Annotated in this window: 53 protein-coding genes and 2 rRNA genes (2 of these 55 running past the window's edge); 31 read left to right on the top strand and 24 right to left on the bottom strand. The window is 52.8% G+C overall.

Going from position 1 to position 57671, the window contains the following annotated elements; all coding sequences use genetic code 11:
* From IT893_RS06965 to IT893_RS06990, 6 genes are all read left to right on the top strand, one after another.
* Positions 1-221 (top strand): 23S ribosomal RNA (locus IT893_RS06965) (it extends 2525 nt beyond the left edge of the window).
* A 136-nt stretch (positions 222-357) separates the two neighbouring features.
* Positions 358-472, top strand: a 5S ribosomal RNA gene (gene rrf, locus IT893_RS06970).
* 260 nt (positions 473-732) lie between these two features.
* A complete protein-coding gene (locus IT893_RS06975; RefSeq protein WP_008891960.1) occupies positions 733-1032 on the top strand; it encodes a DUF2282 domain-containing protein in 300 nt (99 codons plus the stop codon).
* Between the two features lie 138 nt (positions 1033-1170).
* Complete coding sequence (locus IT893_RS06980) at positions 1171-2034, top strand: DUF692 family multinuclear iron-containing protein (RefSeq protein WP_197147296.1); 864 nt, start codon at positions 1171-1173, stop codon at positions 2032-2034.
* Complete coding sequence (locus IT893_RS06985; RefSeq protein WP_197147297.1) at positions 2031-2825, top strand: DNA-binding domain-containing protein; 795 nt, start codon at positions 2031-2033, stop codon at positions 2823-2825. The genes IT893_RS06980 and IT893_RS06985 overlap by 4 nt, the downstream gene beginning before the upstream one ends.
* Positions 2812-3345, top strand: coding sequence for a DoxX family protein (locus tag IT893_RS06990; RefSeq protein ID WP_197147298.1), 534 nt, complete (start codon positions 2812-2814; stop codon positions 3343-3345). Before IT893_RS06985 ends, IT893_RS06990 begins: the two co-directional genes overlap by 14 nt.
* 6 nt (positions 3346-3351) lie before the next feature.
* On the opposite strand, the gene IT893_RS06995 is transcribed toward IT893_RS06990, so the two are convergent.
* Complete coding sequence (locus IT893_RS06995; RefSeq protein WP_197147299.1) at positions 3352-3993, bottom strand: LysE family translocator; 642 nt, start codon at positions 3991-3993, stop codon at positions 3352-3354.
* Positions 3994-4072: 79 nt separating this feature from the next.
* On the opposite strand from IT893_RS06995, the gene IT893_RS07000 reads away from it, so the two are divergent.
* Positions 4073-5020: an AraC family transcriptional regulator gene (locus IT893_RS07000; RefSeq protein ID WP_197147300.1), complete on the top strand. Its 948-nt coding sequence runs from the start codon at positions 4073-4075 to the stop codon at positions 5018-5020.
* 16 nt (positions 5021-5036) lie between these two features.
* On the opposite strand, the gene IT893_RS07005 is transcribed toward IT893_RS07000, so the two are convergent.
* A complete protein-coding gene (locus tag IT893_RS07005; protein ID WP_197147301.1) occupies positions 5037-5762 on the bottom strand; it encodes a GntR family transcriptional regulator in 726 nt (241 codons plus the stop codon).
* Positions 5763-6095: 333 nt separating this feature from the next.
* Between IT893_RS07005 and IT893_RS07010 the strand changes: the two genes are divergently transcribed.
* From IT893_RS07010 to IT893_RS07025, 4 genes are all read left to right on the top strand, one after another.
* Positions 6096-7214: a TRAP transporter substrate-binding protein gene (locus IT893_RS07010; protein ID WP_197147302.1), complete on the top strand. Its 1119-nt coding sequence runs from the start codon at positions 6096-6098 to the stop codon at positions 7212-7214.
* Between the two features lies 1 nt (position 7215).
* The gene (locus IT893_RS07015) at positions 7216-7788 is read left to right on the top strand and encodes a TRAP transporter small permease subunit (RefSeq protein WP_197147303.1); all 573 of its coding nucleotides are present in this window, start codon (positions 7216-7218) and stop codon (positions 7786-7788) included.
* 6 nt (positions 7789-7794) lie between these two features.
* Complete coding sequence (locus IT893_RS07020; RefSeq protein ID WP_197147304.1) at positions 7795-9120, top strand: TRAP transporter large permease subunit; 1326 nt, start codon at positions 7795-7797, stop codon at positions 9118-9120.
* Between the two features lie 135 nt (positions 9121-9255).
* Positions 9256-10845, top strand: coding sequence for a gamma-glutamyltransferase family protein (locus tag IT893_RS07025; protein ID WP_197147305.1), 1590 nt, complete (start codon positions 9256-9258; stop codon positions 10843-10845).
* 51 nt (positions 10846-10896) lie between these two features.
* Here the strand turns inward: IT893_RS07025 and IT893_RS07030 are convergent, their stop codons facing one another.
* Complete coding sequence (locus IT893_RS07030; RefSeq protein ID WP_371810691.1) at positions 10897-11919, bottom strand: aldose epimerase family protein; 1023 nt, start codon at positions 11917-11919, stop codon at positions 10897-10899.
* Positions 11920-12108: 189 nt separating this feature from the next.
* Here IT893_RS07030 and IT893_RS07035 point away from each other — a divergent pair, with 189 nt between their 5' ends.
* The 4 genes from IT893_RS07035 to yjfF all read left to right on the top strand — a co-directional run bounded on the left by IT893_RS07035 (position 12109) and on the right by yjfF (position 16726).
* Positions 12109-13059: an ABC transporter substrate-binding protein gene (locus IT893_RS07035; RefSeq protein WP_286791151.1), complete on the top strand. Its 951-nt coding sequence runs from the start codon at positions 12109-12111 to the stop codon at positions 13057-13059.
* A 145-nt stretch (positions 13060-13204) separates the two neighbouring features.
* On the top strand, positions 13205-14701 hold the full coding sequence (locus tag IT893_RS07040; protein WP_120225879.1) for a sugar ABC transporter ATP-binding protein: 1497 nt from the start codon (positions 13205-13207) through the stop codon (positions 14699-14701).
* Between the two features lie 41 nt (positions 14702-14742).
* Positions 14743-15759 (top strand): ABC transporter permease, encoded by a 1017-nt coding sequence (locus IT893_RS07045; protein WP_167351244.1) that lies wholly within the window; start codon positions 14743-14745, stop codon positions 15757-15759.
* Positions 15749-16726 (top strand): galactofuranose ABC transporter, permease protein YjfF, encoded by a 978-nt coding sequence (gene yjfF, locus IT893_RS07050; protein WP_215907636.1) that lies wholly within the window; start codon positions 15749-15751, stop codon positions 16724-16726. The genes IT893_RS07045 and yjfF overlap by 11 nt, the downstream gene beginning before the upstream one ends.
* Positions 16727-17005: 279 nt before the next feature.
* On the opposite strand, the gene IT893_RS07055 is transcribed toward yjfF, so the two are convergent.
* On the bottom strand, positions 17006-17755 hold the full coding sequence (locus IT893_RS07055) for a FadR/GntR family transcriptional regulator (RefSeq protein WP_120225880.1): 750 nt from the start codon (positions 17753-17755) through the stop codon (positions 17006-17008).
* Between the two features lie 534 nt (positions 17756-18289).
* Between IT893_RS07055 and IT893_RS07060 the strand changes: the two genes are divergently transcribed.
* The 4 genes from IT893_RS07060 (at position 18290) to IT893_RS07075 (ending at position 24765) form a co-directional block, all read left to right on the top strand.
* Positions 18290-19063, top strand: a complete 774-nt coding sequence (locus IT893_RS07060; RefSeq protein WP_008891943.1) for an SDR family NAD(P)-dependent oxidoreductase — start codon at positions 18290-18292, stop codon at positions 19061-19063.
* 75 nt (positions 19064-19138) lie between these two features.
* A complete protein-coding gene (gene araD1 / locus IT893_RS07065) occupies positions 19139-20128 on the top strand; it encodes an AraD1 family protein (protein WP_197147307.1) in 990 nt (329 codons plus the stop codon).
* A gap of 375 nt (positions 20129-20503) precedes the next feature.
* The gene (locus IT893_RS07070) at positions 20504-22831 is read left to right on the top strand and encodes an AAA family ATPase (RefSeq protein WP_197147308.1); all 2328 of its coding nucleotides are present in this window, start codon (positions 20504-20506) and stop codon (positions 22829-22831) included.
* Complete coding sequence (locus IT893_RS07075) at positions 22828-24765, top strand: UvrD-helicase domain-containing protein (RefSeq protein ID WP_197147309.1); 1938 nt, start codon at positions 22828-22830, stop codon at positions 24763-24765. The genes IT893_RS07070 and IT893_RS07075 overlap by 4 nt, the downstream gene beginning before the upstream one ends.
* A gap of 277 nt (positions 24766-25042) precedes the next feature.
* Here the strand turns inward: IT893_RS07075 and IT893_RS07080 are convergent, their stop codons facing one another.
* A complete protein-coding gene (locus IT893_RS07080) occupies positions 25043-26260 on the bottom strand; it encodes an MFS transporter (RefSeq protein WP_197147310.1) in 1218 nt (405 codons plus the stop codon).
* A gap of 107 nt (positions 26261-26367) precedes the next feature.
* Here IT893_RS07080 and IT893_RS07085 point away from each other — a divergent pair, with 107 nt between their 5' ends.
* Positions 26368-27384, top strand: coding sequence for an AraC family transcriptional regulator (locus tag IT893_RS07085; protein WP_083952795.1), 1017 nt, complete (start codon positions 26368-26370; stop codon positions 27382-27384).
* Here the strand turns inward: IT893_RS07085 and IT893_RS07090 are convergent.
* The 7 genes from IT893_RS07090 to IT893_RS07120 form a co-directional block, all read right to left on the bottom strand.
* Positions 27369-27842 (bottom strand): IclR family transcriptional regulator, encoded by a 474-nt coding sequence (locus IT893_RS07090; RefSeq protein ID WP_252724104.1) that lies wholly within the window; start codon positions 27840-27842, stop codon positions 27369-27371. The genes IT893_RS07085 and IT893_RS07090 overlap by 16 nt on opposite strands.
* Entirely contained in the window at positions 27839-28828 is a 990-nt protein-coding gene (locus IT893_RS07095) for a phytanoyl-CoA dioxygenase family protein (RefSeq protein ID WP_064782079.1), read from the bottom strand. Before IT893_RS07095 ends, IT893_RS07090 begins: the two co-directional genes overlap by 4 nt.
* Before the next feature lie 51 nt (positions 28829-28879).
* The gene (locus tag IT893_RS07100; RefSeq protein ID WP_064782078.1) at positions 28880-29629 is read right to left on the bottom strand and encodes a trans-aconitate 2-methyltransferase; all 750 of its coding nucleotides are present in this window, start codon (positions 29627-29629) and stop codon (positions 28880-28882) included.
* Positions 29619-31073 carry a hypothetical protein gene (locus IT893_RS07105; protein ID WP_157097783.1) on the bottom strand — a complete coding sequence of 485 codons (1455 nt, stop codon included), beginning with the start codon at positions 31071-31073 and terminating at the stop codon, positions 29619-29621. The genes IT893_RS07100 and IT893_RS07105 overlap by 11 nt, the downstream gene beginning before the upstream one ends.
* Positions 31074-31114: 41 nt before the next feature.
* Positions 31115-32515, bottom strand: coding sequence for a hypothetical protein (locus IT893_RS07110; protein ID WP_197147311.1), 1401 nt, complete (start codon positions 32513-32515; stop codon positions 31115-31117).
* Positions 32516-32519: 4 nt separating this feature from the next.
* Complete coding sequence (locus IT893_RS07115; protein ID WP_064782075.1) at positions 32520-33533, bottom strand: radical SAM/SPASM domain-containing protein; 1014 nt, start codon at positions 33531-33533, stop codon at positions 32520-32522.
* Positions 33534-33820: 287 nt separating this feature from the next.
* Complete coding sequence (locus IT893_RS07120; RefSeq protein ID WP_064782074.1) at positions 33821-34582, bottom strand: IclR family transcriptional regulator; 762 nt, start codon at positions 34580-34582, stop codon at positions 33821-33823.
* A 142-nt stretch (positions 34583-34724) separates the two neighbouring features.
* Between IT893_RS07120 and IT893_RS07125 the strand changes: the two genes are divergently transcribed.
* From IT893_RS07125 to IT893_RS07140, 4 genes are all read left to right on the top strand, one after another.
* A complete protein-coding gene (locus IT893_RS07125) occupies positions 34725-36452 on the top strand; it encodes a thiamine pyrophosphate-requiring protein (RefSeq protein WP_197147312.1) in 1728 nt (575 codons plus the stop codon).
* A gap of 265 nt (positions 36453-36717) precedes the next feature.
* Positions 36718-38433 (top strand): alpha-amylase family glycosyl hydrolase, encoded by a 1716-nt coding sequence (locus IT893_RS07130; protein ID WP_252724105.1) that lies wholly within the window; start codon positions 36718-36720, stop codon positions 38431-38433.
* Between the two features lie 206 nt (positions 38434-38639).
* Positions 38640-39125, top strand: a complete 486-nt coding sequence (locus IT893_RS07135; protein ID WP_197147314.1) for a hypothetical protein — start codon at positions 38640-38642, stop codon at positions 39123-39125.
* Positions 39017-39715, top strand: a complete 699-nt coding sequence (locus IT893_RS07140) for a PAS domain-containing protein (RefSeq protein WP_197147315.1) — start codon at positions 39017-39019, stop codon at positions 39713-39715. Before IT893_RS07135 ends, IT893_RS07140 begins: the two co-directional genes overlap by 109 nt.
* A 17-nt stretch (positions 39716-39732) precedes the next feature.
* Here IT893_RS07140 and IT893_RS07145 read toward each other — a convergent pair whose 3' ends face one another.
* Complete coding sequence (locus tag IT893_RS07145; RefSeq protein WP_197147316.1) at positions 39733-40965, bottom strand: glycosyl transferase; 1233 nt, start codon at positions 40963-40965, stop codon at positions 39733-39735.
* Positions 40958-41812 carry a mannosyl-3-phosphoglycerate phosphatase gene (locus tag IT893_RS07150; RefSeq protein ID WP_197147317.1) on the bottom strand — a complete coding sequence of 285 codons (855 nt, stop codon included), beginning with the start codon at positions 41810-41812 and terminating at the stop codon, positions 40958-40960. Before IT893_RS07150 ends, IT893_RS07145 begins: the two co-directional genes overlap by 8 nt.
* Positions 41813-42194: 382 nt before the next feature.
* On the opposite strand from IT893_RS07150, the gene pobA reads away from it, so the two are divergent.
* The 3 genes from pobA (at position 42195) to IT893_RS07165 (ending at position 44652) form a co-directional block, all read left to right on the top strand.
* Complete coding sequence (gene pobA / locus IT893_RS07155) at positions 42195-43361, top strand: 4-hydroxybenzoate 3-monooxygenase (RefSeq protein ID WP_197147318.1); 1167 nt, start codon at positions 42195-42197, stop codon at positions 43359-43361.
* Positions 43362-43870: 509 nt separating this feature from the next.
* Positions 43871-44164, top strand: a complete 294-nt coding sequence (locus tag IT893_RS07160) for a YqjD family protein (protein ID WP_063086883.1) — start codon at positions 43871-43873, stop codon at positions 44162-44164.
* Positions 44161-44652 carry a hypothetical protein gene (locus tag IT893_RS07165; protein ID WP_197147319.1) on the top strand — a complete coding sequence of 164 codons (492 nt, stop codon included), beginning with the start codon at positions 44161-44163 and terminating at the stop codon, positions 44650-44652. Before IT893_RS07160 ends, IT893_RS07165 begins: the two co-directional genes overlap by 4 nt.
* A gap of 43 nt (positions 44653-44695) precedes the next feature.
* Here the strand turns inward: IT893_RS07165 and hpt are convergent, their stop codons facing one another.
* Positions 44696-45232: a hypoxanthine phosphoribosyltransferase gene (gene hpt, locus IT893_RS07170; protein WP_008891923.1), complete on the bottom strand. Its 537-nt coding sequence runs from the start codon at positions 45230-45232 to the stop codon at positions 44696-44698.
* A gap of 196 nt (positions 45233-45428) precedes the next feature.
* Positions 45429-46184: a glutathione S-transferase gene (locus tag IT893_RS07175; protein WP_197147320.1), complete on the bottom strand. Its 756-nt coding sequence runs from the start codon at positions 46182-46184 to the stop codon at positions 45429-45431.
* Between the two features lie 278 nt (positions 46185-46462).
* On the opposite strand from IT893_RS07175, the gene IT893_RS07180 reads away from it, so the two are divergent.
* On the top strand, positions 46463-46681 hold the full coding sequence (locus IT893_RS07180; protein WP_008891916.1) for a DUF3126 family protein: 219 nt from the start codon (positions 46463-46465) through the stop codon (positions 46679-46681).
* A 61-nt stretch (positions 46682-46742) separates the two neighbouring features.
* Here the strand turns inward: IT893_RS07180 and IT893_RS07185 are convergent, their stop codons facing one another.
* Positions 46743-46973 carry a thioredoxin family protein gene (locus IT893_RS07185; protein WP_008891915.1) on the bottom strand — a complete coding sequence of 77 codons (231 nt, stop codon included), beginning with the start codon at positions 46971-46973 and terminating at the stop codon, positions 46743-46745.
* 16 nt (positions 46974-46989) lie between these two features.
* A complete protein-coding gene (locus IT893_RS07190; protein WP_197147321.1) occupies positions 46990-48318 on the bottom strand; it encodes a permease in 1329 nt (442 codons plus the stop codon).
* Positions 48319-48721: 403 nt separating this feature from the next.
* On the opposite strand from IT893_RS07190, the gene fdhA reads away from it, so the two are divergent.
* The gene (fdhA, locus tag IT893_RS07195; protein WP_008891913.1) at positions 48722-49918 is read left to right on the top strand and encodes a formaldehyde dehydrogenase, glutathione-independent; all 1197 of its coding nucleotides are present in this window, start codon (positions 48722-48724) and stop codon (positions 49916-49918) included.
* Positions 49919-50075: 157 nt separating this feature from the next.
* Positions 50076-50735, top strand: a complete 660-nt coding sequence (locus IT893_RS07200) for a hypothetical protein (protein WP_197147322.1) — start codon at positions 50076-50078, stop codon at positions 50733-50735.
* A 77-nt stretch (positions 50736-50812) separates the two neighbouring features.
* Here IT893_RS07200 and IT893_RS07205 read toward each other — a convergent pair whose 3' ends face one another.
* From IT893_RS07205 to IT893_RS07215, 3 genes are read right to left on the bottom strand one after another with little or no spacing between them, the layout of a single operon-like run.
* A complete protein-coding gene (locus IT893_RS07205) occupies positions 50813-51622 on the bottom strand; it encodes a siderophore-interacting protein (RefSeq protein ID WP_197147323.1) in 810 nt (269 codons plus the stop codon).
* Positions 51623-51626: 4 nt separating this feature from the next.
* Positions 51627-52130 carry a MarR family winged helix-turn-helix transcriptional regulator gene (locus IT893_RS07210; protein WP_197147324.1) on the bottom strand — a complete coding sequence of 168 codons (504 nt, stop codon included), beginning with the start codon at positions 52128-52130 and terminating at the stop codon, positions 51627-51629.
* A 16-nt stretch (positions 52131-52146) separates the two neighbouring features.
* Complete coding sequence (locus tag IT893_RS07215) at positions 52147-53568, bottom strand: MFS transporter (protein ID WP_197147325.1); 1422 nt, start codon at positions 53566-53568, stop codon at positions 52147-52149.
* 247 nt (positions 53569-53815) lie between these two features.
* On the opposite strand from IT893_RS07215, the gene IT893_RS07220 reads away from it, so the two are divergent.
* On the top strand, positions 53816-54007 hold the full coding sequence (locus tag IT893_RS07220) for a hypothetical protein (RefSeq protein ID WP_197147326.1): 192 nt from the start codon (positions 53816-53818) through the stop codon (positions 54005-54007).
* A 30-nt stretch (positions 54008-54037) separates the two neighbouring features.
* On the opposite strand, the gene IT893_RS07225 is transcribed toward IT893_RS07220, so the two are convergent.
* The 3 genes from IT893_RS07225 to IT893_RS07235 form a co-directional block, all read right to left on the bottom strand.
* Positions 54038-54709: a class I SAM-dependent methyltransferase gene (locus tag IT893_RS07225; RefSeq protein ID WP_197147327.1), complete on the bottom strand. Its 672-nt coding sequence runs from the start codon at positions 54707-54709 to the stop codon at positions 54038-54040.
* Positions 54710-54803: 94 nt separating this feature from the next.
* Positions 54804-57113, bottom strand: coding sequence for a P-loop NTPase fold protein (locus IT893_RS07230; RefSeq protein ID WP_197147328.1), 2310 nt, complete (start codon positions 57111-57113; stop codon positions 54804-54806).
* 9 nt (positions 57114-57122) lie between these two features.
* Positions 57123-57671: the final stretch of a TIGR03862 family flavoprotein gene (locus IT893_RS07235; RefSeq protein ID WP_197147329.1), read on the bottom strand. The gene runs 678 nt beyond the window's last position; only the last 549 of its 1227 coding nucleotides appear in the window; the start codon falls outside the window, past its right edge; its stop codon occupies positions 57123-57125.

Below are 57671 nucleotides of genomic sequence, written 5' to 3' on the forward strand. Positions count from 1 at the left end.
GGGATGGACGCACCTCTGGTGTACCGGTTGTTCCGCCAGGAGCATCGCCGGGTAGCTAAGTGCGGAAGGGATAACCGCTGAAAGCATCTAAGCGGGAAGCCCCCTTCAAGACTAGGTATCCCTATCAGATCCCTGGAAGACCACCAGGTTGATAGGCTGGGTGTGGAAGCGTGGCAACACGTGAAGCTAACCAGTACTAATTGATCGATCGGCTTGATTGATCCCTCTTGCTACTGATCTGCATATGACTTGCGCAGCGGTAAAATCAGCAAGACCAATACGTCACAACAATAAATAGTTCGCAACTCAACATCACGATCTCATAAGATCTCCGATCTCTTCGCTGTGTTTGGACGGCCCGGTGGCCATAGCGGCCGGGAACCACCTGATCCCATCCCGAACTCAGAAGTGAAACCAGCCTGCGCCGATGGTACTTTGTCTTAAGGCACGGGAGAGTAGGTCACCGCCGGGCCTTCCAAATACAGCATCATATTCCCTATAAGCACACGACTTTGAAAACCCTCGACCTTAACCGGTCGAGGGTTTTGTCGTTTCAGGCTTTCAGAATTTGGTGTGCTGCCACCTCACAGCACTGTGAGGATATGTGTGGAATGTCTCACGCCTCTTTGACTTGGCGTGTGCGAATGGTGCAGTGACGAATTTGTCCATCGCCCTTACGGTTAAATCATCACCTGGACTTGAGTGTCCGCATTTAACCGAAGGGAAACGACGATGAAAAAAGCAATGGTTCTGGGTGCAGCATTGAGTGCTGCTGTTTCAATGGCTGCGATCAACCAGGCAGCAGCCGATGGTGCTAAGGAAAAATGTTTTGGTGTGTCGCTGGCGGGGCAGAATGACTGTGCCGCTGGTCCGGGCACGACCTGTGCCGGTACCTCGACTGTCGATTATCAGGGCAATGCCTGGAAACTGGTTCCGGCCGGCACCTGTGAAGATATGAGCTTCACCACGGCGGATGGTCGTGAAGTCATGGGCAGCCTGGAAGCGCTGGATCGCGATATCCCGCAGGGCTAAGTCCGGCAGTCCACAAGCCTAACCCCAAGCCTAATCGCGTCCCAATGGGCGGTCAGCACAGATCTGCATATGTCTCCCCCTGTCCCGATGTGCTGACCGTCCACCCGCGTAAACGGCGAAAAGATAAGGTTGCCCGATATGACACCGCTGACACAGCTTCCTGACCGTGCAGGTGTCGGCTTCAAGGCCGAGCACGCCCAAGATATTTTTGGCACAGCCCCCGCTGTCAGTTGGTTTGAAATTCATCCGGAAAACTACATGGTTGCCGGTGGCCCGCGACTTGCCATACTTGAAGAGCTTTGTGCACACTATCCGGTCTCGATGCATGGGGTCGGATTGTCGCTTGGCGGCGGGGAGCCGTTAAACAAGAACCATCTGGCCGACCTCAAACGTCTGGTCGACCGGTTCAATCCCGCCATGGTGTCGGAGCATATTGCATGGTCCGCCCATGAGGGGCTTTATATGGCCGATCTGCTGCCAACCCCGATGACGAAGACGTCGCTTTCGCAGTTGGTGGATGCCATCAATACAGTGCAGGACTTTATTGGTCGGCGGATCCTAATCGAAAATCCGACGTCCTATGTGCCCTTGCCGCAAAACTCGATCCCCGAACTTGAATTTATCACCGAAGCCGCCGCGCGCAGCGGCTGTGGGTTGTTGATTGATGTAAACAACGTTTACATATCGGCCCATAATCTGGGCTTTGATGCCAATGCGTTTATTGATGCGGTGCCCGGTGATCTGGTCGGTGAAATTCATCTGGCCGGGCATGAGGAAGACGCTAACCCCGATGATGATGTTCTGATCGACACCCATTCCCGGCCCGTGGCCGATCCGGTTTGGGATCTGTTTGATCGCCTGATTGCCCGGATCGGGCGCAAGCCGACCCTGATTGAATGGGATAATGATGTGCCTGGCTGGGATGTGCTGGCACGTGAAGCAGCCCTTGCCGATAGGCATCTTGAGGATGCCGCGGGCGCGCAGTTTAAGGCCGCGTCATGACGGAGCTTAAGGCATTTTATGACGGCTTTAGCGATGCCTTGATGGCCCGGGAACCCGATGCAGTGCCAAGCAGTGTCGCGGACGGTTATGCGCACCGTTTCGCGATTTACCGCAACAATGTCCATCGCGGCCTGTATGACGCGTTGGGGGCTGCTTACCCGACCGTGCGCAAACTGGTCGGGGATGTTTTTTTTGATCAATTGGCACAGGGGTTCGTTCAATCCGAAACCACACGTGCCGGATCGCTTGCCCTTTATGGGGCTGGCTTTGCTGACTTTCTGGCGAACCACCCGGTACGTGATCGTTTGCCGTACCTGTCTGATATCGCAAGGCTTGAACGTGCCCGGCTTGAGGTCAGCACATCCGAAGACGCCAAACCGCTCCTGGCCGAAGAGCTCGGCGGGCTTGAAGATCAGCTGGAGGCCATGACACTGCGCGCACACCCGGCCTGTCAGATCGTGGCGTCGAAGTATCCGGTCTTTGCCATCTGGAATGCGCAAAACCCGGTGGATGGCAACGAGGTCGGCAAAACCAGCATCGTGCAACGCGCTGAAACCGTTCTGGTCACACGTCCTTATATGCAGGTTGAAATGCGCGTGATTACCCATGGGCAGGCGGCGTTTCTTGCGGCGCTAACGCGCGATGGTTTGAGCCTTGGCGCGGCGTGCGCCAAGGCCCTTGAGGCCGATGCGAATTTTGATGTGATGGCGAGCTTTGCCGCGTTTTTAACAATCGGGGCATTTGATGCCCGCGTTAATATCCCGAGAGGAAACGGGCATGATGATGCATAATGTAATCGGCGGTTACGCCCGTCTTGAGACGAAAATGGATGCCCTTGGCCGGCGCGATGTTATTGGCATTGCCAGCCGGGGGCTTTTTGTTCTTTTGCTGCTGCCTTATTACATCAACAGCGCGATGACCAAGATTGATGGCTTTGGCCTCAGTGCGGGCGCATTCGCGCAGATCCTGCCGCCAATTGCCGAGCAGTATCTTTACGATACCTCTGCCATTCCGTTCTTCCCGTGGTACCTGATTGTCTGGGCCGGCACCCTTGGCGAGTTTGTTTTGCCGATCCTGATTGTTGCCGGCCTGTTCACCCGCCTTGCAGCCCTTGGCATGATTGGCTTCGTTGTGGTTCAGACGGTGGTGGATGTTGTGTTTCACGGTGCCGCACTGGGCGGGCTTGCCAATGGATTGCCGACCGAGCTGATTGATCACCGCCTGCTTTGGATTTCGCTTCTGGTAGCACTGGTCTTTGCCGGTGGTGGCAAGCTGTCGGTGGATCGGTTCCTGTCGCACCGACGCGCCTGATGGGTGTTAGATCGGTAGCAACATTGGCGCCATTGATGCGACCAAAAGCACGGCCATGATGATGTTAAAGATGCGGGTTCGGTTGCCCTGACCAATAAAGGATCGCATGGCCGCGCCAAACAGCGCCCAGCTTGAAATGGATGGGATGTTGATCAATGCGAAGACGGCGATCATTACCAAAAGCCCCTTTATGCCTGCTGACGGCACGGTGTAGGTGACTGTTGCGATCAGGGCGACAGTCCAGGCCTTCGGGTTCAGAAGTTGCAACATTGCGGCCTGAACAAATCCGATGGGCTGTGCTGTCGCCTGTTCTTTGGTTTCAAGCGATCTGATCTGCGATATCTTGTAGGCAAGCCAGAGAATATAGCCAAAGCAGATAACACGCAGGACATCCTGTGCCATTGGAAAACGTTCCAAAATCTCGCCCAATCCCAGGCCCACCACAAACACCATCGACAGAAAGCCACTGCTGATGCCAAGGATCAGCGGGATGGTGCGGGCAATGCCAAAATTGGCGCCAGAGGCAAGCAGCAGGAAATTGCCCGGACCGGGCGAAACGGACATGACAAAGGCAAAGCCGATCAGGGCTGTCAGGTTTTCAGGGCTCATGATTTGATCATCCATCTGGGTATGTGGTCTGGTGATCATTGATCATTTCCGGGGACGCGTCTTTGCGATAAGCTGCCAATAAATTATCAGATCGTTCCAAATCGCGATGATGGATAAAATGCAGCAAGATGTGCTTAGTGACGTTTGCGCCGGATTACGGTTGCGCAGTGATCTGTATTTCACGGCGGAGCTTGCCGGGGATTTCAGTGTGCATATCCCGGCGGACGGCGCACGTATCCGGTTTCATCTGGTTTTGGAAGGCGGGTGCAAGCTTTTGCTGTCTGAAAATGCACCACCAATCGATCTTTGCGCAGGTGATCTTGTGCTGGTGCCAAATGGCCGTGGGCACATTCTGTGTGATGCGCCGGGAACAAAGGCGGTTGCGCTGTCTGATGCGATGGCGGTCGGGTTTGACCCGGTTGCCGGGATGCTGCGCAATCAGCCTGAAGGCTCCGGGGATGTGAGATTGCTGTGCGGGTTTTGCGCCTTTGATGACGATGAGCGTCATCCGGGTTTTGGTTTGATTGAGGATCACGTGATCCTGCGCGCAGATGATCCGACAACACAGGCGCAATCCTCAATCGTTGCGATGATTGAGACCCTTGCGCAAGAAACACAGCCCGGTTGGCGCAGTGCCTTGGCGCGTCTGATGGAGGTCCTTGTGATCGCGCTTATGGCAGCACAAGTAAAGCGCGCCGATCTGCCGCAAGGTTTCCTTGCCGGATTGGCGGATAAGAAAATCGCACGCGCACTTTCAGCCATGCACGCCCAGCCGGAATGTGGCTGGACTGCGGAACTTTTGGCCAAGCAAGCCGGGATGTCGCGGACGCGTTTTGTTGTGCGGTTTGGTGCGTGTGTCGGGATCGCGCCAATGCAATATCTGCAAAATTGGCGGATGGGCCGGGCCAAGGCGCTTTTGCGCGATACCAACTTGTCGATGGATGAGGTTGCCTTGCGCTGCGGCTATCAATCGATGCCGGCATTTTCGCGGCGGTTCAAGGCGCAATATGGTGAAGGGCCTGGGGCGTTCCGGCGGGAATTGCGGCAGCCGGTGGCGGGGCAATAGGCCCTGTTTCGAAAACCTATTTTGCAGCGATCCGGTCGTTCTGGGCGCTCGCATCGCGCAGGCTTGCCAGGTATTCCTGGCTGATTTCATGCACCGCCATGATATGCCCGTAAAGCAAGTCTTCGGCCGCCTTGACGTCACCGCGCAGGATGGCATCGACAATGCCCTGATGTTCTTCGTGTGAGGAGGCAAGGCGCGACAGGCTTTGGAACTGCACGCGGCGGAACGGGGCGACGCGTCGACGCACCGAAAGCGTAACATCGACCAGCACATCGTTATGCGTGCCGCGATACAGCGTATTGTGGAACGACCGGTTCAGCGTTTCGTAACCGTCACTGTCGCCCAGGCGCACTGTTTCGGCCAATTCATGGTGCAGGCGTTCAAGGTTGTGGCGCTCACCACTTGTCATGCGCTTGGCCGCAAGCCGCCCGCAGGTGCCTTCCAGTTCCGCCATGCTTTCAAACATCGCCGTCAGGCGTTCCGGGGTTGCGAGCGAAACATAAACGCCGCGATTGGGAATCTTTTCGGCAAGTTCGGTCGCAGTCAGAAGCTGCAAGGCCTCGCGCACCGGTGTGCGTGAAACGCCAAACCGCTTGGCCAGAAGCGGCTCTTCCAAACGCTGCCCGGGGGGGAGTTTTCCTTTGACGATGTCATCTTCCAGCGCCTGACAAAGCTGTTGGGCGATGCCGACCTGCTCGGTCTGTTCGGACGGGGTGCTGAGCGCTTGGCGAAGCTCGATCATCTGAAGTCGATACCCTTCTTGCGAGGTTTGGGTGGGTTCTTATTGATCAAATGTATACACCAATTTTCAAGGCAAGGCCAAGTTTCTCAAGGGTTGTAAAATGCGCACATTTTTTCGCACCAGTTCCTGCATATTTATTGTGCAGTAAAAATGTGCAATGCAATATTTTGACTAATTAAACGGCATTTTGAATATCAAGGAATAAGAGGAATTTTGTTAAGTCATTGAAAAATATGCAATGGCATGTGTGTTGCAAGATGTATACACAGTGCGGAATGCATTCCGTTGAGATCACGTTTCAGAGAAATAGCTATCTCTATCAGGGAGACATCAATGACAAACATTAAACGGCGCGATTTTCTGACCAAATCGGCAATCGGTGCGGCAGCAACCGGTGCAGGCGTTATCGCCGCACCAAGCATCGTTCGTGCGCAGGAAACCTTTAACTGGAAAATGACCAACGCCTATGGTCCGGGGTCACCCTTTTATGTGACCGGTCCGGGCAGCCCGGAAGATTTCTGCAAGCGCGTGACGGAAATGTCGAATGGTCGTCTGAACATTCAGCATTTCGCCGCTGGCGAACTGATCCCGGCGCTTGAAGGTTTTGACGCGGTTCAAGCCGGTACGGTCGAAATGAATGCGGCCAATGCCTATTTCTGGGCGGGCAAAATCTTTGCCGCCCAGTATTTCACGACCGTGCCATTTGGCCTGAACTTCCAGGGTGTGAATGCCTGGTTGTATCATGGCGGCGGGCTTGAGCTTTGGCATGAAGTTTATCAGCCATATGGTCTGGTGGCCTTCCCGATGGGCAATACCGGCGTCCAGATGACCGGTTGGTTCCGCGAGCCGATTGAAAGCCTCGATGATTTCAACGGTCTTAAAATGCGCATCCCGGGTCTTGCCGGGAAGGTCTATCAGCAGATCGGCGTTGAAGTGAAACTGCTTCCGGGCGGGGAAATCTTCCCGGCACTGGAACGTGGCGTGATTGATGCGGCCGAGTTCGTTGGCCCGTATCAGGACCGTCGTCTGGGTCTGCAGAAAGCCGCCAAATACTATTACACCACCGGCTGGCATGAGCCGTCCAACGTCACCGAACTTCTGATCAACCAGAAAGCCTGGGAAAGCCTTCCGGCGGATCTTCAGGCGATTGTCAAGAACGCCGCACAGGCGTGCAACCTTGATAGCCATTCCTGGTGTGAAGCCAACAACGCAGCAGCCCTGCGTGATCTGGTCGAAAACTTTGGCGTTACCGCGCAAACCCTGCCCGATGATGTTGTAACCAAGCTTAAGGACATCACCAAGGAAACGCTTGAAGCCGAAGCAGCCAAAGACCCGATCACCAAAAAGGTCCATGACAGCTTCATGGCGTTCCGCGACACGCACCGTGAATGGGCCGCGATCAGTGAAAAGCCCTATCACGGGATCATTTCATCCAAAGGCGGGATGAGCTGATATGAAGTCGACCCGTACTGAGCCGTTACCGGACCGCGTTCTTGGTCTGGTTGTCGATATTGCCGGATGGGGCGCTGCGATCAGCGGTCTTGCCCTTGTTCTGGTGGTCGGTGGCAATGTGTTGCTGCGCTATCTGTTTAATTCCGGAAGTGTGGCGATGCAGGAACTTGAATGGCATCTGGTGTCGCCAATTGCCCTGATGGGGATGGCCTATGGCATGCGCCATGGCGGCCATGTGCGGGTCGATTTCCTTTATGAACGTCTGGGCCCGCGGGCCCAGGCGATCATCGACCTGTTCTCGGCCGTTTTGATGGCGGTACTTGGCGGAGCACTGATCTGGTTTTCGATCCCCTATGTCGAGCAATCCATCATGATGGGCGAAGGCTCCCCCGATCCGGGTGGCCTGCCATATCGCTTCTTGCTTAAGGCCTTTATTCCGATCGGGTTTGGTCTTTTGCTGATTCAGGCGATTGCCCAGGGCCTTATGAATTATCGTCAAATCGTTGCGGGTAATCGCGGCGAACCTGCCTTTGATGCATCTGATGCGGTCACGCAAACCGGTGCAGGAGACTAATCAGACATGACCGGAAATGAATGGCTGGCCATCGGTATGGTCGGGGGCTTCTTTGGCTTCCTCGTGCTTGGTGTGCCAGTGGCGATCTCGCTTGCGATTTCGGGATTTGCCTTTGGGATTATGGGGTTTGGCACCGGTTTGTTTAACCTGTTGCCGGCACGCGTTTACGGGGTTGTGACCAACTATACGTTGCTTGCCTTGCCGCTTTTCATCTTCATGGGGGTGATGCTTGAAAAATCCAAGCTGGCCGAAGAACTGATTGATGTGATCGGTCACGCCATGGGGCGGCTTAAGGGCGGCATGGGATTGGCCATCGTCATCGTTGGTGTGCTTATGGGCGCGTCTTCGGGCGTGGTCGGCGCGACCGTGGTGACGGTTGGTCTTTTATCGCTGCAGCCCCTGATCAATCGTGGTTATGACAAGGGGGTTGCGAGCGGCGTAATTTGCGCATCAGGCACCCTTGGGCAGATCATCCCGCCCAGTCTGGTTCTGATCCTGCTGGCTGATATTCTCGGTGAATCTGTTGGTACACTGTTTGCCGCCGCCATGGTGCCGGGTTTGATCCTGGCCGGGATGCTTGGGCTTTATCTTGTGTTTTTGGGGATTTTCAAACCCGACATGGTGCCCGCCATCCCCAAGGATGAACGCGACGCCATGAGCACGCAGCAACTGCTGATCAAGATCGCCAAGGTGGTCGTGCCGCCATTGGCGCTGGTCTTTGCCGTGCTGGGCTCCATCGTTGGCGGGATTGCCGCCCCGACAGAGGCCGCATCCATGGGTGCTCTTGGTGCGTTGTTGCTCGCCCTGTTTTCCGGGCGTCTGAATTTTGGTGTGATGCGCGATGTCTTGCATGACACGCTGATCACCAGTGCGATGGTGTTCTTCATTCTGATCTGTGCACAGCCTTTTGGCCTGGCCTTCCGTGGTTTGGGCGGCGAGGGGCTTGTTCATGCGATGTTTGAATGGGTGCCGGGTGGCGACATGGGCAACCTTCTGTTCATGATGGCCGTGATCTTTGTGCTTGGCTTCTTCCTTGAATGGATCGAGATTTCCTATATCGCGCTTCCGATGTTCTTGCCGGTCTTCCTCAATAGCGGGATCGATATGGCATGGCTTGCCATTCTGGTGGCGATGAACCTTCAAACCAGCTTCCTGACACCGCCGTTTGGCTGGGCACTGTTCTTCCTTAAGGGGGTGGCGCCGCCATCGGTTTCAACGGTCGATATTTATCGCGGGGTGATACCGTTTATCGGTATTCAGGCGCTTGCCCTGATCCTTCTGTTTATCTTCCCGGAACTGACAAGCTGGTTGCCAAATCTGATCGGCTGGTAGGCCGGTTGGGCAAACAGGTATTCTACAATGTGAAAAGGCGCTGAACGGAAACGCAAAACAGCGCTATGAACAAACCGGGCATGTCGCAGATGACGCGGCATGCCCGCAAGCATAAGGCAGGGAGATCAGCTGATCATGTTACGTTCAAGAACCGCACTCGGTGGCATGGTCACCGCACCCCATCATTTGGCTGCTGAGGCCGGGCGTGACATTCTGCGCGAAGGTGGCAACGCGGTCGAGGCGATGATTGCCGCCGCTGCGACGATTGCGGTTGTCTATCCGCATATGAACGCGATCGGGGGTGACGGTTTCTGGCTGATTGCCGAGCCGGGTAAAGATCCGGTTGCCATCCGGGCATGTGGCGGGGCCGCAGGCCTTGCAACGCCGGACTTTTACCGCGAACAGGGCAAGGCCGCGATCCCGGCCCGTGGTCCGCTTGCGGCCCTGACTGTCGCCGGTGCGATTGGCGGATGGATCAAGGCAGCCGAGGTCGCGGCATCAATCGGTGGCAATATCCCGCACAGTCGCCTGATGCGTGATGCGGTCCATCATGGCAAAACCGGGGTTCCGGTTACCAAGTCACAGGTCGCCCTGACTACGACCAAAATTGCGGAACTTAAAGACTCACCGGGCTACGTTGATACCTATGCCGCCAACGGCATTCCGGCGATTGGCGATGTGCTGAAACAGCCAGCCCTTGCCGCAACGCTTGAGCAGCTTGGTCGTGTTGGCTTTGATGATTTTTATCGCGGCGATATCGCCCGAACCAATGCGCGCGGGCTTGAGGCGGTCGGAAGTCCGCTTCGCCTGACCGATTTTGAAGCCTATCACGCCAAAATCATGACGCCGCTTTCGGTCAAGCTTTCGACCGGAACCGTTTTCAATATGGTCCCGCCGACCCAGGGTGTGGCATCGCTGATGATCCTTGGCCTGTTTGATCGGCTGGGACTGTCCGGCGCGGCTCTGGACGGGTTTGACCATGTCCATGGATTGATCGAGGCAACCAAACGGGCCTTCCTGAAACGTGACGCCCATGTTGGCGACCCGGCCCGCATGAGCATCGATCCGATGTCGCTGCTGTCTGATGAAATGCTCGATCATGAGGCCGCCAAGATCGATATGAAAACAGCACTCCCTTGGCCGCATGTAGCCAAGCCGGGCGACACGATCTGGATGGGGGCGGTTGATGCCAATGGCGTTGCTGTCAGCTATATCCAAAGCATCTTCTGGGAATTCGGATCGGGTGTTGTGGTGCCGGAAACCGGCGTTCTGTGGCAAAACCGCGGGGCCAGCTTCACGCTCCATGATGGCCCCAATCAGCTTGGGCCGGGCCGCCTGCCGTTCCATACGCTCAACCCGGCCTTGGCAAAGCTTAATGACGGATCGGTGCTGACCTATGGCACCATGGGCGGCGAGGGACAGCCGCAAACCCAATCGGCGGTCTTTACCCGCAATGTGATGTATGGACAGGACCTGCAGGAAGCGGTCAGCGCGCCGCGCTGGTTGCTGGGTAAAACATGGGGCGAAGACACGACAACCCTGAAACTTGAAAACCGCTTTGACTCGGCCCTGATCGAACAGCTGAAAACAGCCGGTCATACGGTCGAAGTCGTCGGGCCCTATGAAGACATGATGGGCCACGCGGGCGGCATTCGATTGAAGCCCAATGGCGTGATGGAAGGGGCCACCGATCCGCGTGCGGATGGTTCTGTTGCAGCACTTTAGGCCAAATCAAAGCCGCCAAATCAAAGCCCCGCAAATGCGGGGCTTTGTTGTTTAGGAAAATTCCCACTCAATCACATGCCGATAAGTTTCGCCGGGTTTGAGCCACGGGCTTGGGAAGTCCGGCTGGTTGGGGCTGTTGGGGTAGGTTTGCGGTTCAAGGGCGATGCCACCCGATGTGTGAAGCGGCACGTCGTTTTCGGTTTTCATCGCATCATTGAAATGCTGTGCGAGGTAGAATTGCAAACCGGCCTCGGTCGAAAACAGTTTGATCGACCGTTTGCTGGCGGGATCTGAAAGGGTGGCGATCTGGCGGAGTTCGCCGCGGGGTCCGGTCAGGCAGAAATTGTGATCAAAACCCTGCGAAGCATGGGCCAGCATATCGGAAATCCGCGCCGGGCTTCGGAAGTCATAGCCGGTGCCCATCACGTCGCGGATTTCGCCCGTCGGGATCAGTTTGTCATCAACCGGAAGCCATTGATTGGCGTTGATTTGCAAGACGTGATCGCCGGCCGTTTTATCAAACGTGCCCGTCAGGTTCCAATAGGCGTGGCTGGTCATATTGACCGGGCAGGGCTGATCGCAGGTGGCGGTGATTTCAAGACGCAGACGATTGTCCGCAACCAGTGAATAGGTCGCAGATGCGCTCAAAGTGCCCGGATATCCCTGGTCGCCCGAGGGCGAGGTCAGCTTAAACGTAATGCTGCGGTCTGTTTGATCGGATATGGTCCATAGCCGCCTGTCAAAGCCATCCGGTCCGCCATGCAGGTGGTGTTCGCCTTCGTTGGCGGCAAGCTCAACGATATCCCCGTTTTCATCCCTGTAGCGCGACTTTTCAATGCGATTGGCATAACGCCCGCACACCGCCCCGATATAGCTATCCTGATCAAGATAGGCGGCATCATCGATCAGGTTGACCGCGATATTGGTTTCGTGTCCGTCCTTCAGATCACGCAAATATACCCCGCAAAGGCGCGCGCCAAGCGCAGAAACCAATACGCGAATCTGAGAGCTCTCTAATGCAGCTCGGGGGGCATTTTCGCCCTTTTGAAGTGTGGTAGTGTAGGGTTTTGCCATGTCTGGTATCGCGATGGTTTGTGATATTCGATTCTTGCCAAGATATTGATTTTTATTGGTTTAGCCAAGTTTTAATGTCGCTTGGCGCGATCACTCTAAAGGATGATGCACTATATGGTTGAGGGCTTAGAAATCATATTGTAATACTATATGGCTTTTAAGCAATAAGCCACTCTTAGGGAGGAAATCGTGGTAAGTTTTAAGAAGATGGCAGTTTCTACTGCCGCAATGGGTGTTGCACTTGGTCTGTCGTTTGCTGCACATGCAGAAATGATGATCGGTTTCTCGCAGATCGGTTCGGAAAGTGGCTGGCGTACGTCTGAAACGGCGTCGATCAAGGCCGAAGCCGAACGTCGTGGAATTGATCTGAAATTCTCCGATGCACAGCAGAAACAGGAAAACCAGATCAAGGCAGTCCGTTCTTTCATCGCGCAAGGCGTGGATGGCATTCTTCTGGCTCCGGTCGTTGAAACCGGCTGGGATCAGGTTCTGAAAGAAGCAAAAGACGCCGGCATTCCGGTCGTCCTCGTTGACCGTGGTGTTGATGCAAGTGAAGACCTGTATCTGACCAAAGTGGCGTCGGACTTCGTGGTCGAAGGTGCACTGGCCGCTGCGTGGCTGGCTGCTGAAACCAACGGCGTTTGCGACGTTGTCGAACTGCAGGGAACTGTTGGTTCGTCTGCCGCCAACGACCGTAAGGAAGGTTTTGAGTCGGTTGTTTCCAACTTCCCGGCCATCAACATCATCCGTTCGCAGTCCGGTGACTTCACCCGTTCCGGCGGCAAGGAAGTCATGGAAAGCTTCCTGAAGGCTGAAAACGGTGGTGCCAACATCTGTGCGGTTTATGCCCACAATGATGACATGGCACTGGGTGCCGTTCAGGCCATCAAGGAAGCCGGTCTGAACCCGGGTGAAGATATGCTGATCGTATCCATCGATGCGGTGCCAGATATCTTCAAGGCGATGGCCGAGGGTGACACCAATGCCACCATCGAACTGAACCCGCATCTGGGTGGCCCGTCCTTTGACGCGATCAAGGCGGCAAAGGCTGGTGAAGAAGTTCCGAAATGGATCAAGGCAAATGGCCCACTCTATCTGCCAGATACCGCTGCGGAAGAATACAAAATGCGTAGCAAATAACCTCTGACGTCCCCCATGGGTTCTGCCCATGGGGACAAGAGGCACGCTTCTCATTGCATCGGACGTGCTCCGGCGATTGCCGGGGTGCGTCCGGCTGTATCCGCAGCAAAAGACTTCAAAGACAGACTAGGGAGAGGGGCAGGATATGTCAGACACAGTGCTTTCAGTGCGCGGTGCGGGGAAGTTCTTTCCCGGCGTCAAGGCGCTGGAGGATGTGGATTTTGACCTTGAACGCGGCGAAATTCACGCCCTTCTGGGCGAAAACGGGGCCGGTAAATCGACCCTGATCAAAGTGATTACCGGGGTGCATCCGCGCGATGCCGGTACGGTGTCACTCGAAGGACAGGAAATCCATCCGCAGCATCCCGGCGATGCGCAGGAACTCGGCATTTCCACGGTTTATCAGGAAGTCAACTTGGTGCCGACGCTGTCGGTCGCCGAAAACCTGATGTTGGAACGCCAGACCCGTAAATTCGGGTTGATTTCATGGAAAAAGACCGAGGCCGATGCCAAGACCGCCCTTGAGATTTTGGGGCTTGATATTGATGTCAATCGGCCGCTGGGCTCCTATTCGGTGGCGATCCAGCAACTGGTGGCAATTGCGCGCGCCGTCGCCCTTGATGCCAAGGTTCTTATTCTTGACGAACCGACCGCGTCACTTGACGGCGAAGAAATCAAAACATTGTTCCGGATCATGGGCGAGCTGCGCGACAAGGGGTTGGGGATTGTTTTTGTCACCCACTTCCTTGATCAGGTTTACGCGGTAACCGATCGTATCACGGTGCTGCGCAATGGCCGCCTGGTGGGTACGTTTGTCACCAAGGAACTGGCGCAGATTGATCTGATCAATCACATGCTGGGACGTGAATTGGCCGAAGTCAGCGCGCATCGCCATCAGGACGAAGGCAGCTATGATGGGCCGGCGCGCCAGATCCAGATCAAGAATTTGGGCAAAAAGCGTGTGCTTGAACCGGTTTCGCTTGATCTGAAAGCGGGCGAGATCGTTGGTCTGGCCGGTCTTTTGGGATCGGGCCGTACAGAGCTTGCCGAGCTGGTGTTTGGCACGCAAAAAGCCGATAGCGGTCTTGTGTTTCTGGATGGGGAGCCGGTTATGCTGCGTTCCCCGCGCCATGCGATCCGGGCCGGTTTCGGGCTGTGCCCCGAGGACCGCAAACAGGACGGCATTGTTGCCGAACTGAGTGTGCGTGAAAACATCGTGCTTGCCCTTCAGGGGCGGCGTGGTTGGCTGCGCCCGATCCCGCGCGCCGAACAACAGAAATTTGCCGATGACATGATCAAGGCACTGGGCATTGCCACCCCCGACAGTGAAAAGCCCGTCGGGCAACTGAGCGGTGGCAATCAGCAAAAAGTCATTCTGGCGCGCTGGCTGGTGTCCAAGCCGATCCTGTTGATCCTTGATGAACCGACACGCGGGATTGATGTTGGCGCACATGCCGACATCATCAAACTGATCAAGGAGCTCTGTGACGAGGGGCTGGCATTGCTGGTCGCGTCATCCGAGCTTGAAGAAATCGTCGCCTTTGCCGACCGCGTGGCTGTAATGCGTGATCGCGAAAAGGTTTCTGAACTGGTGGGTGCGGACATCACCCAGAACAGCATCATCGAGGCGATTGCACGATGACCAGTTTAAAAGACAAAAAGAAAATACGGGAAAGCAGCACCATGTCTGCATCTTCTTTGTTAAGTCGACCCTGGTTTGGTCCGGTCGCAGCACTGATCCTGATCGTGCTGGGGATCGGGATCATTTCACCGGATTTCTTCAATATCCGCATTGTTGACGGCCATCTGTACGGATCGCTGGTCGATGTTGTCCATCGCGGGGCCTCGACCGCCCTTGTTGCGGTGGGGATGGCGATTGTGATTGGCACGCGCGGCATTGATCTTTCGGTGGGCTCGATCATTGCCATTTCGGGGGCGGTGATGGCGGTTCTGATCCGCGATACCGATCTGCATCCGGCGGTGATTATCCTGGCCGCTCTTGGTGCCGGGATTTTGTGCGGTTTGTGGAACGGCATTCTTGTTGCGTTCCTTGATATTCAGCCCATCATTGCCACCCTGATCCTGATGGTGGCCGGCCGCGGCATTGCCCAGATGATCACCGGTGGGCAGATCGTGACCTTCCATGGCGAATTTTTCGAGGCGATCGGCAGCGGTTATTTGCTGGGTATTCCGTGGCGGGTGATTATTGCGGCTGCCGTGATTGCCGCGATCTATTTCATCATGCGCAAGACCGCCTTGGGTCTGTTTGTTGAATCGGTTGGTGGCAATGCGCGCGCCAGCCGGGTCGCGGGCATCGATGCACGCGGTATCAAGCTGATGGCCTACGCCGCATCGGGTCTGTGTTCGGCCTTTGCCGGGATCATCATTGCCGCGGACATCCGTGGGGCGGACGCCAACAATGCCGGTCTGTGGCTTGAACTCGATGCCATTCTGGCGGTTGTCATTGGTGGTGCGTCGCTGATGGGCGGTCGGTTCTTTATTGCCATGACCGTGATTGGCGTTCTGATCATTCAGGCGTTGACCACCGGCATCTTGTTGTCGGGTCTTCCGTCGCAATACACCCTGATCGTCAAGGCCGCAGTGGTGATGGTTGTTCTGCTGGTGCAGGCGCCCAAATCCCGCGAACTTGTGGGGCAGGCGATGGAACGCATGAAGCGGGGGAAATCCGATGAAAATTAATGAACGGTTTTATCCGATCCTTGCCACGCTTGCGGTTCTCGTACTGCTGTATGGCTACGGGATTGTTGAACACCGCGCCTTTTCCGATACCTATGTTCTGGGCGCGCTTCTGACCGACAATGCCTTTTTGATCATTACTGCCGTTGGCATGACCTTTGTCATTCTATCGGGCGGGATTGATCTTTCGGTGGGGTCAATGATTGCCTTTATCGGGGTGCTGATGGCCGAACTTGTGACCGGCTTTGGGATGCATCCGGTGACGGCGGCCGTGATTGCGATGATTGTCGGCTCGGCATTCGGGGCGTTTATGGGTGTGATTATCGCCAAGTTCGATATTCAGCCCTTTATCATCACGCTTGCCGGGATGTTTTTCCTGCGCGGCATGTGCTTCCTGATCAATCTGGATTCCGTTCCGATTGATCATCCGTTTGTCTCGGCCTTTAGCGGGTTTAAAATCCAGCTGCCCGGTCGTGGCTGGTTGACAGCATCGGCCCTTCTGATGTTGGCGACCGTCATTGGCGGGGTGGTGATTGCCCATTTCACCCGGTTCGGACGCAATGTCTATGCGATTGGCGGGGATCGTCACTCGGCAGAATTGCTGGGTGTTCCGGTCCATAGCACCATCATCCGGGTTTACACCCTGTCGGGCTTTTTCAGCGCGCTTTCGGGTGTGGTATTTGCCTTCTATACGGCGTCGGCCTATCCGCTGGCCGCCGTGGGCGTGGAGCTTGATGCGATTGCCGCCGTGGTGATTGGTGGAACGCTTTTGACCGGTGGGATGGGCTTCGTGCTCGGCACGTTCTTTGGCGGGATCATCATGGGGGTTATCCAGACCCTGATCGCCTTTGACGGGTCGCTGAACAGCTGGTGGACCAAGATCATGATCGGCGCGCTTCTGTTTGGCTTTATCGTCCTGCAACGCTTGATCACGCGTTCCTTCTCGGGCATGCGGGCCGGGGCGACATAAAGCGTCCGGCGATCAAAATACCTTCCTTCAAAACGCCCTGTTTGAATAAGCAGGGCGTTTTTTCTGTTCCCTTACATGGGTCGTTTTGATCGTGCAATCAGGCACCGGCGCGGGGGCAAAACTTTTGACAAAAAAAATGTTCAATCAGCCGCATTATTCATTTTTGGTGAATAATAAGCCCTGTCTGCGCCAAACGCGCTACCCGGCGTTTTGGGGGTAAATTCAAATAGTATGAGGAATGGGCGGCCGTGATTGGATCAACCGTCCCCGTCTTTCCGATTACAGGCCGATCTGATCCCAGTCATGTTCAACCGACATGCCGAGCTCCTTGCGCAGTTCGCGCATGGTCCGGCGCAGCAGGCCGTGCATTTTGCTGCGCGCCTCTTCGGGATCGCGTTGGCTGATGGCGGCATAGACCGCGTGGTGATCGGGCAGCGATTTGACATGTGCCTTGGGTCCGCCCGATGACAGGCGGAAAGATCCGATCAGGGCGGTTTCGATCAACATGCCGAACGACTTCATGAAATCGTTGCCCGACGCATCCAGAATACCCTGATGGAACACAAGATCGGTAATATAAACCGCCTCGGTGCCGGGTTCGGCCTTTTCCATTTCGAAATAGGCGGTTTCAAGATGCTTGATCTGTTCCGGCGTGGCGCGGACAGCGGCCATGGCGGCGGTGTTGGGCTCGATGATCAGGCGGGTTTCAAGCAGGCTATAGAGAAAGGCCGGGTCCGGATCCGGGAAATGCCAGGACAGGACATCAGGATCCAGCAGGTTCCAGCTTGAACGCGGTTTGACCCGGGTGCCGGTTTTAGGCCGACTTTCAATCAGCCCCTTGGCCGAAAGGATTTTGATGGCTTCGCGAAGGGCTGTACGCGAAACATCAAGGGATTCACTTAAGGCCGCCTCTGTCGGCAGGACATCGCCAGGCGCAAGCTTGCCCGAAACAATGCGTGCGCCAAGATCGTGGGCAACAATGCTGTGCAGACTGCGTTTGGCGTAAGTTCTCGACATGGTAGACGACATATATTCCCTCCGGCGTGGCCCTGATTGAAAAGCAAATAGGCAAAAGGCCCGCTTTGTCATTATTCATATAATATGAATTAATTTTCAGGGCAACTTATCTGGTGCCGTCAACGCCTTGTGCTGCATAGCATATAATTATTTCAGGGGTGCGTCACGATGGCTGTTACGTATTTGCTTATGTCATGAACTTATAAACAAGCTTTCAGATAATGAAAGAAAAGACTGCATGGTTTGACGCTTGACAGGCCCGGATATCCTGATCATTAATGTTATTGTATGAAGAATAAAAAACAAGATTATCAGGAGGAAGCATCACGCAGCCGCGCACGGGAACGTGCCCGGACCATTCGTCTGGTCTGATGGGGGCTTGTCGGCGTAGCATGATGTTGGCGTCAGGAATTTTTCGCCTGTTGCGCCGCACATAGCTTGATGGATGCACTTTCTGTCAATTTTGGCCTAGAATCGTGTTTGGCGTCAGGGGAATCCGACGTCTGACATCTGAAAACAAAACGCACGACGGGAGATGAAACGATCATGTCTGATCGCATGCCGACACACTACACAAGCCTGGAAGACAAATCGGTATTCATCACCGGTGGGGCATCGGGTATTGGCGAGGCGATTGTGACCGCCTTTGTCGAGCAGGGGGCAAAAGTCGCCTTTGTCGACATCATGGAAGATGCCGGTAACGCACTTGTCGAAAAGCTTTCGAAAGATGCACGAAATAAGCCTGTCTTTATCAAATGCGATCTGACCGATATTGCCGCCTTGCAGGCAGCCGTTGCCAAGGCGGCCGAGATCAATGGCCCGATCACCGGGTTGATGAACAATGCAGCCAACGATACCCGCCATAAATGGCAGGACGTCACCCCGGAATACTGGGATGAGCGCCAGGCAATCAATATTCGCCCGTCCTTCTTTGCCATTCAGGCGGTGGCACCGATGATGCAAAAGGCCGGCGGCGGCGCGATCATCAATTTCGGGTCGGTCAGCTGGATGATGGGGCAGGGCGGTATGCCCGGCTACACGACGGCAAAGGCCGCAACCCATGGCCTGACGCGCGGCATGGCGCGCGATCTTGGCAAGGATCACATCCGCGTCAATACGCTCGTGCCCGGTTGGGTCATGACCCAGCGCCAGCTTGACCTGTGGGTCGATGAAGCCGCCGAACGTGAAATCGATGAGCGCCAGTGCCTTAAAAACAAGGTGATGCCCGATGATATCGCGCGCATGGCGCTTTTCCTGATTTCGGACGAGGCCCGCATGGTCACCGCCCAGAACTTTATCGTTGATGGCGGCTGGGTCTAAGGCCCGCGTCACGCACCCCGTATTCCGACATCGCCATATTCCGACATATATCCAAGACCGTTCAGGACAGAATTCATGAGACTGGTTCAATTCAAGGACACCGCCGGCGCGCAACATGTGGCCGTGGTCGAAGACCAAAATACCCTGATCCCGCTTAAGGGCGTATCCACCACCCGTGAACTTGCGACCATCGCGCTTGCCAAGGGCATGACGATGATCGAAAAGGCAAAAATTCGTATGGGCGACACCACGGTCGACTATAACGAAGTCGCCCGCGATGGCCGCCTTTTGCCGCCGATCACCCATGTTGATCCGGCGCATTTCCTTGTGACGGGCACCGGCCTTACCCATCTTGGCTCGGCATCGGCGCGTGCGAACATGCACAAGGCCGATAACAAGGACGCCAACGAAACCGATTCCATGAAGATGTTCCGCATGGGGGTTGAGGGCGGCAAGCCCAAGGCTGGCGAACATGGTGTGCAGCCGGAATGGTTTTATAAAGGCGATGGTTCCATCGTTGCCAATCCGGGGGCAGATATCCCAAGCCCGTCCTTCGCCCTTGATGGCAGCGAGGAGCCGGAAATTGCCGCGGTTTATGTCATTGATCATGATGGCACCCCGGTGCGCATCGGCTTTGCCATCGGCAACGAGTTTTCCGACCATGTGATGGAACGTCAGAACTACCTGTATCTGGCGCATTCAAAGCTGCGCCATTGTGCGATGGGCCCGGAATTGCTGCTGGGCGACCTTCCGAGCCATGTCGAGGGTACCTCGCGCCTCTATCGTGATGGCAAGGTGATCTGGGAAAAGCAGTTCGTCAGTGGCGAAGACAACATGTCGCATTCGATCGCCAACCTTGAATATCACCATTTCAAATATGACCTGTTCCGCCGTCCGGGCGATGTGCATGCGCATTTCTTTGGCACCGCAACGCTCAGCTTTGCCGATGGTGTCACCACCCAGGACGGGGATGAGTTCGAAATTGAATCCGCCCTGTTCGGTCGTCCGATCCGCAATCGCCTGATGGTTCAGGCCGAGCGCCCGGTGACCGTCAAGGCGATCTGATGTCTTTCTGAGACTCCCAAGGGCCAAAAACCCTGTCTACCTCCAAACGACACGACTTGCCCCGGTGCTTAACTGTGCCGGGGTTTTCTTTTTTAATCTCAGGTTGTGGTTTGGTGGTTGTTTGTGTTCTGCTAAAGTATGGTAGGGAGAGTTACATACTTTGGGGAGATAAATCTGTTTCCTTATCTCATGTACCCTTATTTAAAAGCAGTTAGCCTGCCTTAATGGTCGATCAAAGTTTCGGTTTACCAGCGTCAAACCATAGACGCGATGTCGCGGATTTCAAGAAATGTAGTAAGCCGTGGACACTTTGCCGGACGGTATTCTCTCGTCGGAAGTTGCCATACGCTCATCGCAATAACATTAGAGTAAGTTATGCAGATTGAATTTGTTGAAATAGGCAACTTCCGAAAGTTGTTGGCTACACGGATTGACCTCTCAGCAGAGAAGACAATATTCGTTGGTGCTAATAATAGCGGTAAGACGTCGGCAATGCTCGCTTTTCGAAAGTTCCTAAGTCAATCCTCTGGCGCTTTTAGATTGCAGGATTTGACATTGAGCCACATTGCTGCATTAGAGACTATTGGGAAGTCTTGGGAGAGTTATGATCCGGAGGCTGACGAATTTAGTCCAGCGGACTTGGATAAGTGGGTTCCTTTACTGCCGTTCTTCGATCTGTGGTTGAACGTGAAAGTTGGTGAGTTTCATTACGTGAACTCTATCATGCCTAATCTTGATTGGCAGGGTGGCATGATAGGTCTACGCTTGCGGCTTGAACCATCAAACATTGTTGAACTGTTCAATGATTATCGGAAGGCACGCGAGGAGGCGGAGGCGCTGATCGCTGTGGCTGTCGAAAAAGCCAAGGAAAAGGCGGCAAGTAACGGAAGCCCTTATGTGGAGCCCAAGATTCCGGTTTGGCCCCGTGACTTGCCAGATTACCTGGACCGACAGTTACCCAGGAAATTCAAACTTATCGCTTACCCTCTAGACCCAAAGATGGTGGTGCCTCCCACGTCTAAAGCAGCGCAGCCTCAACAGTTAAATGCCTCGGCGCGCGCACTAAAAGACGATCCGCTGAAACATCTTATCAGGGTGAACTACGAGTCCGCCCAACGCGGCATGAGTGATGAGGCGGAAGCCAGTGGACCAGATGATAAGTTCGAGGCCTTTCCTGGGCAAAAACTCTCGAGCCAGCTTGGGCATTATCATCAGAAACATCTTGATCCGACAGATAGTCCGTCCGCTGACGATCTTGGTGCGCTTGAAGCAATCGAAGCGGCAAGAAGTGCTTTCGATCAGCGTATAGGTGAGGCATTTCAGCCCGCGTTCCATGAAGTCGAAGAGATGAACTATCCTGGTGTCACTGATCCTCATATTCAGGTCACATCAGAGCTCAAGGCCGGCGATATACTCCAGCACAAGACATCCGTTTCATTCGTCATGAGCAAGCCTTCCAAGGAAAACGCTGCAAACAAGCTTATGCGTCTTCCAGAAAACCAAAATGGACTTGGTTATCAGAATTTGATCTCGATGGTTTTCAAGCTGATGCGTTTCCGCGACGCGTGGATGCGTGTGCAAAAGGCAGAAAAATCGGACGACACGGTTTTTGAACCCATCCATCTTGTTCTGCTAGAGGAGCCCGAAGCGCATCTGCATGTGCAGGTGCAGCAAGTCTTTATCAAGAAAGCTTACGACGTCCTTAGACAACATGAAAGGCTGGGAAAAAATAAGGAGTTAGTAACGCAGCTAGTTGTGAGTACGCATTCTAGCCATATTGCACACGAAACACCCTATAGCTGCCTGCGATATTTCCGGCGTTTGCCTTCAGGAATGGGGGCCGATGTTCCAATTTCGACGGTCGTAAACCTTAAGGATGTGTTTGGCCAAAATGAGAAGGACACCCAAGATTTTGTCACGCGGTATCTACGTGCTCAACACTCTGACTTGTTCTTCGCAGATGCTGCGATAATGATAGAAGGCTCTGCGGAACGAATGTTGGTCCCGCACTTCATTAAAAACGCTTTTCCCTTCTTGCATCAATGCTATGTGACGCTTTTAGAGATCAATGGGAGTCATGCGCATAGGTTGAAAGACCTGATTGAAAAGCTAGGCCTGCTGTGTCTGATTGTCACGGATATCGACGCAGGGACGCGCGGAACGGGAAAGAAGGCAACGGTTTCCGGAGTTCGTCCCGCGAAGGGGGATGGGCAAGTGACAACGAACGCTACGCTGAAAGAATGGCTGCCGAAAGAATCCGATTTTGATGTGCTGATTGATATGGCCCCAGCTGGCAAGATAGCCGAGCACGATCCACTTTTCGCGGTCCGAGTAGCTTATCAGACGAGTGTTACAAAGTACAAAGATGGAGTGCCTCCCGCCGAGGTTCAAGTTTTTCCAAGTACTTTTGAAGACTCAATGGTCTTGCAGAATGTTGATTTCTTCAAGAACCTGCAGGGAAACGACCTCACAAGGAAGTTTCGAGAAAGTCTAGATTCAGCGCCGGACTGGAACGCAGTAGCAGAAGGACTTTACAGCGCTCTGCAGAACGGTAGTAAGGCGAGCTTTGCCTTGGATGTACTTAGTGGCGATGGTTTTGAAGGCTTGAGCGTTCCTAATTATATTTCTGAAGGCCTGCAATGGTTAGAGGAACGGCTTCGTGTGAAGAAATCGGACACTTTAGTTGACGGAGGAAACGGATGACTGAACAAGTCGCCGATAATCACGTCGACGATATTGTCGATGAGCAGATTCGAGCTTGTCTGAACTTCGAAAATCCACGGAGCTTTTTTCTTTTTGCAGGCGCCGGATCAGGTAAAACCCGCTCTCTCGTAAATGCCATAGATTTTTTGCGCTCAGCCCATGACTCATCAATGAAGAACCGGCGATGGCTGCAGGTGCGGGGCAAGAAGGTGGCAGTCATTACTTTTACCAATGCTGCACGAGATGAAATTGTGGATCGAACCAAGCGAGATCCGCTTGTTGTTGTTCATACCATCCACTCGTTTTCATGGCTTCTTATTAAGAGCCATCAATCTGATATCCGTACTTGGCTAAAGAAAGATATCCAGATTTCTCTTGATAAAATGAAACAAGAACAAGCGGCGAGAAAGCGGACGGATACAAAAATCTATGGAGACACCGAACGTTCAATTGCGTCTAAGCAGGACAGACTCCTTGCTATCGATGAAATACCCGAGTTCATCTATAGCCCTTCAGGGGACAATAAGAGCAAGGACTCACTAAGTCATGGCGAGGTTCTGAAAATCGTTACTAGCTTTTTGTCGGAGAAGCCAACGATCCAGCGTATCTTGGTGGACGCGTTCCCCGTGCTTCTTATCGATGAAAGCCAGGATACAAACCGGCATCTTCTCGAAGCGTTGCTCAAAGTACAGGCTTCTCATGATAAGATCTTTAGCTTGGGGCTGCTTGGAGACACCATGCAACGGATTTATGCGGATGGTCATCACGAACTAGGGAAGCCCGGCTTTGTGCCGGAGGATTGGGCCAAGCCTGCGAAGAAGATGAACCACCGAAGCCGAAAGCGGATCGTTGATTTGGTGAATGCTGTCAGGTCTGAAGTAGACGAACAAAAGCAGCAGCCACGAAGCGACAAGCCTGGAGGTTGGGTGCGACTTTTCGTCATTGATAGGTCTAAGTTCACCCAACCCTTGGTGGTCGAAGAGCGAGTCCGTCAATGTATGGCAGATGTTACTGGTGATGTGGATTGGGTGCTAAATGCTGAGCAATTAGAAGATCCGGTAAAAACGCTAATACTTGAGCACCACATGGCCGCAGCTCGCATGGGCTTCAGTGATATGTTTGATCCGTTGTATAGGGTTTCAGATGACACATTTCGAACAAATCTTCTGAAGGGTTCCCTGCCAAGTATTCGCTTCTTTTGCTTGGATGTGGCTGAATTAGTCGATGCGGTTTTGCGCGATGATGAGTTTGCGATTGCACGAATTGTTCAAGATAAATCACCAATTCTGGACAAGAAGACGCTGTTCTCTGCTGGAGAGAGGCAGGGTGAGAACTTAAAGAAGGCAAAATCTGCCGTCGAGAATTTGAGAGAGCTATTGGAGCAAAACCAAGACCCTTCTCTATTGGAGTTATTGAATGTCGTTTCCTCTAATGATCTCTTTCAAGTTCCACGGTCTTTAATTCCATTTCTAGATGGGGCGATGGTCAAGACGGAAAACGGTGATGAAGGCATCATTGAGGATGTAAAGTCTGAAATTGGTGCTTGGCGCGTGGCGCTTGACGCACCATTGAGCCAGGCAAGAAAATATATTGCTTACGTTTCTGGGAAAACGGGATTTGATACCCATCAAGGTGTCAAGGGGTTGGAGTTTCCTCGCGTCATGGTCGTGATCAATGATGACGAAGCGAGGGGATTTCTCTTTAGCTATGACACACTGTTTGGCGCAAAAGAAAAAAGCAAGCGCGACCTCGAAAACGAAGCCGCAGGGCTTGATAATGCATCGGATCGCACTCGCCGACTTCTCTATGTGACTTCAAGTCGTGCCGAAGATAGTCTCGCAATTGTAGCGTATACAGACAATCCGCGTGCGGTGACGGATACAGCCACTAGCAGTGGAATATTTCTTGAAGACGAGATAATTGCATTTGAATGATTGTGAAAGGTGGCGCTGGTGTTGGCCGTCTTGAGAAAAAAGTTAGAAGGAGGAGACTGGCCCCTTTTCACATTTGCTGCCCATAGATTTCCACCTGCGTGGGAATGACGGGGTTGGTGGCGTTCTAGGTTGCGCGTTCGCGGAACGGGATAAGGGCAGCGGATTGGTTCCGCTGCCCTTTTGTGTGTCTGGGGTAATGTGGAAGAAATGTCCCGGCAGTGGTGACACTGCCGGGGCGGGCTGGGCCTTTGCATCGGTGGGGGTTGGGGCGATGCTGTTATCCCTGTTTTGCGGGAACAGGGGCGGTTCGCAGGCCCAGGGTTACGATGATCGATGCGGCGAGAAGCAGGAAGCCGGCGATGGTAAAGACGCCAAGCGCGCCGCTGGTGTCAAAGACAAGGCCGCCGACTGCGGCACCCGTGGCAATGGCAAGCTGGAAACCGGCGACCAGAAGTCCGCCACCGCTTTCGGCCTCATCCGGCACAGTGCGCGTGATCCAGGTCGACCATGCGACCGGCACACCGCCAAAGGCCATGCCCCAGATCGCAACAAGCACGGTGGTCGGGGCAACCGCACCATCAATGGCGACCATGCCGACCCCGGCCAGCCCCATGATCATCGGCATCAGGGCGATGGTCATGCGCAGCGAGCGGGCAATCAGCGCGCCACCAACATAGGTGCCGATAAAGTTGGCGACACCAAAGCCCAGCAAAATGCCCGAGACACCCGCCGTCGTCACACCCGAGACATTTTCAAGGAACGGGCGGACATAGGTAAACAGCGCGAAATGGCCGGTAATGATCAGGACCAGTGAAAACAGCCCGAATTTCATGCGCGGGCGGTTGATGACCTCTATCAAGGTGCGCAGCGTCGCACGCCCGCGCGGCGGCATTTTGGGAAGCGTTGCGAATTGCACGACAAGGGCCAGAACGCCCAGAAGGGAGGCCAGCATAAAGACATTGCGCCAGCCAATGACATCGCCAAGATAGCTGCCGAGCGGGGCGGCAAAGACGGTGGCGGCGGAAACGCCGCTAAACAGGATGGCAAGGGCGCGCGGGACGTTCTTTTCCGGCACAAGGCGCATGATGATGGCCGCCGACATCGTCCAGAAACCACCAAGGGCAACGCCCAGCAAGACCCGGCCGGCCAGAAGGATGGCATAGTTCGGGGCCTGTGCGATCATGATGTTCGCGGCAATCAGAAGAACCGAAAAGCCAAGCAGAACATAGCGGCGGTCGATCTTGCGGGTAACGGTCGCGGTCAGAAGGCTGGTGATCAGAGCCATAACGGCGGTGGCGGACATGGCCTGACCGGCCATGCCTTCGGTAATGTGCAGATCATCTGCCATCGGGGTGAGCAGGCTGACCGGCAAAAATTCGGCCGTGACCAGCCCGAATACCCCAAGCGTCATGGAAATCACAGCAGCCCATGCAGCAGGTGCGGGCGCGGCCGATTGATCCATGGCCGATTGGGGGCGGGATTGCGGTTCACTCATGGGAAGTCCTTTGAGTTGATGTTTTGCATTGCACCCAAAATAGTCTGGACCGTTCGGACGATCTATGACAGTTTGTCTTTATTCATTGATCAATCGTCCGGAATGTCATGTCGCTTATTGCAAATGCAGACCTAAACAGCCCGTCAGATCATATCGAGGGCCAGTTCAATCCTGCCGGTCATGACATGGTAAATGAACTGCTTTCCGGTGTGCGGTTGCGGGGCCTTGATTATCGTCGCATCGAAATATCCGCCCCGTTCGGTTTGCGGTTTGGCGAGGATGTTGACGATGGCCGCGCCTGGTTTCATTTCATCGGGCAGGGCACGGTCCATTTGCGGACCAAAAGTGGTGCGACCCATGTTCTGGGCTGCGGGGATGCGGTGTTGTTGCCCTGTGCGGGCATTCACGATCTTTACAGCCAGGACGGCGTTGCGATGCGCAGCATTGATGCGTTTGAAAAGGCGCCGCTGTGTGATGCGGCATCTGAAATTCGTGCCTGCGAAGCCGATGTGTGCCGATCAAAGGACAATCTGATTTTCAGTTGTGCGATGGAATTTGATCTTGGCTGGCTGCATCCGTTGGCCCACCTCAAGCCGGAAATCATGCATATCGAAACGGTGCCGGATCATGATCCGCAAATCCCGGCAATCCTTGATGTGATGACCGCAGAACTTCGTGCCAAGCGGCCGGGATATGGTGTGATCCTGACCCGTCTAGCCGATGTGGTGGCCGCAGCGATCCTTCGGCGCTGGGTCGAGACGGGATGTGATGTATGCGGCTGGGTGGAAGCGATCCGTGATCCCAAGCTGGCGCGTGTTCTGGCGGCCCTGCATAAGGAGCCGGGGCGGAGTTGGTCGGTTGCGGATATGGCATCGGAAATGGGTGTATCGCGGTCTGTCTTTGCCGAACGATTTGTCGAGCTGACAAAATCAACACCGCAGCAATATCTGACAAACTTGCGCATGCGTCTGGCCAGCCAATGGATCGGGCGGGAAAACCTTTCCTTGGATGAGGTGGCGGATCGTCTTGGCTATGCCTCGGTCGCGGCATTCAGCCGGGCGTTCAAACGCACAACCGGGAAATCCCCCGGTGCCATCCGTCATATTGATTACGCATCGCCGTAAAGGACGTGCTGCGCGCTTTTTGCAGCAGCTTGAAGCTTTGCCAGCAAGCCGTCGCGATTTTGCGCCAGCGTTGCCGGGGATGCACCAAACACCGAAAAGGCCGAGATCATATTGCCATGTTTGGTCAGGATCGGCACGGCGATGGCATAGATGTCTTTTTCGCGCTCGCCATTATTGGTGGAAAAGCCCTGATCGCGGATGTGGGCAAGTTCCGTCCTTAGATCATCAAGATCGGTGATGGTGTGATCTGTCATTCCCTTAAGGCTGGCATTCTTGAAATAGCGGTCCTGATCATCGGGACTCAGATGTGCAAGCCACAGCTTGCCATGTGCCGTGCAAAAGGCATCAAGCCGCGACCCAATCCGGATATCGACATAAAGCGCCCGGTCGGGGAGGGCGCTCGGTGATCTTCGAGGCGAATTGACAATATGGGATATTTCTAAAGCGTCGGAAGTCACCGCTTAGAAATTCTTGATACAACAGCGGCTGATTTGGTGAGGACACGATTAGGTATGGTAAACATTTTCCCTGCAAAATGTTTACCTACCGACAGGTGTTTTGTAAACTTGTGACGTAAATCATAGTACAGCTCAACAATGCCTTGTTCTGAAAACTGAGAATAAGCTGCTCCACTAATCTCCCATTTTTCCCCTCGTTCCCACTGTCGAGTTCTTTTTGATAGTTTGTCTCCAAAACCAAGTAATCGTGTCCCGGGATATGTGTGCGCACGCATTATTTTACGCTCACATCCTTCTTTCAGGAAGCTGCCTCTGTGAAATACATCAGTGTTAAATATTATTAAGGATCCGGCAGGTGCAAGGATTTCAACAAACGGAGGTAGTCCCTCTGGGAGTACCTCGTTATTCATAGTATAGAATTCAGGAACTCCAACCGTTATTGTTCCATTGTGCTCTAATTGTGAAAACCATGCTCTGAACTGTTGCCTTGCGAGTGGTGCACTGCCGGGATGCACACCAAAAGCCCCTCTCCCGGTCTCTAGAATATCTTCCAAATAGACCATAAATTTGAGATTCCAAGTCTTATCAAAGTGCGAGGGAGCTACTTCCTTGCCGGTACCTATATCATGTGTGGCGTATATCTCAGTATTCAGCATGCAAGGTCTACCTACGATTTTCTCCGTTAGTTGAACGATCTTGTCGTCAGCAAATACCTTATCTACGGTCTCGAATGTTGGAGCAGTAACGGAACCACGGTCAAAAGCTGCATAATCAGCAATATCTCCACCGACTTTACGGACGTAGGCTACCTCGTCTTTATTCCTGAGACTTCTTATATGTTCCCATTCAGCTCGAAGGTTATCAAGGTTTGGTTGGGACACCCATGAAGGCAAAACAGCTACACCGAATTTTCTCAATGCACGCTCTACATCTTCCTCCTGAAAGCCATTTTTTAGGGTAATGTCTTCCAAAGTTGCGGCATTCATGGTGCTTTCTCCAAGTGGTTTCTTCGCTAATCGAATGCAGTAAAAGTCTAATTATGATTTTAAATCAATTATTAGAAACTGCAATTGCACTAACTGTTGTGCGCCATTTACCAATTGCCTAGGATTTTTTTTTGTTTCAATAGTCCAAGTTCGCATTGGATCTTCTCTTTGAATCAATGATTGGGACATTGCAAAGGGGAGCATCTGATATTTGTCTATATCGTTACTCTTCGTGTCCAATATCTTTTTTATCGTTGCTCTGCTTACGTAATTCCACCCGATTTCCCATTCCCCTTCGGTATCACTTCCTTCGATAACACGTCGATGCCTCATAATCACATCGACCGGGTGGTCATTTATCATGTCGAGGACAACTATTCTGCCATTTGGCAGGGTAAGGTTAACTAAGTTCGACAAAACAGGTTCAGTGTCATCAAAGCAATTTAAAACACCTGACATGATACTGAAATCGAATTTTGAAGTGGGCGATAAAGTAGGTACAGAAATATCACCCTGAATAAACTCAACGCTAGGAAGGCGTTTCCTGGCAAGTTCTAACATCTTTTGTGATACATCAAAGCCGCTCAGCTTCAGTTTAGGAAACCTGAAGCTCAGATAATGCAATAAATCTCCGGTCGCGCAGCCAATGTCTATACAACTTCCACCATTTTTTGCTCCTTTTTCCTCCAAGATATTACCAATATGAACAAAAATATCCTTTGGTTTTTCTCTTCGATCTTCGTTTATGTAGATATCGTCATCCGCTATTCTGCGGCCAGAACCAGACCATTTACTTTGCATCTATCTTGTCTCTTTCTATTTGCTCTAACTGCCTGCAGATTCGAACAAAAGAGTTACCATCTAGTGGACCGAAACCAATCAATTCCTCTAAGCTATCAGAGATAAGTTGCTCAAATCGACTCTTTTCGGTCGCTAGCAATTTAATTTCCTCTAGAGTTTCCGAGTACGAAGATGTGGCCAAATAACTTGCAATGTTTGGAAATTCATCTAACCCAAACTGAAACAAATCGTAGTCTATGCACACTTTTCGAGCGGCGAGAGCCCACCGTGCGGTGCTGGAACCGTTAACCAACAAAACATCGTAAGATGGAATTAAATCAACAACGAAACCTGGGGTATTATATATACCGTTTTTCTCGAGCTTTTTTACGTCGTCTGTGATTATTCGTGGATGAAGGGAAAAAGATAATTGTACATTATTGAATCGCTTTAAATCATCGCAGAGCCGAGATATGTAATTCGCTACACTTGAAAATTCACTTTTTTGGGCCCAGCTGGTAGTTTCGCTTGGAGGAACGCAAACTAGTATTTTGACTTTATTTCTAGATATCTTTGTGCAGTTAGCAAACGCTATTTGAGCGGCGGGATCTCTTTCAAACGCATCGGATACCACATCTCCGTATATAGACCCGGTAACCACAATTTTCTTCTCTGGGACGCCCTCCTGTAAGTATCGCGCCTGCATTGCTTGTCCCTCGCTCAATATGATGTCGCTATTTCCTCCTTGAAAGCACCAAGGGTCTCTGAAGGTTATTCCGCAGTATTCCATTGCGATAATAAAAGAAGGCGGCAGATATATACTGTTTCCAAAATGAGTTCCTCTAATCCATTGAGGGTGATTGGTCTTTATGTACGAGCCTCCTGCGCTATCTGTATTGTATAGACTGCCATCTTCTGCTTTTTCCTCGACGCCTTTGTATACTAGTGATGAGGAATCCGCCATTCCATAGGGTAGGGTAGCTATGATCAGACCGCGTTGCTTTGCGACATGCAATAGCCAATAGTCTGAGGCAATACCATCCTCACCAGTTACAATCACTGTGGCGCCACTCTCATCAATTACCCTTTGGGCATCTTCAATACGAAATGTGTGGTACTTCACCATCTCAGAAAGTGCAGCATCAGGAATGCCGGTATCTTTAGGCACTCCGAGCGCAAAAGACTTTTTATTTATTAAATAATGTATTCTTTTTAGTATTCTAGAAAAGAAATTGTTTGTATTTTGTGCTGTATTATCGACCGGTCCGCGGTCTCCTTTATGAATAAAAAAACTAGCATTGAGAGATGTTGCTACGTCTGACACACGTTGAGCAACGCCGTCATCGTCTCGATCGCAGCAAAAACAGACAGAAAACCCATAGCGCTGCATTCGTTCAGCGACTTCTTTGTAATAGTTTAGTTGTCCAGTTTCGCCGCAAATAATAAGAATTCTTGGGTGAGTCAATTTTCATTATCTCTTATTAAATTTTGAAAAATATGTTTTCACTAATTATGCTCTGTTATTAGTCTGACAATATTTTCTGTTGCTCTTCCGTCAATTTCCCCCCATATTTTCCTGTTTTCTTCCATACCGCGTGCTTGTGTTTCATAGTATTCGTTATTTAGCATTTTCAATACTTTTTCTTTTGAATTCGAGAAGTTCGCAAAAGAAAAAAAACCTGGAGAATTGTCGTAGATAGAGAGGTTAAATCCATACATATCATAGTTGATGACCGGTTTTCCAGCTGCGAGCGCCCAGCGAATAGTCGATGAAAAGCATGTGAAAAATAAGTCGTGAACAGGGATTGCCGTAATCACACCGTTTTCAATAGTATTTAGATTCAAATTGTTGATGACTTCTCTGTCAGAATCTAGGGTGTTCGGGTGAATAGAAACTGAAATTTCAAGTTGTTCATTTTCGTCTTCGAGTCTCTTTAATTGTTGCCAAACTGTACTGTATGACTCAAATTCGCAAAATTTAGCACGAGTAGCATGATAGTTCGGCGGCAGTGATACTAGTATTTTTGTTTTGTTTGGGGCTATTTTTTTCTTGTTCTCAAATGCCCTCTTGGCATCCCCGTGTTCGGATATTTTCTCATAAATTAAGTCACAATATATCGAGCCAGTTGGCACAAGTTTTTTTTCGTCGATATTTTCATCTCGGTAGACACGCATCGTGTTTTCGCTCTCTACTGCAATGTATGAGCTTGGTCCGCCGTGTACAGTCCAAGGATTCTGAAGTTCTCCAATTATATCTTCTCTTGCAAGTATATACTCAGGGGGGAACAGTAAAAAATTTTTACGTTTGTATGTTTTGATCCATTGTGCGTGTTTGGAGCGGATCAATTGACCTAGTGCCGAGTTTGGAACTTCGTATAGTGTACCGTCAGCATACTTTTCAAGCAGTAGGTTTTGAAAGTCTTGGTGGTTGGATATCTCGTAAGGAACAACGATAACCGGTATCTTCAATTCTATAGCCGCAGATATGTATTCGAAAGGGGAAGATATTCCGTCTTCGAAGCAGATCAAATGTGTAGATTGTGACTTAGATATCTCTAGTTTTGCGATTTTCTTTTTCTGGAAAAAGTCACGTGCCGTACGCAGATACTTAATTCTGGACCGCATGGGTGCTGCTCTGTACTTCAATTGGCTTAGTGCTAGTAAATATAAATTTTCACAAAAGTTTTTAATAGTATTTATGTGTTCTCTGTTGCTAATCGTTGAGTTCGTTTTTTTCGATATTGTTATTATTTCTTGCGTTAAACCAGAGTTATTGGGCGTGCATAAAGTAACTTTAATACGCTGTTGTTGCAGCCTTGATGCTAGTTCGGTTGTCAATTGCAGCTGAGATTTCAGCGTTGGTACTATGAAAACTCTTGATTTTCTTGTTTCCCGGTTTGTTGTCATCCCCTTACCCTTCTTCTCTCCAGAATGTTTTGTGTTGCACTAATTCTGTGTTTAGTGGTTGGGGTTTGCATTTGCTTGCACGGATGCAATTGGCGCATAGAGTTCCTTCAAGGTCGTCAGCAATGTGGCGTTGACGTAAGTCACGAAACCGTTTGCTATGCCAAGCATCCTTTACCGACATGTTGGAAATGCTCTCTACTGCGAGTAGGTTTTCGTAGTCATTACAGCATGCTTTCATATACCCTTCTAGGCTAAAATGTGCTTTGTTAAAAGGAAGGTGGCAGTCACGGTAGGGAGGGTCAGGGAATTCTGACATTTGGCCTGATTGATTGGATGCCTCATAGTATAGTATTTCGTCAACATAGTCTGAGATAAGAGATTTCAAGTTGTCGAATGAGGCAATTGTATGGGGCATGCCGACAAACGAGACGCCTAGATATACATCTTGAGAAACCTTTTCTCTATAGGCGCTTACAAATCGGATGTTATCGATAACCTTGTCAAAGTTATCTTTTCCATGAACTGCTTTATAGGTTTCTCGGTCGCCGCCGTTTACAGAAAACTTAATCGAGTTCAGCCCTGCATCGAGAATTTTCTTAAATTTGTCGTGTCCGACCAATGCCCCATTGGTCGAGATGTACTGATATTCGTAGCCAGTTTCTTTGCAAAACGAGATATACTCGTCTAACCACTTGCAGGTCAGTGGTTCTGCACCTGCGAATAAGCCGATTTCCCTAGCGCCGCATTCGTAGGACTCTGTAACAATACGTTTGAATAGATCTCGATCAATGTGCCTCTTTGGGCGCTCCATTAGTGTGTAAGCGCAAAAATTACAATTATGGTTACATATGTTCGTTGTCTCAACCTGAATCTGTCTAGGGAATGGAGGGCATTGTTCTCGTTTTGAATCAGTTATCATATTCAAAAGTCGCGTACCAATATGGCTTTTCCCGGTGTATCCGCTAGAGAATATTTCGGTGAGATCATCTTCGATGAATTGTTTGTTCTCTTTTGCCATAGTTAATTCGGTTCCCAAAAACTGATTTGATTAGCCATATCTTGTGCCTTTTTTTAAATGATGTGCAAATGAATTCCAACACCGAATTCATACGTGGTGAGGATAAGCGGGATAGTCGGCTGGTGTAAGCGTGCAGGGTAACCCGCTTCACATAATATTTCTTGCTAAAGCATCTTGGAGATGTTGATGATAATAATTTGCACTTGTGTGTAAGGGGCATGTATTGCCATAGCATGGTCACAAAGGGTTCAGGGGATAAGCGTATGATAGCAGTATTGGTCGGCTAATCAGTTCGCGCCGCAAATTGTAATTTTTGCAAGATGTGCGGCAATTTGCGTGCTCTCTAGAAGGCTCTGGCGGTTCTGGTCAAGTATCTCAACTGATGCGCCAAATACCGAAAAGGCCGAGATCATATTGCCATGTTTGGTCAGGATCGGCACGGCGATGGCATAGATGTCTTTTTCGCGCTCGCCATTATTGGTGGAAAAGCCCTGATCGCGGATGTGGGCAAGTTCGACCTTTAGTGCATCAAGATCGGTGATGGTGTGATCCGTCATCCCCTTAAGGCGGGCATTTTTGAAATAACGGTCCTGATCATCGGGGCTGAGATGCGCCAGCCACAGCTTGCCATGCGCTGTGCAAAAGGCATCAAGCCGCGACCCAATCCGGATATCGACATAAAGCGCCCGGTCGGGGAGGGCCTTGGCGATGCAAACTGCTGCGTCGCGATCAAATTCGGTTGCCATGCAGGCTTCGCCTGTTTCGCGCGCCAGCTGATCAAGGATCGGCTGCAGGATGGTCGGCAGGTTGCCATCGTGCAAAACACGATCCCCCAGATCGGCAAACATATACCCCAGCCTGAAAACCCCGCGTGACGTCACCCGCAATGCCCCGGCATGCACCAGTGTGTGCAGAAACCGGTGGGCGGTGATCATGTTGATGCCTAGTGCATCGGCCGTTTCCTTGGCGGTCAGTTCACTTTGCCCCGCCGCAAACAGATCAAGAATTTTAAAGGCCTTAAGCACGGAACCATTGAGTTGGCTGGTCATCGGGTTGCTTTTCTCCACGCAAACAGATCGGACGCCGCTGTGCCGTCTTGACGACCACCGGATTTCAATAATAAACTATATTATAAATCATATTTCAACTATAGAAATAACGGGCATGCGCCCGGAAAGCAAGAGGCGTCTGATGAAAAGCGACAAGCAGGAAAATCCCGGCCAACTGACCCTGACTGCCGGTGGGGCGGTCCTGGCCCGCATGAAGGCCATCGGGATTGATTACATCTTTGCCAATTCAGGGACCGATTTCCCGCCAATCATCGAAGGGTTGGCCGAGGCCGCGGCAAAGGATATCGACCTGCCGCACGCGCTGATTATGCCGCACGAAAATGCGGCGATGGGGATGGCGCACGGCTATTACCTTGCCACCGGCAAGACGCAGGCCGTGATGGCGCATACCAATGTTGGCCTTGCCAACTGTGCAATCGGGGCGATCAATGCCGCGACCGAACATGTGCCGGTTGTTTTGATGTCGGGCCGAACGCCAGTGATGGAAAAGGGGCGTCTGGGGGCGCGCACCGTGCCGATTGGTTGGGGCCAGGAAATGCGCGATCAGGCAGCGCTGGTGCGCGAAAGCACGAAATGGGAGTATGAGCTTAAATTCCCCGAACAGGTGCCGGATGTTGTCGACCGTGCTTATGCGATTGCATCATCGGTGCCCAAGGGCCCGACCTATGTCAGCCTGCCGCGTGAAGTTTTGTGCGAACCGTGCCCGAGTGATCAGATCGAAGGTCCGCTTCGTATGCAGCCGGTGCCTGTCGCCCCGCCACAGGCCGTGGTGGAACAGGCAGCCGACATTCTGGCCAATGCCAAAAACCCGGTGATCATTGCCCAGCGTGGAACGGGCACGGCGGAAGCCTTTGGCCGCTTTGGCGATCTGGTCGATCAGTGGGGCATTCCGGTGGTGCAATACTGGGCGATCCAGCTTGCCATTGGCACCGAACACCCGATGTTTGCCGGGATGGACCCAGCGCCGTGGCTTAAAAATGCCGATGCGGTGGTGGTGATCGATTGTCTCGCCCCCTGGTCGCCCGATATCCATGATTTGCCGGATGACTGCAAAGTCATCCAGATCGGGCAGAACCCGCTTTATTCGCGTTTCCCGGGGCGTAATTTTGCCGCCGATATCTCGCTTGTTGGTGAAACCGGTGATGTGATCATGATGCTGGCGGATGCCATGGATCATCGTCATGACGACCAAAAATCTGTTTGCGAGGATCGCCGGGCCAAGGTGGCAGCCATCAATGCCGAAACCCGTAAAAAGGCGTTGGCGGCGGCGGATGCCGGGGCGGTGGACCCGATGACCAAGGCTTATGTATCACGCTGCTTGTCCGATGCGATTTCAGGTCGGGCGGCGACGGTGTTTTCCGAGCTTGGGTGCCCGCTGGAGCCGCTTTCGCTTTCTGAACATAGCAGCTGGTATCAGGAACCCCATTCGGGTGGGCTTGGTTGGTCCTTCCCGGCGGCGATGGGGTATCAGTTGGCGGACAAGAATAAACTGGTCGTCGCGACGATGGGGGACGGATCCTATATGTTTGCCAACCCGACGGCGTGTCATCAGATTGCCGAGGCGTTGGAGCTTCCGATCCTGATCCTTGTTCTGAATAACAATGAATGGGGGGCGGTGCGACAGTCCGTGACGGGGATGTATCCCGATGGTTATGCGGCCAAAACCAACGAAATGCCGTTGACCGCCCTTAAACCCAGCCCGGACTTCACCAAGGTCGCCGAGGCCAGCCGCGCCTGGGTTGCCAAGGCCAAACGCGCCGAAGATTTGCCCGGTATCCTGTGCGATGCCATCAAGCATATCGACACCAACCGCACCCACGCATTTGTTGAGGTAACGATTGCGCCTTAAGCGAGTGCTTATGTCATTAATGATCGGCGCCCGGCATATTGTCGGGCGTCATCGTTTTGATCAGATGCACTGTATTGTGGCATCGCAAAATGCCTGCTTGCATCGCAGGCATTTTCATTATTTCATAACGCTAATCATTTGAATTGCCTACCCGGAAGGAACCATTATGGATCGTGTCGTTGGAACATCGGGACGTATCGCGTTTGCAAGCGCGATGCGCAACCTCCTTGCGGATGTGTATCCTGGGCACGATCAAGCGGATTTGGTGCGTCGGGTTTTTGAAGTTCTTGGTCTGCCGATTGAGGGCGACGGGCCGGAACCCTGCGAGGAATATTTGCGCAAATGGGATCAGCGCGATGCGTTTTTGATCACCTATGGCGACAGCATCCAGCAGGACGGTAAAAATGGGCTGCAAAGCCTTGGCGAATTTCATCGCAAATGGCTGAAAGACTGGCTGACGGGTATTCATATCCTGCCGTTCCATCCCTTCACATCCGATGACGGTTTTTCGGTCAGCGACTTTGACATGCTCCGCCCGGAACTCGGCGACTGGAACGATGTCGAAGAACTGTCAAAGCACGCAACCGTGATGGCCGATCTGGTCGCCAACCATATTTCGGCATCCCACCCGTGGTATCAGCAGTTTCTGGCAGGCGAAAAGCCCGGCATTGATTACATCAAGACCGCAAATCTTGAAGATGATCTTTCTGATGTCGTCCGCCCGCGCAGTCATGCGTTGCTCAACCACGTAGTCACCAAGCAGGGCGAGAAACAGGTCTGGTGCACCTTTAGCTATGACCAGGTCGATCTGGATTACGGTAATCCGGAAGTTTTCTTTGAGATGCTCCGGGTCGTTCTGAACTACCTCAAGCACGGCGTGCGTGTGGTTCGTCTGGATGCCATCGGCTTTATCTGGAAAGAAGTCGGCACGACCTCGATCAACCTTGATCAGACCCACAAACTGATCAAGGCGATGCGTCTGGCATGTAATGCGGTGCATCCCGACGTGTTGTTCATTACCGAAACCAACCTGCCGCTGCTTGAAAACCTGTCCTATTTTGGTAATCAGGATGAAGCGCACCTGATTTATAACTTCTCGCTGCCGCCGGTAATCATTCATGCGTTGCTCAGTGGGCGAAGCGATTTTATCCGCAAATGCATCATGGCAATGCCACCGGCGCCTGCGGGCTGTACCTTCTTTAACTTCACCGCCAGCCACGATGGTATTGGCTTGCGCCCGGCCGAAAACCTGATCCCGGATGAGGATATTGAAGGCCTGCGCGATCATGCGGTCAAGATGGGCGGGCAGGTCAGTTACCGCGCACTCAAGGGTGGCGGACAGAAACCTTATGAGCTTAATGTCACGCTGTTTAGCATGCTGGCACAAAACTTCGCCGGCGAGGCCACCATGGGGCTTGAACGCTTTGTGATGAGCCAGGCGATTGCCATGTCGCTTGAAGGCATTCCGGCGATCTATATCCAGACCATTCTGGCGACCGAAAACGATCAGAAGGCATATGAGGAAACCGGTATTCCAAGGCGTCTGAACCGCAAAATCTGGAAGCTTGATGATGCCGAGGAAACGCTGTCACGCGAAGGTGTGGCGCGATCGGCCTTTGATCAGTTGCGCGCGCTGATGTCGATCCGTCAGGGGCAGCCGGCCTTCCACCCGAATGCCACGCAATATACGCTTAATCTTGGCTCGGAACTTCTGGGCGTCTGGCGGCAATCGCATCTGAATGAACAGAGCATTTTCTGCGTCTTTAACCTGACTGAAAAGCCCCAAGACCTTGATCTATCCAAGATCAACCTGATCATGACTGAAGGTTGGCAAGACCTGATTACACAACAGGTCGTAGAAGACTATAACGGCGTGATGAAGCTCGCACCCTACCAGATCGTCTGGATTTCCAACATGGACGGTCGCAACCGCACCGAAAGCCGCCTGCTGCAACGCTATCGGGATGCAATGCCGGTTTAGGGGCTTGCGTTCAAAATAGCGGACGTTTTCTTGGGGATTTTTCCGACGCCAAGTAGTGAAACTCTGCGGATTTTCCGTACCTTGTGGTGCGGCTTATAATCATTTGATTTTCAGTTGAGCGTGGCGTGATGAATCGCTATTGCACAGCGATATGTCTTTCCTGTATTCGTGCCCGGATTAATGGAGATCAAGGGGCATGACGCGCAATGGCTTATGCGCAGGAAGTTCGGGTTCTTCATTTGCCCGACGATACGGATTACCGCGTTCGGGCATATGTGGAAATTTGGTGGGATGCGGCACGTAACGGGCAAATTCCTGATCGCAAGCGTCTGAATGCAGATGTTCTGTCGCAATGGATCGATGACATCTGCATCTATGAATTCCTGCCCGAAAAACGCGATTTCGTGATCCGCATTGATGCACCCAATATTATTGCCGCCAGTGGCGAATGTTATCAGGGGTGCTCGCCGCGCCAGATTGATCTCGATTTCGGCACCACGGTGTATCCAACACTTATGGAAGTGATTGATACCGGGAAGCCCGCCTTTCATCGTGTCGGCCATGAACGCATGGTTTGGGAGGAATGGCTGCGCGTGATGTTGCCGGTCCAGACCACCGACCGGGCTGGCAAGGTGATCAAGCAGGTCTTTGTCACCCATTTTCTCTATCGCGGGCAAAGCGAGCCGGATTAACGCCGCGCTTGTTTCGCATGGTGCCACGCCCCACGTGGATAAGGAAAGGGGCGACGGGTCCAATGCATGTCTGGATGCATGCATGCGATGGCAGTGTGACTGGGAATGGTATGGCAAAGCTTGGTGGTGAAAAGGAAATCCCGTTAACATATCTTGATGATGATGCGTCGCCTGCGGCGCAGGCTCTTCTGGATTTCTGGAACGCGCATGCGTCAGAGCACAATATTCCCACACGATCAGATTTCCAGCCTGATAACCTAGCCCCTTGGATCGACGATATTTCTATCTATGAATATGTCCCGGAAAAGGACGATTTTCAGATACTGATTGAAGGCGAGAATATTATCGCACTGACCGGTGAAAACTGGCGCGGTGCGTTTGCTCGCGAAGTCGATTGCCGCTTTTCAGGCGGACTGCATGCAGCGATGACCGAGGTCAGAATCACGGGCCGACCAAAGATCCATCATTTGCGAATTTTTCAAAGGGAATGGCAAAGCGGCATACGGTTGCTTTTGCCGGTTCTGCTGCAAAAACCAGGCAAGGAAGATGTTATTCAGATCTTCCTTGCGATTTTTCCGGTCGATGATTAGGCGCGATTAAATGCGCGCTATGCCTTGCCAATATCCATGTCGTTGAGGTCATCTTCGACCGCACCTGAAAGCTGTTCGAAGATGTCGCCCATCGCACTTTCAACACGCTGCCAGCTTGGAATGAACGGGCTTTCCAGCGGGTTTTCAAGATAGTGCTGACCGGCACTGATGATCACTTCGGACAGGACTTCGACACAGTTTTCTTCCTCGTCGCGGTTGATCTTGAGCCCGTTAAACAGCGCATCGGCGCGGTATTGTTCAATCAGGTCAAGGGCAGCCCGGTAATAGGTTGCCTTGAGCGTGCGGAAGGTTTCCGGAGTAAAGACCGTGCCCTGGGTCGCCAGTTTGCGGAACAGGGATTTGGCAATGTCACTTGCCATGCGCGACAGGCCGTCATCCTTTTGCGCCGGATCAAACTCACGGTGCTTGTGGTCATAGATATCGGCGATATCAACCTGGGCGAGGCGATGGACCGTGTGATTGCGATACATTTCCGAGAGCATGGAGACTTCAAGACCCCAGTCGGATGCGACGCGAAGGCCATAGGCCACATCGGTTCTGATCGCCATTTCGCCTGACAGCGCATAGCGGAAGCAATCAAGATAGTTGAGGAAATCGGTCTTGCCGACAACCTGCTTGAGCGCACGGATCAACGGTGTGACAAACAGGCGGCAAACGCGGCCCTTAAGCGTGCCATTGGCAACACGCGCATAATAGCCCTTGGCAAAGGCAAAGTTGAATGCCGGGTTGGCAATCGGATACATCAGCTTGGCAGGCAGGTCGGGCGTATAGGTCGCGATATCACAGTCATGAATGCCAATGACCGAGCTGCGCCCGGATGCCAGCGTATAGCCAAGGCAGTACCAGACGTTACGACCCTTGCCCGGCTCATAACGGGCCAGATTGTTTTCATTCAGGCGATCATGAACGCTGCGCAAGCGCGGCCCGTCATTCCAAAGAATGCGGACATGTTGCGGCAGATCCTTGAAGAACTCGCGCGCATGCAGATATTGCTGCGCATCGGCGCGGTCCAGCCCGACAACGATCTGGTCGATATAGGTTGCCTGTTTCAGCCCTTCGACAATTGTTGTCATCGCCGGAGTTTCCAATTCGGAATACAGGCAGGGCAGAATAAGGGTCTGACGCCGTTGACGGGCAAAGGCGTTCATTTCATAGGCGAGTTCTTCCGGGTTTCGGTCAAGAATGCGATGAAGGGTTGTGATCGGGCCACCCTGATGGAAATCAGCCATGAAGTACCTCGCTGTTTTTATTGGTATTAGGGTCAGGACCTATTATCTGATCCAGAATGTCGTTAACCGCTTCGTTCCATCCCGCCGGTCCCGGTTTGGGGGCCACGCGCAAGTTGGGATGGTCAAGCAACGGCATATTGCGTTTGCCATGCTTTGATGGGATTTGAACGGCATAATCTGCCTCGGCCAGCATGGGGATATCGTTCGGGGAATCTCCCAGCGCAATCGTCGTAAAGCGTTGCTGGCGTTTGTTTTCAGGCGCGTCATCAAGCCAGGTGACGCTCAGGCGTTCGAGCATGCGTCGCATGGCTTGTCCCTTGCTTGATGGACCGCACAAAGTATGGAACCGTCCACCTTTCACCAGCGTCAAATCATGCTTTTCGGCGATCTTGCGGGCAAGGGCGATGTCCTTGGCGGCGGGCTGCCAGATCAGCGGGTCTGAACAATGACGCTGACCGGCGCGAATGGCGTCTTCAAGCGGCAAGCCGGTTTCTGTTGCAATGATTTCCGGGCTTACGGTGCGAAAGCTTTCGACCGGGACCGTGACGGCCGACTTGATTTCTTCGCGGGTGCGATCAACGGTTTCGCTGGCCGGGCCATATTGTTCGACATTGCCATTCAGAGCGATAACGCCGCCGTTTTCGCCGATAAGTCCGTCAAACAGACCGGATGTCTGATTGATATGTTCCAGTTCGGCGAGTGTTTTTGAAGATACCGCGATCAGGGGGATGGAAAGCTGCTTCAGCCGATCCAGTGCGGGGCGGGCATCCGTCCAGCTATAGGTGTCATGATCAAGCAATGTGCCGTCAAGATCTGTGAAAATGGCGATGGCGCGGCTTTGAGGCATCTTCCCGTTCTGTCGCGGTTTTAAGGGGTTTCTGGCGATTGTGCAGGGCCGAAAGAAACAACTTAGCATAGTGCTGACAAAGGATCGACAGTTCACAGGATGAATTTTTCATCACGACGACAAATGCGATGAATTTTCCGGCACTATTACGCTTGTTCCCAGACAAGGATCGGCCTTTGGTGACAGGGCGTCCATCTGACGGTTAGAACCAGATTGCGCACAAGGTATAACCAAAACCAAATACATGTTCGATTTGTCCAATCATTATCCCGGTTTGTCCATTCTGTCCCAACAGTAACAAGCGTATTCTTTCCGCAATGGAACGGTTCTTGTTCCAATTCAAAAACAGAACCAAAAACCGTGATCTTGTGAGGAAATCGTCATGCATGTCCCTGTCGTTATCGTTGGTTCGGGCCCGGCTGGTCTGCTGCTGTCACATCTGCTGCATGTGCAGGGGATTGAGTCCATTATTCTGGAACGCAAAAGCCGCGACTATGTCGAAGGTCGCATTCGTGCAGGCGTTCTGGAAATGGGAACGGTCGATCTGATGAAGCGTGTGGGCGTCGATGCCCGCATGAACAAGGAAGGCATCATCCATGGCGGCATCTATATCAGCGTCAATGGCAAGCGCACCCATGTGAATATCGAAGAACTCACCGGTGGTTCGACCGTCATGGTGTATGGCCAGACAGAGGTCACCAAGGACCTGATTCAGGCGCGCCTTGATCACGGTGGCGAAATCATCTTTGAGGCCGAAGATGTCAGTCTGCATGACATCAATGGCGATACGCCAAGTGTTCGATATGTCAAAGACGGCAACGCGCTTGAACTGACGTGCGACTATATTGCGGCGTGTGATGGTTTCCATGGCGTCGGGCGCAAGACCCTGCCGGGCGTCAAGGAGTTCGAGAAGGTCTATCCGTTCGGCTGGCTGGGCGTTCTGGCCCATGCAAAGCCGGTTGCCGAAGAACTGATTTACGCCAAGCATGACCGCGGCTTTGCGCTGTGTTCGATGCGATCCGACAAGGTTGTGCGTCACTATGTCCAGGTGCCGATGACGGACAAGATCGAAGACTGGTCAGATGACCGGTTCTGGAACGAGCTTCGCACCCGTCTTGGTGAAGAGGACGCTGAACTGGTCAATGAAGGCGAAGTGTTTGAAAAAAGCATCGCGCCGCTTCGAAGCTTTGTGGCGGAGCCGATGCAACATGGCCGTCTGTTCCTTGCCGGCGATGCCGCCCATATCGTGCCGCCGACCGGTGCCAAGGGCCTTAACCTTGCGGCGAGTGACGTTCACTACCTGTCCGAAGCATTGATCGCAAAATACAAATCCAACCGCGAAGATCTGCTGGCCAGCTATTCCGATACGGCATTGGCCCGTGTCTGGAAGGCAGAGCGGTTCTCATGGTGGATGACATCCATGCTGCATACCTTTGATGACCAGAATGAATTTGATGGTCGCATTCGCAATGCCGAGCTTGAATATATCCTGTCGTCAAAAGCAGGTCTGAAAACCCTGTCGGAAAATTACGTCGGTTTGCCTTATTAGAGCGCGTTGCGTTTAATCTGCATCATTTTGTTTGATTTTGGCGAGCCGTTTGGCAAGGCACAGCGTGCAGAGCGATGCGGCGCATCGTTCAAGCGGTGTAACGTCGCGAAACGCCGCCAAAATCAAACCCTTCGGGCCGGAATAGCCTTCCGCCCCACAGCGTCAAGATCCTTGACCGTAGCCCCGCTACGCTCTGCAGATCTTTCCTTGTGCGACAGAAGGCTACCTCCGGCAAAATGGTACAGATTGAATGCAACGCGCTCTAACCGGCGTAACGGGGATACCCACCCCCGACGGAGAAGTCCCGCTCTCCATTTCCGCCCAGAAGTCCGACAGGTCATGAAACGGTCCGCAACCCACTCGGACCGTTTCTTTTTGGCACCGCTTGCCGGGTTTTTATGTATGGTCAAACCGTTATGCCCCGAAATCATCACAATTGGTCGGGGAACCTTATGCCATGTCCGCACGTTTCCTGTGTGTTGCTGTTTTCAAGACAATAGGAGAAAACCATGGCGACCAAGACCGAGACGACTGCTGATAATGCAAAACTGCAGGCGGATGTCGATGCCCTGCGCAGCGATCTGGCCGAAATCACCAAAACCCTGAAGGCGATGGGTGGTCAGGCGGCAGAGACCAGAACGCAGGCAGCTGCGGAGCGCATTCGTGAAGTGACCGGTCAGGCGCGCGATCAGTTTGATCATGCACGCGGTGTGGCTGTGGATCAGGTTCGCGAGAACCCGCTGGCATCTGTAGCCGTGACCTTTGGTGTCGGCCTGCTTATCGGACGTCTGCTGCAGAAATGATTGATCAGCTGACCGACATACTTGTCGATCAGGCAAAGGCCGCGGTCCGAAAGGGCGCGGCTTTTGCCGCGATCGCAATTATGATGTTGATCGGGGCAGGGTTCTTGCTGGCGGCCATCTATATGGCGATTGCCGCATCCTTTGGCGCGATTGCGGCTGCCATGGCGATTGGCGGCACGCTGGTGACACTGGGGCTGGTTGCCCTTGCCATCATGTTACAGCGTGATCCCGGTGATGCGGTTGATCCCGCAGCAGTGCATGACGATGCTACGCGCAGGCAAAAAACCGAAGATGACATGCTGTTTGATCTTTTGGTGCATTCGGCTATGACCGGCTATGCCACAGGCCAAGGCAACAAACCGCGCATGCAGTCGGGGTTTGATAAAATGGTCACCGACCTTGCAGCCCTTGGCATTTTCGATCCCCCGAAGGGACATATGGAAACCCAAGAGACCCACGACGATCTGAATACAAAAAAGGCGGGATAGCTGATCAAGCTGCCCGCCTTTTTTAATGCTGTTTTCGCCCGGCTTATTCGCCGTGGAAATGGACCGTGCCGATGAAGGGCAGGTTGCGGTTGTTCTGGGCATAGTCGATGCCATAACCGACCACAAATTCGTCAGGGATATCAAAGCCGCAGAAATCAATCGGGATTTCAACTTCGCGGCGCGACGGCTTGTTCAAAAGCGTGCAAATTTCCAGACGGTTCGGATCGCGGGTTTTCAGAAGTCGAACCACTTCCGACAGGGTGTAACCGGTATCAATGATGTCTTCGACCAGCACAACATCCTTGCCACGGATCTGACCATCAAGGTCCTTGACGATGCGCACATTGCGCGAACTTTCCGTGGAATCGCCATAGCTGGATGCGACCATGAAGTCGACTTCGACCGGTACGGTCAGTTTGCGTACCAGATCGGCGATGAAAACAAAGGAGCCGCGCAGCAGGCCGACAACAATCAGCTTTTCGGTATCCTTGAAGCTTTCATTGATCTCGGCGGCAAGCGCATCGATCTTGGTGGCAATCTCGTCCGCCGTTATCAGCGGCTTGACATCATAATCGGCCATAAATTCCGGTCCTGAAGCGTTATGGGGTGGTGTTCCGCTTGCTAGCACAAGCCGGTCACGATGACCAGCCTGTGAATGGTAACAGAAGTATAATCCCATAGCTCCACGCATCGGAAATCGCGCAGCCCGCGAAGCCGGTTGATGCCATTACACGCAGAAGTGTTTTGAAGCTTTGCGCAGTTAGACGCGACGCGCTCTAGGCCGCCTTGAAAATGATAGGGGTGTCGCCTTCGTGCCACTGGTCATATTTGGTCATGGCGCGTTCAAAAAGATCTGACGTCAGGAAATCATCAAGCCAGCGCTGCACATGGACGAACGGCATGGCGTCAAACGCCTCTTTGTCGGTATTGGCAAACTGGCGGATGAAGGGGGCAATGGCGAAATCGGCCAAGGCCGGGCGCGACCCGAACAGATATTTGCCAACCGCCAACCGACCATCAAGGCGGTTAAGGATCTTTTCCGCATCCCGGCGATGTTCGAGCGGGTCTACGTCTTCATAGCGGTTGGGATATTTGTAACGGTCAAGGTGATGCTTGAACGGGCCATCATTTTGCGAAATCAGGGCCAGCATGTCGTCAAGCGTGCCGCTTTCGGGTGTCAGCCATTCAAGCGGATCATTTTCCGCAAGCGCCCAGACCATGATTTCAAGGCTTTCATCGACCACTGTGCCATCGGGCAAGACCAGAACCGGGACGGTTGCCTTGGGCGATACATCGATCATACTTTGCGGTTTGTCGCGCAGGACAACTTCACGCAGTTCGACATCAATTTCGGCGGCCAGCAAGGCAATGCGTGCCCGCATGGCATAGGGGCAGCGACGGAAACTGTAAAGGATGGGCCGGGATTGCGCAGCAGCGTCTGCTATGGCCTTCGCAGGGGGAAGGTCTGCGGTCTCGGTTTTGGCAGATGCTGTGCTGGTTTCAGCCTTGGGCATAACTTCGATTTCGGTCATATATTTGGCTTAAACGGTGCCCGCGGGCAATGCAATAGACAATCGCGTGACAACCGGAATGCGCAAACATCCGGCTCCCTGACGTGTATACTGCAAAAAATGGCCGGTTTTACGACTTTTTTGGCCCGATGGGCTTGATTTTACTGTCCGGTTTGTGAAAGGACAGTGCACCATATTTAACAAAAGACTTTAGGATAGAGGGCAGACGCCAAAGTGCGTATGAGATATCCTGTGGTCTTGAAGACAAAAGCCGTTGGAAAGAACAAGGGGCAAGTCCTATGACACCGACAGAGATCGCACGCGTCGAAGATTATCTGCGTCGCACGTTTGATAACCCGAAAATCGCCATTGATGCGCCCAAGAAAAAAGGCCATCCGATTGAAATGCGTGTTGGCGACGAGTTCGTCGGTGTTGTGCATCGTGACGAGGATGAAGGCGAAGTCAGCTACTCGCTGAACCTTGTCATCCTTGAAGAAGATCTGCCGCCGGCACCTTGATCTAAGCTGATCGACTTTAAAACGCCCCGTCGCCAGTTTTGGCCGGGGCGTTTTGCGTTTGCTACGACAGCATCTGACGGATTTCGTCCGGGGTGGCGACCTTGCCTTCGACCAGGATGTCGTCATCGGCCATCAGGGCCGGGGTGCGCATGATGCCGGCATCAATGATCTTGTTGGTGTCGGTGACCTTTTCGATCTCGTAATCAAGATCAAGCGCCTGCGCGGCCGCTTCGGCGTTTTTCGCCAGTGCCTGGCACTTTGCGCAACCGCTGCCATAAATGCTGAGTTTCATCTTTGATCTCCTGTGATCAGAATGATTGAATATTGCCGTAAACAAAGCCCGAAATCGTCGCCATGACGACGACCAGCGCGCAGTAAACCAGCGTTTTCTGCGTGCCGATCACTGTGCGAATGACCAACATGTTGGGCAGCGACAAAGCAGGCCCGGCCAAAAGCAAGGCCAAGGCCGGACCCTTGCCCATGCCTGCACCCATAAGGGCCTCGACAATCGGGATTTCCGTTAAGGTCGAAAAATACATGAACGCGCCCAGAACAGATGCCAGCGCGGTGGAGGTCAGGGAATTGTCGCCAACAGCTGCCTGCACCCACTCATTCGGGATCAGGCCTTCATGCCCCGGTCGGCCCAGCAACAGACCGGCGATGAACACACCCATCACCAGAAGCGGCAAAATCTGTTTGGTGAAATCCCAGCTTTGATCGACCCATTCACGGTCCTGATCGCGCGTCAGCGCAATCATCATCAGGCCGATCACGCCAATGGCAAAGGCCAGTTGCGGATATTGCGGGAAAATCATGGCAGCAAGGATGACAATTGCCGCAAGCCCCGCGACCTGTTTAACCGGCCAATTCCATTGCCAGATCAGAAGTCCGGCAAAGCCCGCCGCCAGAAGGGCGGTGGTGGTCCATTTAACATCATAAACCGCCATCCAGACGGGGCTTCCGGGGACAGAGGCCCAGTTGGCAAAGACCAGAATGCCGACCATCAGACCAAAAAACGCAATGGTGATCGAAAGCGGTTTGCCATCATCGTCGCCACCAAAGCCGCGTTTGGATTTCTGGGCGCGATCATGTTCCTCGTGGCGATAGATCAGATGCATGATCAGGCCGATGACGATGGCAAAGACAATCGCGCCAACCCCGCGTGCAAGGCCGATTTCGGCCCCCAATACCTTGGCCGTAACAACAATCGCCATGATATTAATCGCAGGCCCGGAATACAGAAACGCAATCGCCGGACCAAGCCCGGCACCGCGTTTGTAAATCCCGCCAAACAGTGGCAATACCGTGCAGGAACACACCGCAAGCAACGTGCCCGAGATTGATGCCACGCCAAGTGCGACCGGGCGCGATGCATCTGGCCCGAGATAACGCATTACCGATCCCTGACTGATGTAAACCGCCATCGCCCCGGCAATCACAAAGGCCGGAAGCAGACACAGGATGACATGTTCGCGGGCATACCAGTTGGTCAGATAGACGGCCTCAAGCACCGCATTGTCAAACCGCCCCGTGCCCGCAGGGATAAAATAGATCGCAAGGAAACCAAGCGAAATGGCGGCAAACAGCCGTCCTTCGCGAGGATTTTCACGATAAAGCGCGATCAGGCGAAGAAGCATCGGACGGTCTCCATATGACCACGACGGGCGTTGTTGTTTTTAATCTATCCAGATTGGCCAACTATTACTTTGATACATCGCAACGTTGTGCACTGCCGCGACGCGGGGCAGGGCATTCCGCCATTTTCCGGATGTTCCCGACGATCACGGATCGATCTTGGAAACATTCGAAGGCCGATTTCAACCAATCGTCGCAAATCTTCTGAGCACAAGAGGAAGTTTAGGGGACGCACCCCAGTTCGTTTGACAGTGGCTGGAACGCGGGCCTACCGTTTTGGTTGCACTGCGAATATCAAAAAACGCGCGGTGGGTTCGGTTCGGGCAGGGGGGCGGCGCAAGATCGCATAGACCCGGACATCAACAACAATCCTGACAAACCATATCAGGGAAGAGGAAACAGAATATGAGCAGTCCATCAAATCGTGGCGTTGTATTCAAGGGTCCGGGAAAAGTCGCAATTGAAAACATCGCGTTTCCGGAATTGGCGCTGGGCAATCGCAAATGCCACCATGGCGTCATCCTGAAAGTTATCACCACCAATATCTGTGGCAGTGACCAGCACATGGTGCGCGGCCGCACAACCGCGCCCGAGGGGCTGGTTCTTGGCCATGAAATCACTGGCGTGATCGTCGAAACCGGCCGGGATGTCGAGTTTCTTAAGGTCGGTGATGTGTGTTCCGTGCCGTTCAACATTGCGTGCGGTCGTTGCCGCAATTGCAAATCCGGCCTGACGGGCATTTGCCTGAATGTGAACCCGGCGCGTCCGGGGGCGGCTTATGGCTATGTCGATATGGGCGGCTGGGTCGGCGGGCAGGCCGAATATGTCATGGTGCCTTATGCCGACTTCAACCTGTTGAAGTTCCCCGATGCCGATCAGGCGATGGAGAAGATCCGCGATCTGACGCTTTTGTCTGACATCTTCCCGACCGGCTTCCATGGCTGTGTGACGGCCGGTGTTGGTCCGGGCAGCACGGTTTATATCGCCGGTGCTGGCCCGGTCGGCCTTGCGGCGGCGGCGTCGGCCCACCTTCTGGGGGCTGCCTGCGTGATTGTAGGCGACATGATCGATGATCGTCTGGCACAGGCGCGCAGCTTTGGCTGTGAAACCATCGATCTTAAAAAAGACATGCCGATGGAAGACCAGCTTGAAGCGATCCTGAATGATCGCGAAGTGGATTGCTTTGTCGATTGCGTGGGCTTTGAAGCCCATGGCTGTGGCTGCAACCACAATCACGAAGCCCCGGCAACCGTTCTGAACTCTGCCATGCAGGTTACCCGTGCGGGTGGTTCGATCGGTATTCCTGGCCTTTATGTCACCGAGGATCCCGGTGCGGTCGATGATGCCGCCAAGGTCGGCGCACTGAGCATGCGGTTTGGTCTGGGCTGGGCAAAATCCCATTCCTTCCATACCGGTCAGTGCCCGGTGATGAAGTATCACCGCAACCTGATGCAGGCGATCCTGTTTGAAAAGATCGATATCGCCAAGGCGGTCAATGTGCAGATGATCAACCTTGATCAGGCACCAAAAGGCTATGCCGACTTTGACGGCGGGGCGGCGAAGAAATTCGTCATCGACCCGCATGGCAGTGTTGCTGCCTGACCCGGCATTTACCAAAACGCATCTTTGGCACCCCGGTCTTTGGCCGGGGTGTTTTGCATCCCCCTGAAACAAAATCGCTGGCAACACGTTGCGTGGATGGTGCCGGATCAAAGTTGAATTCGGCCCAAAAAGTCGATTTTGATTTCAGGGGGACCCGATGGGTTCATGGATTGAACAACACGCGACCTTGCTTCAGGTTGGCGTTAGCATCGCAACATTGATGGTCTGGATTTTCTATGCGCAATTGCTGTTTCAAAGCTATCGCCGTGTCAGACGACCGAAAATCGTCATCAACCAGATGCTTGGCAATTCGGACAAGGCGCGCTTTCTGATCAGCAATATGAGCCAGGAAGCCATTCATATCGACAAGGTGCTTGTCTGTATTGGCGATGAAACGCATCAGGTGTGTGAGCAGGTCACAGACAGCGATCCGGAAGTGGATTTCCAGACCGATCAGGGCAGCAAATCGGCCCACGCCGCACGTCTTGAGGAACTTACGGTGCAGGGTCCGCTTGAGTCCGGAAGATGCATCGAGCTGGGCGCGCTGCAAAACCTGATGCGGCGGATCACACATCAGGCCCGCGCCAGCGACAAAGACACAGGTACTGATCCTGATAAAGCGGTGGGCGAAGGCAAGTGCCGCATCGAAATCATCGTCATTGCGGTCTATAGCTCGGAAAAGGGCGTGATTGGTGCCAGCCGGGCCTTTGTCTGTGACGAGGACGGGCAGCTGCACCCCGAAATGGTTCAAACAACCCAGCATGCCGGCTTTTTCGCGCGCAGACGCATGGCGCGCCTGCATGCGCAATATGCCTGATCAGCTCAATCAATCGCCGAACGCAAACGGGCCCCGCAAAGGGGCCCGAAATGTTTGTTCGATTGGGTGTGTTCCGATCAGGCCGCCGTTTTGGCGTCCTCGGACTTGATCACCTTGTGGGTGTCTTCATTCATGCCAAGCTTCCAATAGCTTGAAATATAAAGATCATCCTTGCCAAGGCCGCGTTCCTCGCGGAAGTAGCTGCGCAGTTCCCGCATGGATGTAAATTCGCACGCCGCCCAGACCGAAAGCCGACCGTCTGCATGCCAGGGGATGCGTTTGACCACATCACTCAGGACGGTGTTTTGTTCACCCGGACGCGGATTGATCACCCATTCGATTGTGATGTTGTCGGGCTTTTTCAAATCCTGCATGTCGGCCTCGGATCGGACTTCGATCACGGCATAGCCGCGCGCGTCACCCGGCAGGGTTTCCAGATTGACCGATACGGCGGGCAGGGCCGTCATATCGCCAACAATCAGGAACCAGTCAGCCGTCGGATCAACAAGCTTTTTCGGGCCGGGGCCACCGATGGTGATCACATCGCCGGGCTGGCAATTCACCGCCCAGTTCGAGGCGGGGCCGCCATGGTCATGATTGTTTGCGCCATGATTATCATCGCCATCATCACCGGCACCATGCATGACGAAATCGATATCGATCTCGCGGCCCTGATCGGTCATGCGGTCGTGGCGCACGGTATAGGTGCGGCGCAAAACGCGGCCTTTGTCATCACCCTCAATCGGAAACATCAGTTTGACATAGGCACTTTCCTGATCGTCGGGAAAGTCCTTCATGCCGTCGCCGCCAAGGGTAACGCGCAACATATTAGGCGTGACATATCCCTTTCTGATCACGGTCAGATCGCGTTGGGAGGGTTTACTCATTTCTTCACTCCTTGGTCCCAAGTCCTTGGTCATTTGGGCCATTGGCCGCAAAGTCCAGTTTCTTGCATTTGTGGGTTTCCAGATTGTCGGACATCAGATTGGCGATCTCGACAAAATCATGGATCTGTTGTGGCGTAAGGCCGCTGGTCATTCGGGATCTGACTTCTTTTTCAACAGCGCGAAAATCTTCCATTTTTGCGCTGCCGGCGGCCGTCAAATGCAGGGTTTGGCTCCGTCGATCTTCGGGGTGCGGGCGGCGTTCAATCAGCCCGTCATTTTCAAGTTCTTTCAAAAGCCGCGTGATCCGGCCTTTGTCCTGACCGGATTTTTCGGCCATTTGCTGGGCGGTGATACCGGGGATTTTGACAATCCATTTCATCACCCGTTTGTGCGAGATCGGCATCGGCATGTCGGCTGCCTGCATCGCATGCATCAGTCTGCGTTTATAGGCATGCACCAACCGATGCAGGGTTTCACCCGGGACGTGGACCTGATCTTCTTCGGTCATGACAATCGTTTCTTCCTCACAGGCCAGCCGGGCTGGCAATCAAGCCGGAACGAAGGGCATGGCGGCGTCCTTCGCATATGATGGCGGAAATAATGGCCGAGCCACTGGCGACCAGCATGATGGTCGCAAGGTCAAAGCCACCACCGGTGCCAATCAGAATAGCGGCCAGGGCCGCACCAACCGACTGGCCGGTCAGGCGCGCGGTCGACAATAACCCGCTGGCGCCGCCAGAGCGTTCACGCGGCGCACTGGTCAGCATCAGGCGGTTATTGGGTGCCTGAAACAGTCCAAATCCGGCACCACACAGGGCAAGGGCCGCAATGATCGGCACCAGCCCACCGGCATCGGCCGCCAGCGTCGTGCCATACAGCCCGATGGCAAACACCGCCATGCCAATCCCGGTCAGACGGATCGGCGAAAACCTGTCGGCCAACCGCCCGGCAATCGGGGCAATGATCGCGGTCGCTACCGGCCATGGCGTCATCAAAAGACCTGTCATGGTGGCACTTTGTCCCAACACATCGTGGAAATAGAACGGCAGGGTGACGAACGCAATCATCTGCGCACAAAAACCGGTGATCGAAGACCCGATGGAGCAGGCAAAGACCGGAATTTTCAACAGATCAAGCGGCAGCATCGGACGCGTGCGTGACAATTGCCGATGCACCAGAAAGACACCGGCAACAAGCGATACGGCAAATTGTGCACCGATCAGGATCGGGTTGCTTTCAATGCCCATATTGCCAAGGGCCGCGACAAGCCCGCCAAAGGTAAGGACATTTAAAAACGCACTGATGAAATCAAACCGTGCCCGGCTTGGCGTATTGAACGGCAGGCTGAAATAGCCAATCACAACCGCCAGAACCGACAGCGGCAGATTGATCAAAAACAGCCAGTGCCAGCTGGCAACCGCCATGATGGCGGATGCAATGCTGGGCCCGGCGGCGGCCGAAACCGACACCGTCATCGCGATCCAGCCAATCGCCTGGCCGAGTTTCGCATGCGGGAAAACATGGCGCATGATGGCGGCATTGATGCTCATGATCGCAGCCGCCCCAAGGCCCTGCAAAACGCGGGCTGCCGTCAGAAGCTCGATCGTTGGGGCCATTGCACACAGGGCGGATGCCACCCCGAACAGGGCAACACCACTCAGATAAACCTTGCGAAACCCGATGGCTTCGCCAAGGGCAGAAAACGGCAACAGGGCCACCACGATGGCCAGCTGATACGCCGTGATCACCCAGATCGCGTGTGCGGGTGTTGCGCCCTGATCATGGGCGATGGCGGGCAGGGCGACATTCATGATCGTGCCATCAAGCACCGCCATCATGATCGTGATCAAAAGCGCCAGGGCAGCATAAATGCGCCGTGGCCCCGGCAACCCATCGGGATGCACTTCGGGGGATATCTTAAGTCGGGGGATATGAGGGATCGGCATGGGGCAGTCTCTTTATCAAGTGGTGTGCGCGAAGGGGCCTTGGTCTCAGGCGCGGCATGTCGCCTTGGTATCGCGTCGGCAAAGCGTGGGGCGCTGGTGGGGGGCAGACGCGATCCTTAATTGGTTGACAGTATCAACTATATAAAAATGGTTGATCATGTCAACTATCTTTTTGGCCTGCCCTTAAAGCTAGTATTTCTGCCGCGTGAGGATGCTATGATTGCGTAAGGAACAGGGAGGATAAACGATGAAAACAGTTCTGATGATTGCCGCAGTCTTGCCGTTTGCACTCGGCCTGGCGGTTATGCCGGAACCGACAAGCGCGCAGCCGGTGACTGTGGATCAGGCGATTGAACATGGTGGCGGTTGCCGCAAAAGCTCCCCACCCGGTCAGTGCTGCCACATGGATCGCAAGGCGGGCACGGTTCATTGTCACTAGGCGGGTGGGTATAAAACCCGGATCGCAGGGTTATTTCACCCGATAGACATCATAGAAAATGTGTTTCTTGTCGGCGAAATCTTCGTGGTTGGGCAGATAGGGCATCGGGTCGGAATGGGAAATCAGCTCCCACTTTTTGGCCTTGATGGTGGCCTGAATAGCCTTGGTAAAGGCATCATCATAAAGATCGGTGCGCTGGGTAAAGCACACAATCCCGCCGCGCTTCACAACCCGGCAAAATTCCGAAAACAGTTGTTTGATTTCGCGGACATAGGTCAGCGTTCCAATGCACTGAACGGCCGCAAAGCCGTTGTCGCCAAAGGCCAGTGTCTGGTTCATGTCGCGCTTTTTAAGGTGGCGATAAACGCCCTTGGCCTCGGCCGCCTGCAGGGATTCCAGAGAAAGATCAATGCCGGTAATGTCGGTATATCCGGCCTTTGAAAGCTCCAAACCCGTCAAGCCGGTACCACACCCGGCATCGAGAACGGGTGCGTCAAACGGCACCCCGTGCTCAACCATGATGGCCGCCGCCCGCTTGGGCGCGTCATAGCCCATCTTCGGCAAATCCGCATCATAGCTTTCAGCCCACTTGTCGTAATAGGCGGCAAGGGCGTCCGGCCCGGCATCGGTCATGCGCGTCAGATCAGATGCGCTATCGGAAATATCCTCGGAATTGGATGAGCCATCACCGGCATCCATCATCGGTCACCTCGCTGATTTTCCTTTTTTGAACTTGTCAGTTTGTATCTATGCACGGGAACCTGTCCGCCACAAGCCCGCCAGTAAAGCGCTGTTTTTAGTATGGGTTCTCTTTGCCGTACTTAACTGCCTGACTAAAGCGTAAAGCGAGTGCTCGTTGTTGTTCACTTTGTGACTTTTCCAGCCGCTTCGATGCCTCAATGAAGATGTTTGAGCCGCCGAGCATTTCTAAAGTATCTGGTCTAACTAGGTCGAAAGTTCCGTTGCTTGTGAAACTTTTTCCAATCAATGATTCCAGTATTATTCCTGCATGTTCGTCTGATTTTAAATTTTCTAGCAAGAATGGATTAAGTTCGTTTGTACTGTTTGTTCCCCACCAGAACCACATTACATGACGGAACGAAATCTGTTTGATGAGCATTCCGTTTTTCTGCAGTAATTTTATCTTCTTGTGTAACAATTCCCTTAGTGTTGTTCCTTGGGACGAACTAAGGTTGCTTGATCCAGTGTAGCCTTCGCTCCTGAGGTCACCACAAAGGCTGCGTACTAGATCGCAGGCGAAAGATATATCGATGCTGATGTTAATTATTTTTTGCAAAATTTGAAATTGTTCTTCTCGTTGTAGTTTTGCTAAACCATTTTCAAATGATTGTTTTACTAGGTCTTCAGAATTTGAAAGAAGAGCCGATGTTCTTCCAGCGCTGTTTTTCATCAGAAATTCCGATGTCTCTTTCAATTCTATCGCCCACTCTATAGTTAATGGAAGATCGTTACCAAAGAACTGGGTAGCTATTGTTTGGAGTAGGGCTCTGCATTTCTCAGGAAGCGCTCCTCCTTTCGTAATGTGTTCGACAGCTTTGACGAAAGTTCCGTTAGGTGGTGTATCCGGTGAGATGGTTTTGAGGATTTCACTAGGTATTGGTGAAATATCAGGGTCCAGGTTGAAGTAGTTTTCTCTTGCATTTTCGGCAGAGAAAACAAGTGCTCTATCGCGGAAGCTCTTAGGCGGTTTCTGTGTAATATACTTAGAGGCGGCTTTAAGGTCTGGCATTAAGAGCGCTAGTGCTTGTTCAACTGCACCTTTATTGTTTGCCCGCTCGACTGAAGATACCAAGCTATCTTGTGCATCTTCTCCCACCGTAAGGCGATTTATTTTGAAGATGTACTTTTTTAGTTCACTGTAAACATTAGGCTCAAATGTTTCGAGTGTTGTTATAAGAAGAAGGTCATTGTGTTCTGTGATTTCGTGTATCGAAGAAAAAGAAACAGCGAAGTTGTTTAATAACCTTACAGCATCTCTCGGTGTATGTAGGTAAATCTGAATGGCATATAACCAGCTTGTCGAAAGGCGGTCGGGATCTGACGGCACATTCTTGTCTTCTAGTATCGCCAGTAATCTTCTTTCGAAAAAATTAGATAATTGTTCGTTGCTTGGAGTAGGTAGTTCCTTGGAATATTGAATTATTTTCTCTAGGAACTTGTGGCCGGAATTATCTGTGTCCCCATAAACTGACTTCGAGAGTATTTTTCCTAACTCTTCTCTGTCGTAAGATAATAAATAGAATACGCGGGGAAGATTGGCTACGCCTTTTAGGGCTCCGATAAGCTCGGAAACCTCTTCAGGTGTCAATCTATCTAGATCGTCTATTACTACAACAATTCTCTTTTCTGAATTGTTGCTGGAAATGAGCAAATTACTTAGTTCTTTTTTTAGATCAATTAGTCCTCTTTCTTGAGATGAGAAGATGAAACGAGAAATTTTTCCAAGAACTTTCCCCAACCCAAAATCATACCCAGTGGCAGAGGCTATCTGACAGAATTGATCAAAGTAAGATGTGAATTTCTTCTGCGTTTTTTGATCAAAGCTCTTTTTTATCGAATTTCCAATTTCGTGAAGCAACGATGTCGTTACTTCCGATCTGTTCCTTAGTGCCCATGGTGAGAAATTAATTATACTAATATCTCGATTTTTTTGTTCATGGTGGAGTGACATCATATAGTCAAACACGGGATCTATCATTTTTTCTGGAATGGAATACTCTTCCAATTCGGCTTTGATGGCCTTGTGCGGGCGTTTGTATGAATTAAAGTTATTATTTTCTAGATCGTCTAAGCGCGGTTTGTACCTCAGAAACTCTCTATGAATTTCATCAAATTCTAATTCTGTTGGAGGTGTTCGTGAATATAGTGTCTCGTATGCTTTTCTAACTGCTATTTGACGGACGTAGTGGAGCACAAAGTTAATTGTTGTTGATTTACCTGCACCCCAAGAACCTGTAATGGCAGCTACAAATCCGCCATTTGAAATGTTCGCGTCAGTCAACGCTTTTGCTAGGCTTTCAGCAAATGCGAGACGATTAAACTCATCTTCATGTACGTCTGATATTGGAATATCTGAACCAAGCATGTTTTTTACCTAGTTTGTAGACTCTGAAAAGGCGTAGCACCCACTCAACAAATATCCCCCAGTAGGTGCTTCCCAATCAACCATTTCGCCAAGGCAGTAGGTGCTTGGGCGTTTGATGAGTTGGAAGTTCTCGTCGAGTTCTTCCCATGCGACACCGCCTGCGGTGCTGATGGCCTCGTCCAGTGGACGGGGCTTTTTGATCTTCAGGGTCAGGTTTTTGATGGTTGTGGCGAGGGCTGTCGGGTCGTTCAGGGTTTCGCGCGGGGTGACTTCGAAAATCAGCGCTGTTTTGGTGGCATCAAGGCCGAGCGTTTTGCGCAGGTGATTGCCCAGTGAGTTTTTGCCGCGTGGCTTTGACAGGCGGTTGGTGACGTCATCAAGTGTGCGGTCGGGGCAGAGGTCGAGTGTGAGCGTGCCAACCCCGGTTTCCAGCCACTGATCGCGCAGCGTTGCCGAAATGGCGTAAACGGCACTTCCTTCGATCCCGGTTTTGGAAATGACGAATTCGCCCCGCACGGATTGGTCGCCACAGGTCAGTGTCACGGCCTTGACCGGGGA

It is taken from the genome of Thalassospira sp. A40-3 (assembly GCF_015871485.1).
GTDB classification, from domain to species: Bacteria; Pseudomonadota; Alphaproteobacteria; order Rhodospirillales; family Thalassospiraceae; genus Thalassospira; species Thalassospira tepidiphila.

What these genes read in the sequence shown, in the direction of transcription:
- IT893_RS06975 (WP_008891960.1), top strand. Translation starts at nt 733, where the DNA reads ATGAAAAAAGCAATGGTTCTGGGTGCAGCATTGAGTGCTGCTGTTTCA.
- IT893_RS06980 (WP_197147296.1), top strand. Translation starts at nt 1,171, where the DNA reads ATGACACCGCTGACACAGCTTCCTGACCGTGCAGGTGTCGGCTTCAAG.
- IT893_RS06985 (WP_197147297.1), top strand. Translation starts at nt 2,031, where the DNA reads ATGACGGAGCTTAAGGCATTTTATGACGGCTTTAGCGATGCCTTGATG.
- IT893_RS06990 (WP_197147298.1), top strand. Translation starts at nt 2,812, where the DNA reads ATGATGATGCATAATGTAATCGGCGGTTACGCCCGTCTTGAGACGAAA.
- IT893_RS06995 (WP_197147299.1), bottom strand. Translation starts at nt 3,993, where the DNA reads ATGATCACCAGACCACATACCCAGATGGATGATCAAATCATGAGCCCT.
- IT893_RS07000 (WP_197147300.1), top strand. Translation starts at nt 4,073, where the DNA reads ATGCAGCAAGATGTGCTTAGTGACGTTTGCGCCGGATTACGGTTGCGC.
- IT893_RS07005 (WP_197147301.1), bottom strand. Translation starts at nt 5,762, where the DNA reads ATGATCGAGCTTCGCCAAGCGCTCAGCACCCCGTCCGAACAGACCGAG.
- IT893_RS07010 (WP_197147302.1), top strand. Translation starts at nt 6,096, where the DNA reads ATGACAAACATTAAACGGCGCGATTTTCTGACCAAATCGGCAATCGGT.
- IT893_RS07015 (WP_197147303.1), top strand. Translation starts at nt 7,216, where the DNA reads ATGAAGTCGACCCGTACTGAGCCGTTACCGGACCGCGTTCTTGGTCTG.
- IT893_RS07020 (WP_197147304.1), top strand. Translation starts at nt 7,795, where the DNA reads ATGACCGGAAATGAATGGCTGGCCATCGGTATGGTCGGGGGCTTCTTT.
- IT893_RS07025 (WP_197147305.1), top strand. Translation starts at nt 9,256, where the DNA reads ATGTTACGTTCAAGAACCGCACTCGGTGGCATGGTCACCGCACCCCAT.
- IT893_RS07030 (WP_371810691.1), bottom strand. Translation starts at nt 11,919, where the DNA reads ATGGCAAAACCCTACACTACCACACTTCAAAAGGGCGAAAATGCCCCC.
- IT893_RS07040 (WP_120225879.1), top strand. Translation starts at nt 13,205, where the DNA reads ATGTCAGACACAGTGCTTTCAGTGCGCGGTGCGGGGAAGTTCTTTCCC.
- IT893_RS07045 (WP_167351244.1), top strand. Translation starts at nt 14,743, where the DNA reads ATGTCTGCATCTTCTTTGTTAAGTCGACCCTGGTTTGGTCCGGTCGCA.
- yjfF (WP_215907636.1), top strand. Translation starts at nt 15,749, where the DNA reads ATGAAAATTAATGAACGGTTTTATCCGATCCTTGCCACGCTTGCGGTT.
- IT893_RS07055 (WP_120225880.1), bottom strand. Translation starts at nt 17,755, where the DNA reads ATGTCGTCTACCATGTCGAGAACTTACGCCAAACGCAGTCTGCACAGC.
- IT893_RS07060 (WP_008891943.1), top strand. Translation starts at nt 18,290, where the DNA reads ATGTCTGATCGCATGCCGACACACTACACAAGCCTGGAAGACAAATCG.
- araD1 (WP_197147307.1), top strand. Translation starts at nt 19,139, where the DNA reads ATGAGACTGGTTCAATTCAAGGACACCGCCGGCGCGCAACATGTGGCC.
- IT893_RS07070 (WP_197147308.1), top strand. Translation starts at nt 20,504, where the DNA reads ATGCAGATTGAATTTGTTGAAATAGGCAACTTCCGAAAGTTGTTGGCT.
- IT893_RS07075 (WP_197147309.1), top strand. Translation starts at nt 22,828, where the DNA reads ATGACTGAACAAGTCGCCGATAATCACGTCGACGATATTGTCGATGAG.
- IT893_RS07080 (WP_197147310.1), bottom strand. Translation starts at nt 26,260, where the DNA reads ATGAGTGAACCGCAATCCCGCCCCCAATCGGCCATGGATCAATCGGCC.
- IT893_RS07085 (WP_083952795.1), top strand. Translation starts at nt 26,368, where the DNA reads ATGTCGCTTATTGCAAATGCAGACCTAAACAGCCCGTCAGATCATATC.
- IT893_RS07095 (WP_064782079.1), bottom strand. Translation starts at nt 28,828, where the DNA reads ATGAATGCCGCAACTTTGGAAGACATTACCCTAAAAAATGGCTTTCAG.
- IT893_RS07100 (WP_064782078.1), bottom strand. Translation starts at nt 29,629, where the DNA reads ATGCAAAGTAAATGGTCTGGTTCTGGCCGCAGAATAGCGGATGACGAT.
- IT893_RS07110 (WP_197147311.1), bottom strand. Translation starts at nt 32,515, where the DNA reads ATGACAACAAACCGGGAAACAAGAAAATCAAGAGTTTTCATAGTACCA.
- IT893_RS07115 (WP_064782075.1), bottom strand. Translation starts at nt 33,533, where the DNA reads ATGGCAAAAGAGAACAAACAATTCATCGAAGATGATCTCACCGAAATA.
- IT893_RS07120 (WP_064782074.1), bottom strand. Translation starts at nt 34,582, where the DNA reads ATGACCAGCCAACTCAATGGTTCCGTGCTTAAGGCCTTTAAAATTCTT.
- IT893_RS07125 (WP_197147312.1), top strand. Translation starts at nt 34,725, where the DNA reads ATGAAAAGCGACAAGCAGGAAAATCCCGGCCAACTGACCCTGACTGCC.
- IT893_RS07135 (WP_197147314.1), top strand. Translation starts at nt 38,640, where the DNA reads ATGGCTTATGCGCAGGAAGTTCGGGTTCTTCATTTGCCCGACGATACG.
- IT893_RS07140 (WP_197147315.1), top strand. Translation starts at nt 39,017, where the DNA reads ATGGCTGCGCGTGATGTTGCCGGTCCAGACCACCGACCGGGCTGGCAA.
- IT893_RS07145 (WP_197147316.1), bottom strand. Translation starts at nt 40,965, where the DNA reads ATGGCTGATTTCCATCAGGGTGGCCCGATCACAACCCTTCATCGCATT.
- IT893_RS07150 (WP_197147317.1), bottom strand. Translation starts at nt 41,812, where the DNA reads ATGCCTCAAAGCCGCGCCATCGCCATTTTCACAGATCTTGACGGCACA.
- pobA (WP_197147318.1), top strand. Translation starts at nt 42,195, where the DNA reads ATGCATGTCCCTGTCGTTATCGTTGGTTCGGGCCCGGCTGGTCTGCTG.
- IT893_RS07160 (WP_063086883.1), top strand. Translation starts at nt 43,871, where the DNA reads ATGGCGACCAAGACCGAGACGACTGCTGATAATGCAAAACTGCAGGCG.
- IT893_RS07165 (WP_197147319.1), top strand. Translation starts at nt 44,161, where the DNA reads ATGATTGATCAGCTGACCGACATACTTGTCGATCAGGCAAAGGCCGCG.
- hpt (WP_008891923.1), bottom strand. Translation starts at nt 45,232, where the DNA reads ATGGCCGATTATGATGTCAAGCCGCTGATAACGGCGGACGAGATTGCC.
- IT893_RS07175 (WP_197147320.1), bottom strand. Translation starts at nt 46,184, where the DNA reads ATGACCGAAATCGAAGTTATGCCCAAGGCTGAAACCAGCACAGCATCT.
- IT893_RS07180 (WP_008891916.1), top strand. Translation starts at nt 46,463, where the DNA reads ATGACACCGACAGAGATCGCACGCGTCGAAGATTATCTGCGTCGCACG.
- IT893_RS07185 (WP_008891915.1), bottom strand. Translation starts at nt 46,973, where the DNA reads ATGAAACTCAGCATTTATGGCAGCGGTTGCGCAAAGTGCCAGGCACTG.
- IT893_RS07190 (WP_197147321.1), bottom strand. Translation starts at nt 48,318, where the DNA reads ATGCTTCTTCGCCTGATCGCGCTTTATCGTGAAAATCCTCGCGAAGGA.
- fdhA (WP_008891913.1), top strand. Translation starts at nt 48,722, where the DNA reads ATGAGCAGTCCATCAAATCGTGGCGTTGTATTCAAGGGTCCGGGAAAA.
- IT893_RS07200 (WP_197147322.1), top strand. Translation starts at nt 50,076, where the DNA reads ATGGGTTCATGGATTGAACAACACGCGACCTTGCTTCAGGTTGGCGTT.
- IT893_RS07205 (WP_197147323.1), bottom strand. Translation starts at nt 51,622, where the DNA reads ATGAGTAAACCCTCCCAACGCGATCTGACCGTGATCAGAAAGGGATAT.
- IT893_RS07210 (WP_197147324.1), bottom strand. Translation starts at nt 52,130, where the DNA reads ATGACCGAAGAAGATCAGGTCCACGTCCCGGGTGAAACCCTGCATCGG.
- IT893_RS07215 (WP_197147325.1), bottom strand. Translation starts at nt 53,568, where the DNA reads ATGCCGATCCCTCATATCCCCCGACTTAAGATATCCCCCGAAGTGCAT.
- IT893_RS07220 (WP_197147326.1), top strand. Translation starts at nt 53,816, where the DNA reads ATGAAAACAGTTCTGATGATTGCCGCAGTCTTGCCGTTTGCACTCGGC.
- IT893_RS07225 (WP_197147327.1), bottom strand. Translation starts at nt 54,709, where the DNA reads ATGATGGATGCCGGTGATGGCTCATCCAATTCCGAGGATATTTCCGAT.
- IT893_RS07230 (WP_197147328.1), bottom strand. Translation starts at nt 57,113, where the DNA reads ATGCTTGGTTCAGATATTCCAATATCAGACGTACATGAAGATGAGTTT.